Below are 55,965 nucleotides of genomic sequence, written 5' to 3'. Positions count from 1 at the left end.
CCACGGAGGCCACCTTCACGCCCGAGCCGCCGAGCGCGGCCTTCGCGGTGGCGGCCATGTCCGGGTAGACGCACACGGCGGCCACGGAGGGCGTGTCCCGGTCGGTCGGGTCGGGGGTGACGCCCTTGGCGGACAGCGCCCGGACCTTGCCCGGGGTGTCGGCGCCCTCCAGGGTCGTCAGGTCGATCATCGAGATGGCCAGGTCGATCGCGTACGCCTTGGCCGTCGTCTTGACCGAGCGGGTGCCGAGGGCGGCGGCGCGCGCTTCGAGGCCGACCCCGTCGACCCCGGGCAGGCCGTGCAGGAAGCGGCGCAGCGCGGCGTCGGACGCGGTGACGTCGGCCAGTGCGGTCGCGGGCTCAGGTGGCTTTGGGGGCATGGTCACCAGACGAGCATATCTACGCGCGTAGCGGCCTGTCACCCCCCACCGCGGCACTCGCGGGGGAACGATGCCCGACCGAGACGTCCGTCATCCGGACGGTCGGGCACAATCGGAGCCATGAGCAGCCAGCAGCCGCCCGCCTACGCCGACCGCAGCTACCGGTCCTCCGCCGCACTCGCCGGAGGCGTGCTGCTCCTGGCCGTCGCCCTGTGGATCGGCGGTGACGCCGTCCTGCGCGGCGAGGGCCGCACGCCGCTGACCGCGGGGGCGTTCCTGCTGGCGGCCGTCCCCCTCATCGTCGCCTTCACGCTGCGGCCCGCCGTCTTCGCGGGAGCGGAGCGGCTGCGGGTGCGCAACCCGTTCCGCACGGTCGCCGTGCCGTGGGGCGCGGTGGGGTCGATCCGCTCCGGCTACTCCAACGAACTCGTCACCGAGGACGGCCGGAAGGTCCAGCTGTGGGCCATCCCCGTCTCGCTGCGGGGCCGCCGCAGCGCGCAGCGGCGCAACGCCCGGCTGTCCGCCGGCGGACAGGGGCGCGGCGGCTTCAGCGGGGTGTTCGGGATGGGCGGCGTGTCCGGCGCCGACGAGGGCCCGCGTCAGGCCGAGGGCGACGAGGCCGTCGCCACGCTGCGGGACCTGGCCGAGCGGCAGTCCCGGCACACCGGCGAGGTCACGGTGCGCTGGGCGTACGAGATCCTCGTGCCCGCCGTCCTCGGCGGACTCACCCTGCTGGCCGTGCTCGTCACCGGCTGACGCGTCCGGCCGCCGCGCCCCCGCGTCCGGCCGGACGCGGGGGCGGCCCCGCATCCGGCCGCGGCGGCGGCCTCAGACGCCGGCCGCCGCCGCGACGTCGGCGCGCAGCGCCTCCAGCAGCCCGTCGGCCCGCTCCCGCGCCGCCGGGAGCGCGGCGGCGTCCGCCACCGGCACGACGACCTCCAGGTAGCACTTCAGCTTGGGCTCGGTGCCGCTCGGGCGGACGATGACGCGGGCGTCCGCCGCGCCCGTCAGCAGGTAGCGCAGCCCGTCGGTGGGCGGCAGGTCCGCCGAACCGTCGGCCAGGTCGTCCGCCCGCGCGACGGTGAGCCCGGCGAGGGCGGCCGGGGGCCGGGTGCGCAGCCGCTCCATGGCGTCGGCGATCAGGCCGAGGTCCTCGACCCGCACCGAGAGCTGCCCGGTGGCGTGCAGGCCGTGGGCGACGGCCAGGTCGTCCAGCAGCCCGGTCAGGGTGCGGCCCTCGGACTTCAGCGTGGCCGCCAGCTCCGCGACGGCCAGGGCGGCGGTGACGCCGTCCTTGTCCCGCACGCCGTCCGGGTCCACGCAGTAGCCGAGCGCCTCCTCGTACCCGTACCGCAGGCCGGGCACCCGGGCGATCCACTTGAAGCCGGTCAGCGTCTCGGCGTGCGGCAGCCCGGCGGCGGCCGCGATCCGGCCCAGCAGCGTCGAGGAGACGACCGACTCGGCGAGCGTGCCCCGCGCGCCCTTGCGCACCAGGTGGACCGCGAGCAGCGCGCCGACCTCGTCGCCGTGCAGCATGCGCCACCCGGCGTCCGTGCCCGGGGCGGGGACGGCGACGGCGCAGCGGTCGGCGTCCGGGTCGTTCGCGATGACGAGGTCCACGGAGGCGTCCCCGGCGGCGCGGCGGGCCGTGGCGAAGGCCAGGTCCATCGCGCCGGGTTCCTCCGGGTTGGGGAAGGCGACGGTGGGGAAGTCCGGGTCGGGCGCGGCCTGCTCGGGGACGGGGACGGGGACGGGGAAACCGGCCCGTTCGAAGGCCGCCGCCACCGTGGCGCCGCCCACGCCGTGCAGGGCGGTGTGCACGACGCGCACGTCGCGCGGCCCGCCCGGGGCGACGACGGACGCCGCCCGCTCCAGGTAGGCGTCCACGATCTCCTCGCCCAGCACCTCCCAGCCCGCCTCGGGGCGCGGGACGCCCGCGAGCGGGCCGACCGCCGCGATCAGCGCGGCGATCCGCGCGTCGGCGGGCGGCACGATCTGCGAGCCGTCGCCCAGGTAGACCTTGTAGCCGTTGTCCCGCGGCGGGTTGTGGCTCGCGGTGACGGTCACCCCGGCCACCGCGCCCAGGCGGCGCACGGCGAAGGCGAGCACCGGCGTGGGCAGCGGGCGCGGCAGCAGCGCGGCGCGCAGCCCGGCGCCCGTCATGACGGCGGCGGTGTCCCGCGCGAACGCCTCGCTCTTGTGCCGCGCGTCGTACCCGACGACGACGAGCCCGCCCTCGCGGCCCCGCTCGCGCAGGTAGGCGGCCAGCCCCGCGGCGGCGCGGACGACGACGGCCCGGTTCATCCGCATCGGGCCCGCGCCCAGTTCGCCGCGCAGCCCGGCGGTGCCGAACTGGAGGGTGCCCGAGAAGCGGCCGGCCAGTTCGGCGGCGGCCCCGTCCTGCCCGGCGCCGGCGGCCTCCAGCAGGGCGGCCAGCTCGGCGCGGGTGTCGGGGTCCGGGTCCTCGGCCAGCCAGGTGCGGGCCTGCGCGGTCAGCTCGTCGGGTGCGGTCACGGTCCTCTTGCCTTCGCTCGGGGGTTCTTCGGGGGCGGGCGGCGGCGCGGCCCGGATCAGATCCGGCCGAGCACCTGCGCCAGCAGGGTGCCCATCCTCGCCGCGGAATCACGTCCGGCCTGAAGGACCTCCTCGTGGTTGAGGGGCTCCCCGGTCATGCCGGCGGCCAGGTTGGTGACCAGCGAGATGCCCAGGACCTCGGCTCCGGCCTCGCGTGCCGCGATGGCCTCCAGCACGGTGGACATGCCCACGAGGTCGCCGCCGATGGCCCGCACCATGGCGATCTCGGCCGGCGTCTCGTAGTGCGGCCCGGGGAACTGCACGTAGACGCCCTCTTCGAGGGAGGTGTCGATCTCCTTGCACAGGGTGCGCAGCCGGGGCGAGTACAGGTCGGTGAGGTCGACGAAGTGGGCGCCGGCGATGGGGGAGGTGGCGGTGAGGTTGATGTGGTCGCTGATCAGCACCGGCTGCCCCGGGCGCATGCCCGCGCGCAGGCCGCCGCAGCCGTTGGTCAGCACGACCGTCCCGCAGCCCGCGGCGACGGCGGTCCGCACGCCGTGGGCGACGGCGGCGACGCCGCGCCCCTCGTAGAAGTGCGTGCGGCCCAGGAAGACCAGCACCCGCTTGCCGCCGAGCCGGTAGGAGCGGATCTTGCCGGCGTGGCCGGCGACGGCGGGCGGGGGGAAGCCGGGCAGCTCGGTGACGGGGAACTCCGTCTCCGGCGCGCCGAGCGCTTCGGCGGCGGGCACCCACCCGGAGCCCATCACCAGGGCGACGTCGTGGCGCTCCGTGCCGGTCAGCTCACGGAGCCGTGCGGCGGCGGCGTCGGCTGTGGTGCGGGGGTCGGTGGGGATGTCTGAGGCGTTCACGCGACGAGGGTAGCGGTTTTTCGCCTACGCGCGTAGATGGTCCGCGTGACGGAAGCGTCACGACGCCGCCCGGCGGCGGCCTCCGGCTCGTCCGGGACGGGTCAGCAGGGGCGTTTGCGCAGCGCCGTGACGTAGTCGTGCGGGGCGCCGGCGGACTCGGCCGCGTCCGCGATCTCACCGAGGTAGCGGGGCGAGGGCAGCCCGCCCTCGAACCCGTTCAGCACGTAGATCCACGCCGCCTCGTCCCCGTCGAGGGTGTGCACCCGGATGCGCATGCGCCGGTAGATGTCGAGGCCGACGCCCTCCCAGCGGTCCATCGCGTCCTCGTCCATCGGGGCGATGTCGTACAGCGCGACGAAGACCTCCGAGCGCGGCGCCTCCACCAGCGTGGCCAGCGCGCCCTCCCAGCCCATGTGCTCGCCGCCGAAGGTCAGCCGCCAGCCCGTGATCCAGCCGGTGCCGCGCAGCGGGGAGTGCGGTGCGCGGCGGGACATCAGCCGGGCGTCGAGGTTTCCGGCGTATGCGGCGTAGAGCGACATGCGTAAGAGAGTACGGGAGGGGCCCGCGGGGGGCGGGGGACCACGACGCGCGGTCGGAGGGACCCGGCAGGGCACGGGAAAGAACGTGCGAGACACTGGAGTACGTGACTCGGATCGTGATTATCGGCGGCGGACCTGGCGGCTACGAGGCGGCACTGGTGGCCGCGCAGCTCGGCGCGGAGGTGACGGTCGTCGACGCCGACGGCCTGGGCGGCGCCTCGGTGCTCACCGACTGCGTGCCGTCCAAGACCCTCATCGCCACCGCCGAGGTCAAGACGAACTTCGACTCCTCCTACCAGGAACTGGGCATCACCGTCGGCGGCGCGGCCGACGGGGACGGCATCGGGGTGGACCTGGGCAAGGTCAACCGCCGGGTCAAGCGCCTCGCGCTCGCCCAGTCGCACGACATCACGGCCTCCGTCACCCGCGCCGGTGCGCGGGTGATGCGCGGCTGGGGCCGGCTGGACCCGGCGCAGGGCGCGGACGGGTCCCGCACGGTCGTCGTCCGGGCCGCCGACGGCACCGAGGAGACGCTCACGGCCGACTCCGTCCTCATCGCCACCGGCGGGCACCCCCGCGAGATCCCCGACGCGCAGCCGGACGGCGAGCGCATCCTGAACTGGACGCAGGTCTACGACCTCGACGAGCTGCCCGAGGAGCTGATCGTCGTCGGCTCCGGCGTCACCGGCGCGGAGTTCGCCGGCGCCTACCAGTCGCTGGGCTCGCGGGTCACCCTCGTCTCCTCCCGCGACCGGGTGCTGCCCGGCGAGGACCCGGACGCGGCGGCCGTCCTGGAGGACGTCTTCCGGCGCCGGGGGATGAACGTCATGGCCCGCTCCCGGGCGGCCTCCGCCAAGCGGACCGGCGACCGGGTGGAGGTCACGCTCTCCGACGGGCGGGTCATCTCCGGCACGCACTGCCTCATGGCGGTCGGGGCGGTTCCCAACACCTCGGACATGGGCCTCGCGGAGGCGGGCGTCCGGCTCAGGGACTCCGGGCACGTCTGGACGGACAAGGTCTCCCGCACCACCGCGCCCAGCGTCTACGCGGCCGGTGACTGCACGGGCGTCTTCGCGCTGGCCTCCGTCGCGGCGATGCAGGGCCGGATCGCGATGTACCACATCCTCGGCGAGACGGTGGCGCCGCTGAACCTGAAGACGGTCTCGGCGAACATCTTCACCGATCCGGAGATCGCCACCGTCGGCTTCTCGCAGGCGGACGTGGACGAGGGCAAGATCGACGCCTGGGTGGTGAAGCTGCCGCTGCTGCGCAACCCGCGCGCCAAGATGCAGGGGGTGCGCGACGGTTTCGTCAAGCTGTTCTGCCGCCCCGGCACGGGGATCGTGGTCGGCGGTGTCGTCGTCTCGCCGCGCGCCAGCGAGCTGATCCACCCGATCTCGATCGCGGTGGACAACAGTCTGACGGTGGAGCAGATCGCCAACGCCTTCACCGTGTACCCGTCGCTGTCGGGGTCGATCGCGGAGGTGGCGCGGCAGCTGCACACCCGCAAGACGGCCGAGGGCTGACGCCGGGTCACCGCGGCGCGCGGTCCCGCCGGGAATGACGAGTGCATATACCACGTTCCCGCACCCGGGGTGGCCAACTCCGGTTAATAACGGCATATAGCTGAAACTTCGCGGTCGGGCGCGTTACTGTCAGTTCCGTGTTCGCTGCAGAACGTCGACAACTGATCCTCGAAATGGTGCGGGCCAACGGGGCGGTGTCCCTCCGGGAGCTGGCCCGCGTCGTCCAGACCTCCGAAGTCACCGTCCGGCGCGACGTGCGCGCCCTGGAGGCCGAAGGGCTGCTGGACCGCCGGCACGGCGGTGCCGTGCTGCCCGGCGGCTTCACCCGGGAGTCCGGGTTCCCGCACAAGTCCCACCTGGCCACCGCGGAGAAGACAGCCATCGCCGACCTCGCCGCCGGCCTCGTGGAGGAGGGCGAGGCCATCGTCGTGGGGGCCGGCACCACCACGCAGGAGCTGGCCCGGCGCCTGGCCCGGGTCCCCGGGCTCACCGTGGTCACCAACTCCCTGCTGGTGGCGCAGGCGCTCGCCCACGCCAACCGCGTCGAGGTGGTGATGACCGGGGGCACCCTGCGCGGTTCCAACTACGCGCTGGTCGGCAGCGGCGCCGAGCAGTCCCTCCAGGGGCTGCGCGTCTCCCGGGCGTTCCTGTCCGGCAGCGGCCTCACGGCCGAACGCGGCCTGTCCACGTCCAACATGCTCTCCGCCAGCGTGGACCGCGCGCTGGTGCAGGCGGCGGCGGAGGTCGTCGTGCTGGCCGACCACGGCAAGCTCGGCACCGACACGATGTTCCAGACGGTGCCGACGGACCTGGTCACGCGCCTGGTCACCGACGAACCGCCCGTCGGGGACGAGCGGGCGGCGCAGGAGCTGCAGGCGCTGGCCGACCAGGGCGTGCAGATCACGGTGGCCGGGCGCGGGAACGGCGGCGGCGCGGGGGAGGGGGCGCGGCGGGGGGACGTGCCGCTGCCCGCGCAGCGGCGCAACCGCCCGCAGGGCGCCGCGTCCCCGCTGCGCGCGGCGGCCCCCGTCGCGGACCTGGGGCACCGGCGCCGCACCTGACGCGGGCGGCGGGTGCGGACGGCGGGTGCGGGCGTCCGGCTCCGGCGGCGGGCCGCCCCGTCCGGCGGCAGGCGTCCCGCCGGACGGGGCGGAACGCGGGGTACCGCTTTTCCGTGGCACGGCCCGGGGACGGCCTCGGGGCGGAGCGGCGCTGAACGGGTGCGGCGGCGTGGGGAGTTGTGCGGGAGCACGGCGGGCGTGAGGCCGGGGCCCAGCAGCGGGCCGGGGTGACACCGGTGATTCCACCGGTGTCCGCCACCCGGCGGGCCCTCATCGTGGCACCGCCAGCACCCATGGCGGACCACCCCGGGCACCGTACCGCGTGGCTCCGCCCCGACCTGGAGGACCCCCACCGTGCCTCAGCTCCTTTCCCGTTCCGTGCGAACCGTCCTGGCCGGCCTGCTCGCCGCGGGCGGACTCACCACCGCGCTCACCACCGGCGCCCAGGCCGCCGAGAACCCCTACGAGCGCGGCCCCGCCCCCACCGAGTCGAGCATCGAGGCGCCGCTCGGCACCTACCGCGTCGCGGAGACCAGCGTCTCCAGCTGGGCCGTCACCGGCTTCGGCGGCGGCACGATCTACTACCCGACCGACACCTCGGACGGGACCTTCGGCGCCGTCGCCGTCTCGCCGGGCTACACCGCCTCCCAGTCGACCATGGCCTGGCTCGGCCCGCGCCTGGCCTCCCGCGGGTTCGTCGTCTTCACCATCGACACCAACTCCCGCTTCGACCAGCCCGGCAGCCGCGGTGACCAGCTCCTGGCCGCCCTGGACTACCTGACGGAGCGCAGCTCCGTGCGCGGCCGCATCGACAGCAGCCGGCTCGGCGTCATGGGGCACTCCATGGGCGGCGGCGGCTCGCTGGAAGCCGCGGCGGACCGTCCCTCGCTCAAGGCGTCGATCCCGCTCACGCCCTGGAACCTCGACAAGACCTGGTCGGAGCTGCGCACCCCGACGATGATCATCGGGGCGGAGAACGACAGCGTCGCGTCCGTGCGCTCGCACGCGGAGCCGTTCTACGAGAGCCTGCCGCGGACGCTGGACCGGGCCTACCTGGAGCTGAACAACGCCGACCACTTCGCGCCCAACCGGTCGAACACGACGATCGCGAAGTACAGCATCTCCTGGCTCAAGCGGTTCATCGACAACGACACCCGCTACGACCAGTTCCTGTGCCCGCTGCCCCAGCGGAGCCTGACGATCGAGGAGTACCGGGGGAACTGCCCGCTCGGCTGAACCACGTGACGGGGGACGAACCGGCCCGGGGGACTGTGCGGACGCACAGCTCCCCGGGCCGTACCGTGTGCGTCCGCCCCTTGACCTACCCGCCCGTAGGTTTCCCATGATTGCGGGATGACGATGACGTCCTTCCAGGGCCCGTACCGCCTGCACGGCCGGGCGGCGGAGACGGCAGCCGTCGACGGCCTGCTCGGCCGGACGCGCGCGGGCGGGGGCGGCGCCCTGCTGCTGACCGGGCCGCCGGGCAGTGGGCGCACCGCCCTGGTCACGCACGCCGTGCGCGCCTTCCGCCACGGCGGCGCGGCCCGCCCGGCAGGCGGCGGCCCCGGCACCGTGCTGGCCGTGCGGGCGGTGGCCGCCGAGCGGGACCTGCCCCACAGCGGGGTACACGCCCTGCTGTGCCGGGCCGCCGGACGGCTGTCCGTCCGGGCACGGGACGTCCTGCGGGCGGGGCTCGCGCCCGGGGACTTCCTGGAACTGCTGAACAAACTGGCCGCCGCCGGTCCGCTGCTGGTCTGCGTGGACGACGCGCACCACTGGGACGAGGCGTCCCGCGCGGCGCTCGGGTTCGCCGCCCGCCGCCTGGGCCCGGCGCACCCGGTCGCCGTGCTGCTCACCACCGAGACGCCCGGGGCGCCGGGGAGGCCGGGAGCGTCCGGTGCGGGGACGCCCGAGTTCGCCGGACTGCCCGCCCTGCGGCTCGGACCGCTCGGCGCGCAGGCGTCCGCCGCCCTGCTGGACGACGTCCTGCCCGGCGGCGCCCGCCCCGCCGTGCGCGAGGAACTCCTCGCCGACGCGGGCGGCAACCCGAAGCTGCTGACGGAGCTGGCGGCCGCCCGCGGGCCCGGTCCCGCCGGGGACGGCGGCCCGCCCGCCGCGCCCGGCCCGGCCGGATCGCTGCTGGCCCGGTACGCCGCCGAGGCGGGCGCGCTCCCCGCCGACACCCGGCTCCTGCTGCTGCTGGCCGCCGCCGACCACGTCCTGCGCGGGGGCGGTGGCAGCGGCGGGCGGCTGCTGGCGGCGGCGCGCTCCACCGGGCTCGACGCGGGACGGCTGGAGCCCGCCGAGCGCGCCGGACTGGTCCGCACCGACGGCGGCCGGGTCCGCTTCGACCCGCCGGTGCTGGCCCGCATCGTCCACGACGCCGCTCCGCTGGCCGCCCGCCGGGCCGCGCACGCCGTGCTGGCGGACGTGCTCGACGGCGCACCGCACCGGCTGCTGCGGCTTCGCCACCGCGCCGCCGCCGCGACCGGCCCGGACGCGGCCTGTGCGGCGGCGCTCGCGGACGCCGCGCACGCCGGGCGCGACCACCGCGAGGCCGCCGCCGCGCTGGCGGAGGCGGCGGCGATCAGCGCGGACGACGACGCCCGGGTCGCCCGGCTCGCCGCAGCCGCCGAACGGGCCTGGCAGGCGGGCCACCCGCACACCGCCCGGGACCTGCTCGCCCGCGCCCGGACGCTGCCGGCCGACGAGGCGGTGCGGGGGCGGGCGGAACTCGTGCGCGGCGAGCTGGAGCTGCGGGACGGCCCGTCCGACGACGCGCACGCCGCGCTGCTGCTCGCCGCCGGCCTGCTCGCCCCCACCGACCGGGAGCACGCCGTCGCGGCGCTGCTGGGCGCGGCCGACGCGGCCTGGGCGACGGGTGACGTGCCCGCCTACCTCGCCGCGCTGGACCGGGCCGCCCGGCTGGGCCCGCTGCCCGCGCTGCTCGGCGACTACGGCGCGGGCATGCACGCCCTCATGAGCGGCCGGTTCACCGAGGCCCGCCCGCTGCTGCACCGGGCGCTGGCCCGGGCGGCGGGCGAGGAGGACCCGGTGCGGCTGCTGCGGGCCGGGGGCGCGGCCCTGGTGCTCGGCGACGTCCCGGCGGCCCGGTCGGTGGGGGCGAGGGCGCTGGCCGCCGCGCGGGCACGCGGCCTGGACACCGTCGTCCCGCAGGCGCTGGAGTACCTGGCCTACGGGGAGCTGCGGGCCGGTCAGTACGCGCGGGCCAGGGCGCACGCCCGGGCCGGGCTGGCCGCCGCCGGGCAGGCCGGGCAGCGCAACACGGCGGCGCAGCTGCACGGGGTGCTGGCGATGGCGGCGTCCGTGCTCGGACCGGTGGAGGAGTGCGCCGCGCACGCGAAGGCGGCCGCGGCGATCGCGGGACCGCACGGTCTGGACCTTCCCGCGACCCTCGCCACCTGGGCCGTCGCCCGTGCCGACCTGGCCTGCGGGCGGCCCAGGGAGGCGGCGGCCCGGCTCGGTCCGCTGGTGCGCCCTGGGCCGCGGCGCGGGCACCTGGCGGTGCGGATGATGGCCGCGCCCTGCTTCGTCGAGGCGTCGGCGCAGACGGGGGCGGAGGCCGAGGCGGTGGCGGTGCTGGAGGAGTTCACGGGGTGGGCGGCGTGGACGACCGACCCGCAGGCCACCGCGCAGCTCGCCCGCTGCCGCGCGGTGCTCACCGACGCGGAGGCGGCCGACGAGCTGTACGAGCGGGCGCTGGTCTGCCACGACCGCGCGGCGGGCGACTTCGAGCGGGCCCGCACCCAGCTCCTGTACGGGAAGGCGCTGCGGCGCAGGCGGCGGCCGCTGGAGGCGCGTGAGCACCTGTGGGACGCGCTCGTGGGGTTCGAGCGCTGCGGTGCGGCGGCCTGGCAGGAGCAGGCCCGCGCCGAACTGCGCGCCACCGGCGACGCGGTGCGGGCCGCCGTGCCGGGCCCGCTGTCCGCGCTGACCCCGCAGCAGTCGCGGATCGCCCGGTACGTCGCCGAGGGCGCCACCAACCGGGAGATCGCCGAGCGGCTGTCGGTGAGCCCGCGGACGGTCGACTACCACCTGCGCAACGTCTTCGCCGCGCTCGGCGTCCGCTCGCGGGTGGAGCTGGCCCGGGTCGTGGACCGCGCCGGCGAGTGGCCGCAGGAGCACGTCGGCGGGGGCTGACCCCGCGCGTGCGCCGGGGCGCGCCGCGCCGGGCCCCGTTCCCGGGACGTCACGGGGTGGCATCGCACCGATAACCAACCAGTGCTAGTTTTCGCGCACCCCTGGGTGACCGACCGACTGGTATGTCATGCTGGCCCTCCGGCTTTGCCAGGCGCCCCCGCCGCCCGCAGGCCCACTCAGGTGGAGGACTGTGATGCAGCCAGACGTGTTGTCCCCGGCCCGTACCCCGCACGACCAGACCGCCACGGCGCAGCCGACGGGTCCCCGTCAGGACGCCGACGCCGAAGCCGTCGCCGTGCTCCACCGCGCCGCGCGGGGACTCATCGAGGACCTGGCCGGTCTCACCGACCGGCTCGTGGCCTTCCTCAACGAACGCGAGCCGTCCTACCGGGCCGCCATCGCCGCCGACGCCGAGGACGTCTGGCAGGAGGCCCACCGCGCCCTGCGTTACAACGTCGGCTCCCTCCTGCACCCCCGGCAGTACCGCGAGCCCGCCCGTCGCTGCGCGTGGCAGATCGGCACCCGCCGCGCCGAACACGGCATGCCGCTGGCCGCGCTCCAGCACGCCTTCCGGCGGGGCGGCGCGATCGTGTGGCAGGGCCTCATCGAGCAGACCGAACGGCGCCGCCCGGAGGACGTGCGGCTGCTGGTGCACTCCGCCGCCTACGTGTGGAACTCCGTCGACGAGCACTGCGCCCTCGTCGCCGACGCCTACCGGGAGGCCGAACGGCAGCTCACCTGGCGCCGGGAGAACGCGCTGCGGCTGATGACCGAGGCCCTGCTCGACGGCACCACCCGCATCGCGGACCTGCCCGAGGTCGCCGCCGCCCTGGACCTGCCGGAGAACGGCCGGTACGCCGTCGCCGTCCTCACCGGGGAGGGCCGCGCCGCCCACCGCGAGAACCGGCCGGCCAGCGGCCCCGGCGGGCTGCGCCTGCTGTGGCACACCGGAGCCGGCGCCGACCACGCCATCGCCCTCCTCGGCGAGAACCGCCCCGCCGACCTCGCCCGCGCGCTGCCCGGCGCGCCCGGCGGGCTCCGCGTCGGCGTCAGCTCCGCCGTGGAGGGCCTGGCGGCCCTCGGCGACGCCCGCAGGTGCGCCGGGACGGCGCTGCGCTGCTGCACCGAGGAGACGCCCGTCGTCGTCCTGGACGAGCACCTGCCCGCCGCGCTCACCGTCTCCTCGCCGGAACTCGGCGCCGCCCTGGCCGACCGCGTGCTGGGCCCCCTGCTGCGGCTGGACCCCGCCGACCGGGACGTGCTGCTCAACACCCTCACGGCCTGGCTGGAGTGCGACGGGTCCGCGCCGCGCGCCGGAGCACGGCTGTACTGCCACCGCAACACCGTCCTCAACCGGCTACGCCGCTGCGAGCAGCTGACGGGACGTTCGCTCTCCCGCCCGGCCGACCTGGTGCAGCTCTCGCTGGCGCTGACCGCCCGGCGCCTCCTGGACGGCTGACGCCCCGGCCCGGCGCCCCGCCCGGAGCCGCCGCGCACCCGCCGCGCGGCCCCGGGCGCACCGTCCGGGAGGCGCGGCCACCCCGCGTCCTGTGGCCCCGCTGTGCTCCGGCACAGCGGGGCCACAGCCGTGCTGTCCTGCGGCTTCCGCCCTCCGCTGTGCAGCCGCACAGGCCGGGTGGGCGGATTCTGTAAGCCGCACCCGACATCCCTTCCGGATCTGTACGCCCGCCCGCCCTGCTGCTGTCGTGAAGGTCCGTCCGCACCGCGCCGTCCGCTGCGCCCGGCGTGCGGCCCCAAGGAGGAGTGATGTCCGGACCACCGCCGGACCGCGGGTCGGGAGACCTGCGGATCGAGCATCTCGACGTGCGCTACGGCCGCGCCGTCACCGCACTGCACGACGTGAGCCTCACCGTGCCCGAAGGCGGCGTCGTCGCCCTGCTCGGCGCCAACGGCGCGGGCAAGACGACGCTGCTGCGCGCCGTCTCGGGCACCCTGCGGCTGTACCGGGGCAGCGTCACCGCGGGCACGGTCCGCTACGCCGGGCGCACACTGGACGGCACCGACCCCGTCGCCGCCGTCCGCGCCGGCGTCGTGCAGGTGCCCGAGGGGCGCCGCGTCTTCGGCGGGATGACCGTGGAGGAGAACCTGCGGGCCGGCGGCCTCGGCCGGGTCAGGCGCGGCGCCGCCGAGCGCCGCACCGCCGCCCGGGACCGCGTCTACGGCCTCTTCCCCCGGCTGGCCGAGCGCACCGGCCAGCGGGCCGGACTGCTCTCCGGCGGCGAGCAGCAGATGCTCGCCATCGGCCGCGCCCTCATGGCCTGGCCGCGCCTGCTCCTGCTGGACGAGCCCTCGCTCGGCCTCGCGCCGCTCATGGTCGAACGCATCGCGGAGGTGGTCCGCGAGATCCACGCCCAGGGCACGTCGGTGCTGCTCGTCGAGCAGAACGCCGCCATGGCCCTGGCGCTGGCCGACCACGCCTACGTGCTGGACGTCGGCCGGGTCGGGCTGTCCGGTCCCGCCGACGAGCTGGCCCGCACCGACGAGGTCAGCCGCCTCTACCTCGGCGAGGCACCGGCCGGCTCCGAGCCCGTCGCCGCCGCGCCGGCGCCGCCGCCCGCCCCCGGCGCCGGCCCCGGTCGGCACACCGGCACCGAGGGGCGTGGCGACGCATGACCCAGGGCCCCCCACCGCCCCTGCGCATCACGGACCTGACCGTCCGCTTCGCGGGCCTGACGGCGCTGGACGCCGTCGGGTTCACCGTCGCGCCGGGCAGCATCCACGCGCTCATCGGCCCGAACGGCGCGGGCAAGTCCACCTGCTTCAACGTGCTCTCGGGGGTGTACCGCCCGGCCGCCGGCAGCGTCACGCTCGGCGACAGCGAGCTGACCCGGCTCGCCCCGCACCGCATCGCCGCCCTCGGCGTCGCCCGCACGTTCCAGAACATCGTGACGACGGCGGGCACGGTCGCCGACAACCTGCTGCTCGGGCGGCACGCGCTGAGCCGGGCCGGGTTCGCCGCGACCGCCCTGCGCCTGCCGCACGCCGTGCGCGAGCAGCGCGCCCACCGCGCCCGCGCCCGGGAGTTCGCCGAACTGACCGGACTCGGACCGCACTTCGACAAGCCCGTCGCCCTGCTCTCCTACGGCGACCGAAAGCGCGTCGAACTGGCCCGCGCCCTGTGCCTCGAACCCAGGGTGCTGCTGCTGGACGAGCCGGTCGCCGGGATGAACGGCGCCGAGCGCGCCCGCATGGCCGCCGTCGTCCGCACCGTCCGCGAGGAGTTGAACCTGTCCGTGCTGCTGGTGGAACACGACATGGGCCTGGTGATGCGGCTCGCCGACGAGGTCACCGTCCTCGACTTCGGCCGCCGCATCGCGGGCGGCACCCCCGACGACGTCCGCAACGACCCCGAGGTGCGCCGCGCCTACCTCGGCACCCCCGGTGAGCAGGAGCGGTCCGCATGAACACAGCGTTCGACATCCTGCTGAACGGACTGGCGCTGGGCTCGGTCTACGCCCTCATCGCCCTCGGCTTCGTCATCATCTTCAAGGCGTCCGGCGTGATGAACTTCGCGCAGGGCTCGCTGCTGCTCTTCGGCGGCTACCTCACCGCCGTCCTCCACGAACACCTCGGCTTCCTGCTCGCGCTGGGCGTCGCCGTCGCGGGCACCGCGCTGGCGGCGGGGATCGTCGACCGGGTGCTGCTGCGCGGCCTGGACCCCCAGCAGCACCACATCCTGACGATCCTCACCATCGGCGTGGACATCCTGATGGTCACCGAACTGGCCCGGCGCATCGGCGGCGACCTGCTCTCCCTGGGCGACCCGTGGGGCAGCGACGTCGTCACGCTCGGAGACGTCACCGTCCCCACCAGCCGCATCGCCTCCATCGTCGTCTCGCTGCTCGTCATCGGCGTCGTGTTCGCCGCCTTCCGCTTCACCGCCTGGGGCCTGTCGCTGCGGGCCGCCGCCGAGGACCGGGAGGCCGCCGCCCTCATGGGCATCCGGCTCGACCGCATCCGCACCGTCGCCTGGTGCCTGGCCGGGGCGCTGGCCGCGCTCGCGGCGCTGTTCCTCACCGCCTTCCCGGCGCCCGGCCTGGAGCGCACGACGGCGCAGATCGCGCTCAAGGCGTTCCCCGCCGCGATCCTCGGCGGCATGGCGTCCCCACCGGGCGCCCTGCTGGGCAGCCTGCTCATCGGCGTCACCGAGGCACTGGCCGCCGGATACCAGAACGAGCTGTCCGGGCTCGGGCGGGGGCTGGGCGACGTCGCGCCGTACGTGGTGATGGTGCTCGTCCTGCTGGTGCGGCCGCAGGGCCTGCTCGGCTCGAAGGAGGCCGTCCGTGTCTGAGACCGCCGCGTCCACCGCCGCCCCCGCGTCCGCCGCCCCCGGCGGGAGCACCCCGGCGGGGACCGCCCCGCCCCCGGGGCGGTCCCGCACCGCCCGCCTCCTGCCGCCGGCCGCGTGCGTGCTGCTGCTGTGCGCCATGCCGTTCTACCTGGAGTCGTACTGGCTCCAGATCGGGCTGTTCGCCATGGCCGCCGCCATCGGCGCCATCGGCCTGAACCTGCTCAGCGGCGGCGCCGGGCAGCTCTCGCTCGGCCACGCCTTCTTCCTCGCCGTCGGCGCCTACGGGTACGCCTGGCTGGCGGGCGAGCCCGGGCCCGGCCTGCCCGCACCGCTCGCCCTCGTGCTCGCGGTGTGCCTGGCGGGCGTCGCGGGCGGCGTCTTCAGCCCCGTCTCCGGGCGGGTGCGCGGCATCTACCTGGGTGTCGCCACCCTCGCGCTCGTCTTCGTGGGCCACCACGTGATGCTCAACGCCGAACCGGTGACCGGGGGTTACAACGGCCGCTCGGTCGCCCCGTTCGAGCTGGGCGGCTTCTCCTTCACCTCCTCCGACCCCGAACTGCTGGTCCTCGGCGTGCCGTTCGGCGCCGAGGAGCGGCTGTGGTACCTGGCCCTGGTGCTGCTGGCCTTCGCCTGGTTCACCGCCCGCAACATCCTGCGCGGCCGGCCGGGACGGGCGCTGGCCGCCGTGCGGGACAGCGAGGTGGCCGCCGCCGTCATGGGCGTGCCGGTGGCCCGCTACCGCTCGGCCGCCTTCGTCGTCTCCTCGATGTACGCGGGCCTGTCCGGTGCCCTCATCGGGCTGGCCTTCCGCCGGGTGGTGCCCGACTACTTCGGGCTGGCGCTGTCCATCGACTACCTCGCCATGATCGTCATCGGCGGTCTCGGCTCGGTGGCCGGGGCCGTCGCCGGGGCGGCCTTCGTCACGATGCTGCCGCTGGTCATGGCCCGCTACGCCGACGTCCTCCCGGTCGTCGACGCACCGGGCAGCGGCGGGAGTTCCGTCGGCCCCACCGAGGCCGCCCGGTACCTCTACGGCGCCGCGATCATCCTCATCCTGCGCTACGCGCCCGGCGGGCTCGTCGGCCTCTTCCGCCGCGCGCCGCGCGCCGCGCCCGGCGGTTCCGGCACCGCCCGCCGGGCCGGCCCGCCGGACGGCAACGACCCCGCCCCCCGGCACGTCCCGAACGCCGCTGAGTCCAAGGAGTCCACCTCGTGAACCGTACCCGCAGCGCCACCGCCCTCGCGGCCATCGCCACCCTCGCCCTGCTGGGCACCGCCTGCAGCACCAAGGCCGCCGAGGAGGAGGGGAAGGCGGGCTCCGACGGCGTCAAGACCGGCCCGGGCGTCACCGACGACACCATCACCCTCGGCGCCCTCACCGACCTCACCGGCCCCTACGCCACCCTCGGCGAGAGCATCGTCAACGCGCAGCAGATGTGGGCCGACCAGATCAACGACGACGGCGGCATCTGCGGCCGCCAGATCCGCATCGAGGTCGAGGACCACGGCTACGACGTGCAGAAGTCCGTCGCCGCCTACGCGAACCTCTCACCCGACGTGCTGGCCATGCCGCAGGTCATCGGCTCCCCCGTGGTGGACGCCCTCATCGACGACATCGAGCGCGACCAGATCCTCACCTTCCCGCAGGCGTGGTCGGCCTCCCTCCTCGGCCGCGACGCCGTGCAGGTCCTCGGCACCACCTACGACCTGGACATGATGCGCGCCGTCGACTTCCTGGTCAGCGCGCGCGGCATCAAGGAGGGCGACGCCATCGGGCACGTCTACTTCGAGGGCGAGTACGGCGCCAACGCCGTGCAGGGCTCGAAGCACGCGGCCGGGCAGCACGGGCTCACCGTCGTGGAACAGAAGATCAAGGCGACCGACACCGACCTGACGGCCCAGGTGACGGCCCTGCGCAGCGAGGGCGTCAAGGCCGTGCTCATCAGCGCGGGCCCGGCGCAGACGGCGTCCCTGGTGGGCGTGGCCGCGGCCTCCGGCTTCCAGGTGCCCGTCGTCACCAGCGCCCCCGGCTTCGCCCCGCAGCTCCTGGACACCCCGGCGGCCCCCGCGCTGGAGTCGATGCTGCACATCGTCACCGCCATCCCGTCGGTCAGCGTGGACCTGCCCGCGGTCAAGAAGATGGTCGCCGACTACGAGAAGGCGTACCCCGGCGCGCTCGTGGACTCCGGCGTGCTGTCCGGCTACAACGCCTCCGTCCTGCTGGGCGAGAGCCTGAAGGCCGCCTGCGACGCGAAGGACCTGACCCGCGCGGGCCTGGTCGAGGCGCACCGCTCCCGCGACCAGGTGGACGTGGGTCTCGGCGCGCCGCAGAACTTCTCCGACGCATCGATGCCCTCGGCCACCGGCTCCTACGTCATCAAGCCGGCGAAGGGCGAGACCGGCGGCACCGAGCCGGTCGAGGACGCGGCCGAGCCGCAGGGCGCGGCGGCGTACCTGGAGGCGAAGGACGCGGGCTGACGGCTCGCGCGCCGGGGCGGCGCGGGGTCCGGGGCGCCGGGCCCCCGGACACCGCGCCGCCGTCGGCCGTCAGGAGAAGCAGAAGGTGCTGCCGGAGCCGAAGTGCCAGCACTGGACGAGCCGGGTGGCGGTGTCCGTGTTGCCCGCCCGGTCGGTCACGGTCAGCGCGGCCGTGTAGTTCCGCTGCGCCGCGGGGTAGCGGTGCGAGACGGTCGCGCCGGTGGCGCTCGCGCCGTCACCGAACGTCCACCGGTAGGAGGCGATGTCACCGTCCCGGTCGCTGGAGGCCGAGGCGTCGAAGTCGCACACCGCCTGGAGGCAGAAGACGCTGAAGCGCGCGTCCGGCGCCCCGCCCACGGGCGCTCCGGCCGTCACCCGGCGGGTGGTGGTGCCACTCTCGCCGTCGTCGTCGGTGACGGTCAGCGTCACCTCGTAGGTGCCGGGTTCGGCGTAGGTGTGGGAGGGCGTCACCCCGGTGCCGTCCGCACCGTCGCCGAAGTCCCAGGCGTAGGAGACGATGTCACCGTCCGCGTCGCTGGAGCCGGAGGCGTCGAAGGCGCAGGTGGTGCCGGTGGTCTCGCAGCGCGCGGTGAAGGCGGCGTCGGGGCGGCCGGGTCCGGGGGCGGTCCCCAGGCCGGTCACGCGCAGCAGCGCGTTGGGCGAGCCGCTGCCGGGGCTGCGCACGACGCCCTGCTCGGCGGCGCCCACGAGGGCGTCGCGCACCTGCTGCGGGGAGGCGTCCGGGTGGCCCGCCAGGTAGAGCGCGGCCGCGCCCGCGGCGTGCGGCGTGGCCATGGACGTCCCGCTCATCTGCTGGGAGCCGCCGCCGTTGCGGGTGGAGGTGATGCTGCTGCCGGGTGCGAACAGGTCGAGGCAGCGGCCGAGGTTGGAGAAGCTGGAACGGTTGTCACCGCTGTCGGTGGAGCCGAGCGTGACCGCGGCCCCCACCCGGGCCGGGCTGGTGTTGCAGGCGTTCGCCCCGTTGTCGTTGCCGGCCGCGACGGCGAAGGTGACGCCCGCGTCGATGGCGCCCTGCACGGCCCGGTCCACCGAGGAGTTGGCGCCGCCGCCGAGCGACATGTTCGCCACCGACGGCCCCTGGGCGTTTCGGGCCACCCAGTCGACACCCGCGATGATCTGGGACCACTGGCCGTTTCCCTGGCAGTCGAGGACCCGCACCGAGACGAGGTCGACGTCCTTGGCGACCCCGTAGTCCCGGCTGCCGACCGTGCCCGCCACGTGCGTGCCGTGGCCCTGGCAGTCGCTCGCGTCGCTGTCGTTGTCGATGAAGTCCCGGCCGCTGGTGGCCCGGCCCCCGAAGTCCGGGTGGTCCAGGTCGATGCCGGTGTCCAGCACGTAGGCGGTGACGCCCGAGCCCTCGTTCGGGTACGCGTACGCCCGGTCCCGCGTGCCGTCCACCCGGTCCAGCCCCCAGGACGGCGGGTCGGGCTGCGTGCCGCTGGCCCGTGCGACGCCGTCCGCCTCGACGTACCGCACGTCCGGTGCCGCCGCGAGCCGTTTGGCCTCGGCCTCGGTCGCGGTGAGCGAGAACCCGCGGAAGGCCGCCGAGTAGACCTGGTCCACCCGTCCGCCGTGCCGCTCCACCAGGGCGGCCGCCGCCGAGCGCGCCTGCGCCCTGGCACCGGCCTGGACCGAGGCCCCGCCGGTGAGGGCCACGATGTACCTGCCCTTGACGACGCCGTCGGCGCCGGCGTTCACGATGGTGCCCTCGGCCTGGGGCGGGCCCGCCGCGGCCGGGCCGGCCAGGGCCAGCACCGTCGCGGCCGCCGTGGTGGCTCCGACGCACAGCGCGCCGAACCGTGATCTTCTTGTGCGCATGCCTGAACGCTCCTCCGAGTGGGGTCGGCCGGGCCGCGTGGGGTGCGGCTGCCGGTAGCGGGCCTCACCCTCCGCGCGGGGCGGAGCGGAAACAATCCGGGGTGCGGTAGGTAGGGCTACGCAATCAGCACGCCGCGCGCCCGGACGGCCGGGTCCGTCAGGGAGCGCCACCGGACGGCGGCGGTTCGGCCACGTCGTCCCGCGAGGCCACGCGGAGCTTGCGCAGCACCCGTGCGACGTGCTGCTCGATGGTGCGCGGCGACAGGAACAGCACCGCGGCGATCTCCCGGTTGGTGTGCCCGAGCGCCACCAGGCGCGCCACCTCGCGCTCCCGGGGTGACAACGCGTCACCGTAGCCGCGGCGACCGCGCCGCGACGGCGTCACCACCCCGCTGCCGCGCAGCACGCGGCGGCACCGGGCGGCGTCCCTGGTGGCGCCCAGCGCGGCGAACTCGTCGGCCGCCGCGGCCAGTTCCCCGGGGCCCTCCGGCAGGCCGAGCGCCAGTCGGGAGCGTGCCGCGGCCTCCTTCGCCCGGGCCGCGGCGTACGGGCGCGGCAGCGCCGCGTAGCCCCGGCGGGCGGCGTCGAAGGCCGCTGCCGCGCCGCGCGGATCCTGGCCGGCGAGCGCCAGGACGCCCCGGCAGGCGTCCAGGGCCGCCGCCGCCAGCGGACTGCCGCGTCCCGCGACACCGGCGGCGAACTCCGCCGTCAGCGCCTCCGCGTCACCGGAGCGCTCCCCGCGCACGTAGGCGGTGACGGCCATGGGGACCAGCTCGGACGCCCACACCCAGATGCCCTTGCGCCGGACGCGGCGCACCGCCCGCTCGGCCTCCGCGCACGCCGCCGCCACCTCGCCCCGGGCCACGCGCAGCCGCACCAGCGCGCCGGAGGCGACCGCGAGCGCCGGCGCCGAGGCGTTGGCCGGATCGGCGGGCCCGGCGGCGTCCAGCCGGGCGGCGGCCTCGTCCCACTCACCCCGCGCCAGCGCCAGCAGTCCCAGCACCAGGGAGGCGTCGACCGCCAGGCCCGACAGTCCGCCCACCCCGTCGTGGCCGCCCATGTCCTCCAGGGCGCGCGTCGCCCGCCCGGCCAGCTCCGTCCACCGGCCCCCGTGCCACTCCAGGCGCAGCGCGGTGCCCTCGGTGAGGCTGCGCACGTACGGCGCGCCGTGCTCGCGGGCCAGCCCCTCGCCGACCCGCCGGTAGTGGTGGGCGTCGCCGTCGTGTCCCTGCCAGGCCGCCGCGTCGGCCAGGTTGGCGCACATCCGCGCCACCTGCACCCGCTCGGCGGCCGTCCCGCCGCGCGCGAGGAGCGCGTCCGCACGGGCCCGCACCCCCGGCTCGCCCAGGCTGAGCAGCAACGCCAGGTGGTTGCCGCGCACGGCGATCCGCAGCGCCCCGTCCGGCTCCCGCGCGACCAGTTCCTCCGCCCGCGCGATCCACCGCCGGTAGACGCGGCACGGATGGTCGCCCCAGGTGGGCATCGCCAGCGCCGCCATGCCCCGCGCCGCCAGCGCCGGGCGCTCCCGCAGCTCCTCGACGGCGGTCTCCGTGTCCACGCGGCCCTGTTCGTAGTCCCCCGCCTGGTTGTTGAGCAGCAGCCCGAGGTTGAGCCGGATCTCGCCGCGCAGCCCGTCCGGCACGTGCGCGTCCTCCACGACGCGGCGCAGCAGCGCGGACGCCCGGCGGTGGGTGAGCCCGTTCAGCGCCGCCTCGCTGAGCCGCACCGCGAGCCGGGCCCGCTCCAGGGCCGGCAACCGCCCCTCGGTCAGCAGGCCCTCCAGCAGTTCCACCGCGAGCGCCAGGTCGCCGCGGGCACGGGCCGCCTCCGCCGCGGCCTCCGCGTAACGGCGCCACGCGGCGAGCTCCTCCGCCTGCCGGGCGTGGTAGGCGAGCTGGACCAGCGGCGGGGCCTCCAGGGCGGCCAGCGCCCGCATCGCCCGCCGGTGCAGGTCCCGCCGCAGCGGCCCGGGCAGGCTCCCGTACACCGCCTGCTGGGCCAGCGCGTGCCGGAACCCGTACCGGCACCGCTCCACTTCGTGCAGCACCCCGGCGAGCAGCGCCTCCCGGAGGGGAGTGCCGGACTCCGCGCCCGTGACGGCGGCGACCAGCTCCTCCCCGGCGGGCACCCGCAGGACGGCGGTGGCCTGGACGCAGCGGGCCGCCTGCGGCGACAGCAGCGCCATCCGGTCGGCCATGGCCTCGTGCAGCAGCGTCGGCACCGCCAGCGCGTCCAGCGGCTCCCGGCCGGTGACGCCGGGCGGCAGCGCCCGCACGACCTCCTCCACCACGAAGGGGATGCCCGCCGTCCGCTCGTGCAGCTCCCGCGCCAGTTCGCCGGGGACCGCGGGAGTGCCGGTCAGGGCCGCCGCCATGGAACGCACGGCGGCCACGTCCAGCGGCGCGAGCGGGACGAGCGCGGACGTCGTCCCCGGCGGCCGGCGGTAGGCGCGTCCCAGCGGCAGCCCGGCGCCGGGCAGTTCCTCGCGGCGGTAGCTCAGTACGGCGGCCAGCCCGCCGGGCGGGTCGTCCACCAGGAACCGCACCAGGTCCCGGGTGCCGTCGTCGGCCCAGTGCAGGTCCTCCACGACGACGACGGCGCGCCCCAGCGCGTCCAGCAGCGCCCGGACCGCGCGGAACAGCCGGTGCTGGGCGGCGCGGTGGTCGGCCAGCGGCTCCGGGGCGGGCGGCAGGTCCCGGGCCAGCTCCGGCAGGTACGGCCGCAGCGCGCCGCAGACCGGGTCGAGCCGGCCGGGAACGCGTCCGGCGAGCCTGCGCAGCAGGTCGAACACCGGCCCGTACGGGAACGGTTCGCGCAGCGGGTGGCAGCCACCGGCCAGGACGGGGCGGCCCCGCAGCGACGCGTGGCCCAGGGCCTCCCGGATCAGCCGTGTCTTGCCGATCCCGGCCTCGCCCTCCACGAGCACGACGGCGGGCGGGCACGCGAGCGCGTCGAGCAGGGTGTGCAGCTCGCCGGTGCGGCCGATGAGGACCGGCGTCTCGGACCGCCGGACGACCGTGTCCGCCCGTACGGCGTCGGTGTCCGGCGCCGGGGGTCGCTCACCAGGCAGCACGGCCCCGTACGGTACCGGCCCGCGCGGCGTTCCGGGAGGGTCTCGCCGCCCGCCGGGCGCTGCCGCCCCGCCGGGCGGCCGGGCGGCAGCGCCCGGCGGGACGTCAGCTCAGCGTGGCCATGGCGGCGGCCGGGGGCACCCCGCTCGCGGCGGCCGTCGTCCAGCTGCCGAGGGAGATCTCGGCGGTGATGCCGGGGCCGAAGCCCGCGATCACGCCGCGGGCCGCGTGCTGCGCCCCGCCGTCGGCGAACAGCCGGTCCAGCGCGTCGAGGACGACGCAGCTCGCGATGTTGCCGCGTTCGGTGAGGGTGGCCCTGCTGTAGCGGTACATGACCGGGTCCACCCCGAGGATGTCGCACAGGTCGTCCAGGATGCGCGGGCCGCCCGCGTGCACGATGTGGAAGTCCAGCGCGGAGACGTCCCAGCGGTGCGTGGCCGCCAGCGCCCGCATCGCGGGGGCCAGCATGTGCATGGTGGTGGGCACCCGTTTGTCCAGCCGGAAGTGGAAGCCGGTGTCCTTGACGGCGTAGGAGATCCAGTCCTCCGTCTGGGGCACCAGGTGGGAGCCGTTGTGTTCGAGCCGGACGCCCACCCCGCCCCGGCCGCGCACGACGGCGGCGGCCACGCCGTCGCCGAACAGGCCGTTGGAGAGCAGGGCCCCGATGTCCAGGTCGCTGGGCTGGTAGCACAGGCTGCAGAACTCGCAGGCCACGATGAGGACGTTGGCGTCCGGGTAGGCCGTGCAGAAGTCGTGCGCCCGGTTGATCGCGGCGCCGCCCGCCGCGCAGCCGAGCTGGGCGATCGGCAGTTGCCGGGTGTCGGAGCGGAAGCCCAGGTTGTTGATGAGCCAGGCCGTCATGGACGGCATGAGGAAACCGGTGCACGAGACGTACACGATGAGGTCGATGTCCCGGACGCCGAGGCCCGCGTGCTCGAGGGCCCGGTGGATGACCGGCGGCGTCCGGCGCCTGGCCTCCGTCGCGTAGACGAGGTTGCGGGCTTCGAACCCGGGGTGGCGCAGCGTCTGCTCGATCGGCTGCACCAGGTGCCGGGTGCGGACGCCGGTGTTCTCGATCAGCCGCAGTGCCAGACCGAGCTGGGGGTGGTCCGCGTGCACGGCGCGGGCCAGCTCCAGCGTCTCCGCCATCGTGATGACGTGTTCGGGTACGGCGACGGCCGGTCGGCACAGTGTGGGCACGGACCTCTCCCTGCGTGGTGTGGTGGTGGGTGCTCACGGTCACCAGGTGACGGGAAGCTCGTGCGGGTAGCGCCAGATCGACTCGGTGTTCCAGCGGATCTCCTCGGGCGGCACGGCCAGCCGCAGCCCGGGGAACCGGCGGATCAGGGTGCCGATGGCCACCTCCAGCTCCATCAGGGCCAGCGGCGCCCCGATGCAGTGGTGGGCGCCCCACCCGAAGGTCATGTTCCGGGCGCCGTCCCGCTCCAGGTCGAGGTCGTCCGGGCCGGGGAAGACCGCCGGGTCGCGGTTGGCGGCCAGGTAGGAGACGTGGACCAGTTCGCCGGCCCGGATCGTCACGTCGCCCAGCCGGACGTCCTCGGTGGCGACGCGCGGGATGCCGACGCCCTTGCGGAACGGGATGTACCGCAGCAGCTCCTCCAGGGCCGCCGGCAGCAGCCCGGGCCGCTCCCGCAGGGCGGACAGGTGCTCCGGGTGGGTGAGCAGGGTGTAGGTCAGGTTGCCGATCTGGTAGGTGCTGGTGTCGTGCCCGGTCATGAGCAGGACCATCGCCATGACGGTCAGCTCCTGGTCGTCCAGCGTCTCGTCGTCGACGCGGGCGGTGGCCAGCACGCTGATCAGGTCGTCGCCCGGGTTCTTGCGGCGGCGCGCGGTCAGGTCCGCGAAGTAGGCCCGCAGCTCCGCCTTCGCGGCCGTGGCCGCCTCGCGGGAGGCCGCGTCCGTGGACATCATCGCCATGGCCCGCTGCCGCAGCTCGGGGCGGTCGGGCTCGGGGACGTCCAGCACCTCGCAGATCGTGCGCAGCGGGAGCTGCGCCGACAGGTGGCGCACGACGTCGGCGGGCGGTCCCTGCCCGGCCATCGTGTCCAGCAGGCCGTCCACGATGCGCTGGGTGGCCGGACGCATCGCCTCGACGCGGCGCTTGGTGAACGCCTGCCCGGCCAGGTTGCGCAGCCGGGTGCTCTGCGGGGGGTCCATGAGGTTGATGGACTCGGACTGGACGATGGGTTCCGGCGTCATGCGCGGGAAGTCCCTGCCGCGGACCGCGGAGCGGCTGAACCGGCGGTCGCTGGTCACGGTCCGCACGTCCTCGTAGCGGGTGACCAGCCACGCCTCGCCCTCCCCGTAGGAGAGCCGGACCCGGGCGACGGGGGCCTCGGTGCGCAGGCGCGTCAGCAGCGGATCGGGATCCAGCTTCTCGGCGAAGTCGAAGGGGCAGTTCCAGACGGTTTCGGAGCTGTTCAACGTGGGCCCATCGGTGTGGCGGAGCCCGGCTGGTCCGGCCGGGCATCCGAAGCCTGTCCGATCGGAGGCGAAACGATGTGGCAGGAACGGCGAATTCGTCCGAATAGGCGTTTCAGGAGCCCGGACCGCTCGCCGCCGGGGCGCAGCGGGTAAGGCGAGAGCCCCGGCGCGGACGCCGGGGCTCTCGGTGGGCCGCGGGACGGGCCGGGAGGGGCCGTCAGTCCTTGATCTCGCAGATCACCGTGCCGGACGAGATCGAGCCGCCGACCTGCGCCGTCAGCCCCTTGACGGTGCCCGCCCGGTGGGCGTTCAGCGGCTGCTCCATCTTCATCGCCTCCAGGACGACGATCAGTTCGCCCTCGGCGACCTCCTGGCCCTCCTCGACGGCGACCTTCACGATCGTGCCCTGCATCGGGGAGGCCAGCGTGTCCCCGGACGCGGCGGAGGCGGACTTCTTCGCCGCCCGGCGCCGGGCGGGCTTGGCGCCGCCGGCGACCGCCGCACGGGCCAGCGGCATGCCCAGCGACGCGGGCAGGGAGACCTCCAGGCGCTTGCCGCCGACCTCGACGACGACCGTCTCGCGGGTGTCGCCCTCCTCGTCCTCCTCGGCCCCCGCACCGGCGAACGGCTTGATCTCGTTGACGAACTCCGTCTCGATCCACCGGGTGTGGACGGCGAAGGGCTCGCCCTCGCGGCCGTTCACCTCGGGCGCGAACGCCGGGTCGGCGGTGACCACGCGGTGGAAGGGGATCGCGGTGGCCATGCCCTCGACGGTGAACTCCGCGAGCGCCCGCGCCGCGCGCTGGAGCGCCTGCTGCCGGGTGGCGCCGGTGACGATCAGCTTGGCCAGCAGGGAGTCCCAGGCGGGACCGATGACCGAGCCCGTCTCCACGCCGGCGTCCAGCCGCACGCCGGGACCGGCCGGCGGGTCGAACCGCGTGACCGTGCCGGGGGCGGGCAGGAAGTTGCGGCCCGGGTCCTCGCCGTTGATGCGGAACTCGAAGGAGTGGCCGCGCAGCGGCGGGTCGTCGTAGCCCAGCTCCTCGCCGTCGGCGATGCGGAACATCTCCCGCACGAGGTCGATGCCGGTGACCTCCTCGGTGACCGGGTGCTCCACCTGGAGGCGGGTGTTGACCTCCAGGAAGGAGATCGTCCCGTCCTGTCCGACGAGGAACTCGCAGGTGCCCGCGCCGACGTAGCCGGCCTCCTTGAGGATGGCCTTGGACGCCCGGTACAGCTCGGCGTTCTGCGCGTCGCTGAGGAACGGCGCCGGGGCCTCCTCGACCAGCTTCTGGTGGCGGCGCTGGAGCGAGCAGTCCCGGGTGGAGACGACGACCACGTTGCCGTGGGTGTCGGCCAGGCACTGCGTCTCCACGTGGCGCGGCCGGTCGAGGTAGCGCTCGACGAAGCACTCGCCGCGGCCGAAGGCCGCGACGGCCTCGCGCACGGCCGAGTCGTACAGCTCCGGCACCTCTTCGAGGGTGCGGGCCACCTTCAGGCCGCGGCCGCCGCCGCCGAACGCCGCCTTGATGGCGATCGGCAGGCCGTGCTCCTCGGCGAAGGCGACGACCTCCTCGGCGCCGCTGACCGGGTCCTTGGTGCCCGCCACCAGCGGGGCGCCCGCGCGCTGTGCGATGTGCCGCGCGGCGACCTTGTCGCCCAGGTCGCGGATGGCCTGCGGGGGCGGGCCGATCCAGGTGAGCCCGGCGTCGAGCACGGCCTGCGCGAAGTCGGCGTTCTCGGAGAGGAATCCGTAGCCGGGGTGGATCGCGTCCGCGCCGGAGTCGGCGGCCGCCCTCAGGACCTTGGAGACGTCCAGGTAGCTGGTGGCCGGGGTGTCACCACCCAGCGCGAAGGCCTCGTCCGCTGCGCGGACGTGCAGGGCGTCCCGGTCCGGATCGGCGTAGACGGCCACGCTCGCGATCTGGGCGTCCCGGCAGGCCCGGGCGACGCGGACAGCGATTTCGCCGCGGTTGGCGATGAGCACCTTGCGCACGATGGCTCCCTCCTTGGAACAAGCTGAGTTTAGGTACTGGCGACACCACACGCCGAGTCAACCAGTGGGGTGAGCTTGCCCACACGGTCAGTAGCAGGGCCTGCTCGCATCCTCCCCGTCGCCTTGCGGTCCCACGGTACGCCGGGGGCACGAGTCTGACTGGAGGCCCGGATTGTGTCCAAGGTCTCGCCGTGCACCGGTGCGGTGTCCTGACGAACATTTGTGGGACCCCTACTAAGGGCCGGGGGAATCTTTGCCGCTCACCGGCCGCTCCCGGCGCGGTGTGGAGCGAGGTCTCCGCGCATCCATTACCCGCCAGTAGCGTGCGTGCGGTGAGACGGCGGGGACGGCAGGCGGTGCGCGCGGCGGGAGCGGGGGCCGCGACGCCGGGAGGCGCCCGCCCGCCACCCGCGCCGCGGGCCACCGGCCGGGCGCTGTGGCCGTCCGGCCCGTCGGCCGGCCCGCGTGCGCGCTGCCGGCGACGGTGCCCGCGCACCCCGTCCGTGCGCTGTTCCCCCGGGCGCCGCCGTCACGGCGGAACCCTCCCGTACCCGGGCGCGGCCTCACCGGCGGTCAGCCCCGGCCCGTCCACAGGCTGGTGATCGGGACACCCAGCTCCGCCAGCAGGCGGCGCAGCAGGGGCAGGGACAGCCCGATGACGTTGCCCGGATCGCCGTCGATGCCCTCGACGAACGGCGCCGACCGCCCGTCCAGGGTGAACGCGCCGGCCACGTGCAGCGGTTCGCCCGAGGCGACGTAGGCGGCGATCTCCGCGTCGCTCGGCTCGGCGAAGCGGACGGTCGTCGCGGCCGTCGCGCTCCGGCGCCGCCCGTCGGCGGTGTCCACGACGCAGTGGCCGGTCATCAGCACCCCGGAACGGCCGCGCATCGTCTTCCAGCGCGCGATGGCGTCCTCCGCGTCGGCGGGCTTGCCCAGCGGGCGCCCGTCCAGCTCCAGCACCGAATCGCACCCCACGACCAGCGCGTTCGCCGCCTGGGGGCGCATGGCCACGGCGTCCGCCTTCGCCTCGGCCAGGACGAGCGCCAGCTCGGCGGGCGAGGGGGCGTCCAGCGCGTCCTCGTCCACGCCGCTGACGATCACCTCGGGCGCCAGCCCGGCCTGGCGCAGCAGCCCGAGCCTGGCGGGCGACTGGGAGGCGAGCACGAGACGGCGGGCGGGGGAGCCGGGCGAGGGCGGGTCGTTCGTCATGGGCTCATCGTAGAAGCCGGAACGGCCCCGGCGGGCCGGTCCTGACCGACCCGTGGACCGGCGCTTAGCGCGCGCCGAGCACGAAGGTCACCACCAGGATCACGGCAGCCAGGCACCAGCCCGCGCGGCGCAGTTGCGCCTGGGCCGCGCGCAGCCGCTCCGAGGGCTGGTCGGGGGGATCGGACCACAGCATCCTTCCAGCGTGCGCCGCCCCGCGCCGCCGTGCCTGAGTACCCGTACTCATCTCCGGCGCCGCCCGCGCGGGCGGCGCCGGCGGACCGCCCCCGGCCTCCTTACGCGGGCCAGAACGTGGTGCGCCAGGCCCCCGGGCCGGGATGGGGCAGGCGGCGCGGGACGAGCCGGGCCGGGTCGGACCACCCGGAGACGTTCCGCGCGCCGGACTCCGCCGACGCGGCGGCCGCCGCCCGCGCCTGGACGACCGCCAGCGCGGCGGCCAGCTCCTCGGGCGTGGGATTGCCGCGGACGACCTTGATCATGGCGTTCACCCTCCGGGAGGTCAGAGCGGGATGTTGCCGTGCTTCTTCGGCGGGAGCTGCTCGCGCTTGCTGCGCAGGGAGCGCAGGCCGCGCACGACGTGCCGCCGCGTCTCGGACGGCAGCACCACCGCGTCCACGTACCCGCGCTCGGCGGCGGCGTACGGGTTGAGCAGCGCGTCCTCGTACTCCTCGGTCAGCTTCCCGCGCAGCGTCTCACGCTCCGCCCCCTCCTCGACAGCCGCGAGCGTGCGCCGGTGCAGGATGTTCACCGCGCCCTGCGCGCCCATCACGGCGATCTGCGCCGTCGGCCAGGCGAAGTTGAGGTCGGCGCCCAGGTGCTTGGAGCCCATCACGTCGTACGCGCCGCCGAACGCCTTGCGCGTGATGACCGTGATCAGCGGCACCGTCGCCTCCGCGTAGGCGTAGATCAGCTTCGCGCCGCGCCGGATGATGCCGTTGAACTCCTGCTCGGTGCCCGGCAGGAACCCGGGGACGTCCACGAACGTCAGGACCGGCACGTTGAAGGCGTCGCAGGTGCGCACGAAGCGGGCGGCCTTCTCGCTGGCGTCGATGTCCAGGCACCCGGCGAACTGGAGCGGCTGGTTGGCGACGACGCCGACGGGATGGCCCTCCACCCGGCCGAAACCGGTGATCATGTTGGGCGCGAACAGCGCCTGCGTCTCCAGGAACTCGCCGTCGTCCAGCACGTGTTCGATGACGCCGTGCATGTCGTAGGGCTGGTTCGCCGAGTCGGGGATGAGCGTGTCCAGCTCCCGGTCCCGCTCGGACGTCTCCAGGTCCACGTCCTCGGGGAAGACCGGCGGCTCCGTCAGGTTGTTGGACGGCAGGTAGGACAGCAGCGCCTTCACGTACTCGACGGCGTCCTTCTCGTCCCCCGCCATGTGGTGCGCGACGCCCGAGGTGGAGTTGTGGGTGCGCGCGCCGCCCAGCTCCTCGAAGCCGACGTCCTCACCCGTCACCGTCTTGATCACGTCCGGGCCGGTGATGAACATGTGCGACGTCTTGTCCACCATCACCGTGAAGTCGGTGATGGCCGGGGAGTACACCGCGCCGCCCGCGCACGGGCCCATGATGAGCGAGATCTGCGGGATCACGCCGGAGGCGTGCACGTTGCGGCGGAAGATCTCCGCGAACAGCCCGAGCGCGACCACACCCTCCTGGATGCGCGCGCCGCCGCCGTCGTTGATGCCGATGACCGGGCAGCCGGTCTTCAGCGCGAAGTCCATGACCTTGACGATCTTCTCGCCGTACACCTCGCCGAGCGAGCCGCCGAAGATCGTGAAGTCCTGCGAGTAGACCGCGACCGGGCGCCCGTCCACCGTGCCGTAGCCCGTGACCACCCCGTCGCCGTAGGGGCGGTTGCGCTCCAGGCCGAAGTTGGTCGAGCGGTGCCGCGCGAACTCGTCCAGCTCCGTGAACGAGCCCTCGTCGAGCAGCAGCTCCACCCGCTCGCGCGCCGTCAGTTTGCCCTTGGCGTGCTGCTTCTCGACGGCGCGGGCCGACCCGGCGTGCGTGGCCTCGGTGGTGCGCCGCCGGAAATCGGCGATCTTGCCCGCCGTGGTGTGGATGTCGGGGGTGCTTTCCTGCTCGGACACGGGGAGCGGCTCCTAGTCGTCCTCGGGGCTACCGACTCGTAGGGTATCGGCGCGGGCCCCTTCCGGCGGTGCGGCGTTGGCCACACCCGGCGCCCGGGCGCGCCGGGCGGCTCGTGCCGGGGCCGCGGCGCCCGGCACACCCTAGGCTTCGTCGCCATGACACCGCAGACGCCCTCCTCCCCGCACCCCGGCGCCGCCGGGGGGCCGTCCCGCTGGAGCGACCTGGAGCGGCCGCCACTGGACGCCGCCGCCCTGCGCCGGGCGCTAGTGCGTCCCGGCGGCCTGTGGACGGCGCTCGACGTCGTTCCGGAGACCGGCTCCACCAACACCGACCTCGTCGAGCGGCTGCGCGGCGGCGAACCGGTCGCCGAGGGCACCGTCCTCGTCGCCGAGGAGCAGACGGCCGGCCGCGGCCGGCTGGACCGGTACTGGGACGCGCCGCCGCGCAGCGGCCTCTTCCTCTCCTTCGTGCTGCACCCGGGACCCGCCGTGCCGCGGGCCGCCTGGAGCTGGCTGCCGCTGCTGTGCGGCGTCGGCGCCGCGACCGCGCTCGCCCGCACCGCCGGGGTGGACACCGCGCTCAAGTGGCCCAACGACCTGCTCGCGGACGTCGACGGCGAGGAGCGCAAGGTCGGCGGCATCCTCGCCGAGCACGCCGGGGGCGCGGCGGGCGGCGAACCCGGCGCCGTCGTCGTCGGCGTCGGCCTCAACGTCTCGCTGCGCGCCGGTGAGCTGCCCGTCCCCGGGGCCGGGTCGCTGCTGCTCGCGGGCGCCGCGCGCACCGACCGCGACCCGCTGCTGCGCGCGCTGCTGCGCGGCGTCGAGCAGTGGTACGGCCTGTGGCGCGGGGCGGGCGGGGACGCGGCGGCCTGCCGCCTCCAGGAGGCGTACGCGGCCGGGTGCGCCACCCTGGGCCGCCGGGTCCGCGCGGAGCTGCCGGGCGGCGGCGCCCTGTCGGGCGAGGCCGTGGCGGTGGACGGCGGCGGACGGCTCGTCGTGGCCACGGCCGACGGCACCCGGCAGGCGGTGGACGCGGGCGACGTCGTCCACCTCCGCCCGGCGCGGTGAGCGGCGGCGGGGCGCTCCGCCCGGCGGCGCCGCTCCCTGACGTGAGCTGGCACCGCTCCCTGACGTGAGCTAGGGCACACCTGCCGTATCGTGGTGGCCGGGTGCGGCGCGGTGGGCGCGCGGCGCAGGGATACGGAAGGGCAGTGCGCAGGCACGTCATGCGCAGGAACCTGGCAAGGGGCGGGCAGTGACCGCGGACGAAGCGGCCGAGCCGCCCTCCGAGGACACCGGCGGGGACGCCGGGCCGGGCGAGGCGGACGCGCCCCGCCCCTTTGGCGGCGCCCGGGAGGAGCGCAGGCAGCGCGACGCCCGCGAGGACGCCGGACAGGACGATCCGCTCGCCCTCAAGGTGGAGGAGCTGATCCTCGGCTCAGCCCGCACCTACACCCCGTTCCAGGCGGCCCGCGCCGCCGACGTGCCGATGGACCTGGCCTCCCGGTTCTGGCGGGCCATGGGCTTCGCGGACATCGGCCAGGCCCGCGCGCTGACCGAGGCGGACGTGCTGGCCCTGCGGCGCCTGGCGGGCCTGGTCGAGGCCGGGCTGCTGAACGAGGCCATGGCGATCCAGGTGGCCCGCTCCACCGGGCAGACGACCGCCCGGCTCGCCGAGTGGCAGGTCGACTCGTTCCTGGCCGGGCTCACCGTCTCGCCGGAACCGGGCATGAGCCGCATGGAGATCACCTACCCGCTGGTGGAGCTGCTGCTGCCGGAGCTGCAGGAGTTCCTCGTCTACGTCTGGCGGCGGCAGCTCGCCGCGGCCACCGGGCGCGTGGTGCAGGCGCAGGACGACGAGGAGATGGTGGACCGCCGCCTGGCCGTGGGCTTCGCCGACCTCGTCGGCTTCACCCGGCTCACCCGCCGGCTGGAGGAGGAGGAACTGGGCGAGCTGGTCGAGGCGTTCGAGACGACGGCCGCCGACCTGGTCGCCGCGCACGGCGGCCGGCTCATCAAGACCCTCGGGGACGAGGTCCTGTACGTGGCCGACGACCCCGGGGTGGCCGCCGAGATCGGGCTGCGGCTCATCGAGACCCTGTCCGGCGACGACACGATGCCCGAACTGCGCGTGGGCATGGCCTTCGGGACGGTCACCACGCGCATGGGCGACGTCTTCGGCAACACGGTCAACCTCGCCAGCCGCCTCACGTCGATAGCGCCGAAGGACACGGTGCTGGTGGACGGCGTCCTGCGCGAGGAGCTGACGGCCTCCGGCGACGCCCCGCGCTCGGAGAAGGAACCGGCCGCCGACGCCGGGTACCGGTTCGCCCTGCGGCCGCTGTACCAGCGCCCGGTGCGCGGGCTCGGCGTCGTGGAGCCCTGGCTGCTGAGCCGCCGCGGCTGACGGACGGCCCCCGGCGGCTGCTGACGGGCGCGGCCCCCGCGGCTAGGGTGTGAGCGACCGTTAACCTGCTGGGAGGGTGGCGCGATGACGCGGTACGGCACATGGGTCGAGGTCCGCAAGGACGCCGGGACGCACGTGGCCGAGCTGGTGCTCGACCGGCCGAAGGCCATGAACGCGGTCTCCACCGAGATGGCCGCCTCCATCGCCGCCGCCTGCGCGGCGCTGGGCACCGACGCCGAGGTGCGGGCGGTGGCGCTCACCTCCCGCTGCGAGCGGGCGTTCTGCGTCGGCGCCGACCTCAAGGAGCGCAATCGCTTCACCGACGCGGAGCTGGGCCGCCAGCGCCCGTACGCGCGGGCCGCCTACACCGGTGTCCTCCAGCTCCCCGTGCCGGTGGTGGCCGCCGTGCACGGGTTCGCGCTGGGCGGCGGCTTCGAACTGGCCCTGTCCTGTGACGTGATCGTGGCGGACACCACCGCCGTCGTCGGTCTGCCCGAGGTGTCCGTCGGCGTCATCCCGGGCGGCGGCGGCACGCAGCTCCTGCCCCGCCGGGTGGGCGCGGCCCGCGCCGCCGAGCTGGTCTTCACCGGGCGCCGGGTGGCCGCCGAGGAGGCGAAGTCGCTGGGGCTGGTGGACGAGCTGGTGCCGGAGGGCACCGACCGCGACGAGGCGCTGGCGCTGGCCGGACGCATCGCCGCGAACTCCCCGGTGGGCCTGCGCGCCGCCAAGCGCGCGCTGCGCACCGGCTGGGGCATGCCGCTCGCCGCCGGTCTTGAGGTGGAGGACGCGGCGTGGCGCACCGTCGCGTTCTCCGGCGACCGGGCCGAGGGGGTGGCGGCGTTCAACGAGAAGCGTCCGCCGCGCTGGCCCGGGGAGTGAGTGGGGGAGCGCGGGGCGGAACGGCCGGCCCCGGGCGCGGTCCGGCCCGGAGGGCCAAGTCGGACGAAGCCTCCTAACCTGGAGCGTATGGGTGAGGACGCGAGGCTGTGCGCCGTGCTGCGGCTGGCCCAGGCCATGGCCGCGGCGACGGCCTCGCGGGAGGCCGTCCGGGCGGCGGCCACGGGGGCGCGCGCGGCGCTGGACGGTTCCTTCGCGGCGTTGTCGGTCTGGGAGCGGTCCCGGGGGCGGCTGCGGGTGCTGGTGAACGAAGGGGAGCTGGCGGCGGACGAAGAAACGTTTCCTCCCGACGAGTCCTATCCCGTCCGGCACGATCCCGGCAGCACCGGGTTCCGCCACGACCGCCGGGTGGCCGCGCTGCGCCGCCGGGGCCGGGGGAGCAGCGTCGCCGCGCCGATCGTGCTGGACGGCCGGGCCTGGGGCGAGCTGTACGTCGCCCGCCCGTCCGGCGCGGCCCCCTTCACCGGCGCCGACACCCGCTTCGCCACCGTGCTCGCGGCCGTCGTCGCGGCGGGCATCGCGCAGCACGAGCGCCTGGAGGAGGTACGGCACCTGGCCTTCACCGACCCGCTCACCGGCCTCGGCAACCGGCGGGCCGTCGACCTGCGGCTGGACGAGGCGCTCCGGCGGCACCGCGCCGACGGCAGCGTGGTCAGCCTCGTCGTGCTCGACCTCAACGGGCTCAAGGAGGTCAACGACACCGGCGGCCACGCGGCGGGTGACCGGCTCCTGGAGCGCTTCGGCTCGCTGCTGTCCCGGTGCGGGGCGATGCTGCCCGGCGCGCTCGCGGCCCGGCTGGGCGGCGACGAGTTCTGCCTCCTCGCGGTGGGCCCGCCCGCCGACGAGGTGGTGCGGGTGGCCGAGGAGGTGTGCGCCCACGCCGCCGGGCTGGAGGACGGCCAGGGCGTCGCCTGCGGCGTGGCCTCCACCGGCGACCCGATCGGCCCGGTGCGCTCCCCCCGCCGGCTGCTGCGGCTCGCGGACGCCGCGCAGTACCGGGCGAAGGCCGTCCGGGCCGACAAGCCGGTCGTCGCGGGCCGGGAGATCGTCCACCTCGCGGACGAGACCCCGCCCCCGCCCGGCGACCGCCGCCGCTTCCGCAGCCGCTGACCCCGCGCCCGCCGCGCGGACCTCCGGGGCCGCCCGGCACGGGCGTGCGGCGCCCGGCACGGGCGTCAGAAGCCGCCCGCGGCGGCGAGGGCGGCGCCGACTCCCACGAACAGCCAGCCGGTCGTGCGTTCCCACAGCCTCCTGGCCCGGGGCCGGGCCAGGAGGGCGCTCAGCGCGGCGGCGACGGCGACCACCCCGGCCCAGTACGCGACCCCGAACGCGATGTCGACGGCGCCGAGCAGGAGGACCTGCGCCGCCGTGGCCGCGCCCGGGTCCAGGAACTGGGGCAGGATGCTGAGGAAGAACAGGGCGGCCTTGGGGTTCAGCAGGTTGGTCAGGAGCCCCTCGCGGAAGCCGCCGTACCCGTCCCGCCCGCCGGGCCGCCCCGCCGCCGCGCCACCGTCGGCGCTCTCCCGCCCGGCCGCCCCGGCTCCGGCGTCCTCCTGCCCGCCCGTCCCCCGCCCGGCCGTCCCCGCCGCGGCGGCCTCCCGCCGGGTGGCGCGCAGGGTGCTGACGCCGAGGTAGACCAGGTAGGCGGCCCCGGCGAGCCGGACGGTGGTGAAGGCCGTGGCGGACTGGGCCAGGAGCACGGACAGCCCGAGGGCGGCGGCCACCATGTGGACGCACAGTCCGGTCTGCGCGCCCAGGGCCGCCCGCCATCCGGCCCGCCGGCTGCGCGTCGCCGCCCTGGCGATGACCAGGAAGTCGGGTCCGGGCACCAGGTAGGCCAGCGCCACGACGCCGAGGAACCCGGGCCAGTTGACGGACATGGGCCGCTCCTCCCGCTCACTCGCGCGTGCCGGAGGGGAACGCCTTCCCCTTCAGGTGCGGGGACGCCAGGACGGACTGCGGGAACGTGCGCCGCGCGCGGCGTCCCCCGCGGCGGCCGGCGGGACGTTTCGCCGGGGTCAGGACGGCCCCCAGCGAGGCGACGGTCACGCAGGCGATGGCCAGCCACTGCCAGCCGTTGAGCAGCTCGCTCAGCACCAGGATCGCGGCGAGACCGGCGACCGCGGGTTCGAGGCTCTCCAGGACGGCGACGGTCCGCGCGGGCAGGCGGCGCAGGGCGGCGAGGTCCAGCGAGTAGGGGATGGCCGCGGAGAGCACCGCCACGCCGAGACCGGCCAGCAGCACCCCGGGCTCCAGGAGCGCGGTGCCGCCCTCGCCGATCCCGGTGGGCAGGGAGAGCAGGGCGGCGAAGGCGACGGCGTAGGCGAGGTAGGAGCCGTCGAGGCTCCGCGTCCCGGCCCGTTTGTTGAGCACGACGTAGGCGGCCATGGCCGCGGCGGAGACGAGGCCGTAGACCAGGCCGATCAGCGGCAGCCCGTGACCGCCCCCGAAGGGGTCGGCGAACAGGGCGACGCCGAGCCACGCGAGCGCGCCCCACACCAGGTCGAGCAGGCGCCGGGAGCCGGCGAGGGCGAGCACCAGGGGGCCCAGGAACTGGAGGGTCACCGCGACGCCGACGTCCAGGTGGCGCAGCGCGAGGTAGACGACGTTCATCCCGGCGATGGCCGTCCCGAGCGCCATGACCAGACCGCGTTCGCGCCAGCCGCTCGGCAGCCGGGGCCGCCACAGCGCCAGCAGGATGACGGCGGCGAACACCAGCCGCAGCGTCACGACGCCGAAGGGCCCGACCGCGCCGAACATCTGCTTGCCGAACGCCTGTCCCACCTGGATGCCGATCACGCTCCCCACGACGAGCAGGGGGGCGGGGACGCGCTCCGAGAGCCGCCTCGGCCGGTGCTCCGGGCTCGCCGGGGGCGCGGGGGAGGTCGTCGTCTGCTGAGCAGCCATGGGTCCAGTCTCGGAGGCTCGCGCGTCAATGTCCATCTAAACTTAACTACATACTGGATGTAGACCGGTCTAAACTGTGGTCATGATCGATCTCCGCCGGCTCCAGGTCCTGCGCACCGTGCGGCAGCACCGGACCGTCACGGGCGCCGCGGCGGCGCTGCACCTGACGCCGTCCGCCGTGTCCCAGCAAGTGCAGTCGCTGGCCCGGGACCTGGGCGTCGCCCTGGTCGAGCGGCAGGGACGCGGCGTCGTCCTGACCGCGGCCGCCGAAACGCTGCTGCGGCACGCGGACGTCCTCTACGCGCAGTGGGAGGTGGCGCAGGGCGAACTCGCCGCCCACCGGGACGGCAGCCGTGCGGGCCCGCTGTCGATGGGCGCCTTCCCCACCGCCCTGGCCGCGCTGGTGGCACCGGCGGCGGTACGGATGGAGCACAGCGGCTCGCCCGCGCCGGTCCGGCTGACCGAGGCGGAGTCGTCGCAGTGCTTCGACCTGTTGCAGTCGGGGGTGCTGGACGTCGCCGTCGTCGTGCCCCTGCCGGACAGCCCGGCCCCCGCGGACACCCGCTTCGAGCAGGAGTTCCTCCTCGACGACCCCCAGGACCTCATCGTCCCGCACGGCCACGCGCTCGACGCCGGACGGCCCGTCGCCCTGGCCGACGCGCGGGAGGAGCGGTTCGTCGCCGCGCCGCGGAACATCGACCAGCACCAGCTGATCCTCGCCGCCTGCCAGGCGGCCGGCTTCACACCCCGGATCGAGCACGAGGCCCAGGAGTGGAACGCCATCGTCTCCCTGGTGGCGCACGGGTTCGGCGTGAGCCTGCTGCCCCGGCTCGCCCCCATCCCCTCCGGCCTGCCCGTCCGGCGGGTGCCGCTGCACGGGCAGCCCTCGCCGTCCCGGCGCCTGCTCACCTGCGTACGCCGGGGCAGCGCCCGGCAGCGCGCCATCGCCGGCGGCCTGGCGGCCCTGCGGGCCGTCGCCGCGGAACACACCACCGGCGCCGCGCCCCCGCGGGGGTGACGGCGCCGGTGATGTGCTCCGCGGGACGGCGGCCCGCCCTACCCGCCCGGCGGGCACGGGTGCTGGGCGTGGCCGTGGTAGACGACCGGCACCCGTTCCCGGTGGTGGGTGCTGTGCAGCACCTGGCCGACCACCAGCGTGTGGTCCCACATCTCCTGGCAGCTCTCGACCCGGCAGACGAACCCCGCCGCGGCGTCGCTCAGCACCGGCTGCCCCTCCTGGTAGGTGTGCGGCACCCCGGCGAACCGCTCGTCGGGACGGCCCCGCGCGAAGCGCTGCGTGAGGTCGCGCTGCTCCCAGCTCAGCAGGCTGACGGAGAACCCCCCGCCGTGCCGGATGCGGTGCACCGTCCGGCTGGAGGAGGCCAGGGAGACCACCAGGCTCGGTGGCTCCAGGGAAAGGGAGAGGACCGCGTTGGCCGTGCAGCCGGTGGGGCCCTCCCCCGTCTGCGTGGAGACCACGGTCACGAACGTCGGCATGTGCGCCATCGCCGCCCGGAAGGCCGTCACGTCACGGGTCTGCTCTGCGGTGTCGGTCGGTGCGGTCATACCTGCTCCTCTCGCGTGCTGACGGCCGCCGGTCAGGCCGTGTGCTGCAGTGAGCGCGCCACGGCCCGGCGGTCGATCTTGCCGTTGCCGTTCAGCGGCAGGGCGCTGAGGCGTTCGACGGTGAGCGGCACCAGATAGGGGGGCAGCTTCTCCCGCAGGACCTCGCGCACGCTGCCGCTCTCCGCCGCGCCGGTGTAGGCCGCCCTCAGTTCGAGCTGGTCGCGCGGGTCGGGCAGGGCCACGACGATGGCGTCGCGGACGTCGGGGTGGGCGCGCAGCGCGGCTTCGATCTCGCCGAGTTCCACCCGGTACCCGTGCACCTTCACCTGGTCGTCCACGCGGCCCAGGTGGACGAGCGCGCCCTCCTCCCGGCGCACCCGGTCACCGGTGCGGTAGTACCAGTCCTCGGGCACCTCGCCCGCCCCGCCGTCCGTCCCGCCGCCGGACCGGTGCGCCGGCCCGCCCTGCGGGTCCGCCGCGACGAAGCGGTCCGCGTTGTCGGCGGCGCGCAGGTACCCGGGGAAGCGCTGCGGGCCGCGCACCGCCAGTTCCCCCTCGTCCGCGTGCCGCATCCGCGCGTCGAGGACGACGGCGTCGTGACCGGCGTGGACCTCGCCGATGGGCACGGTGCCGTTGCTCGTCCGCGGCCAGTGCTCCGGCCGGGCCGGTAGCCGGTAGCCGGTGATGGTGACGGTCAGCTCGGTGGGCCCGTACAGGTTGTCGATCGTGCTGCGGGGCGCTGCCGCGTGCCACGCCCGCGCCTGGTCGAGCGTCAGCGGCTCCCCGGCGAACAGGCTCTGGCGCAGGTCCGGCATCGCGTCCGGCCGCAGCCGGCGCAGCCGTCCGGCCAGCGAGACGAGCGAGGGCACCGAGAACCAGTGGGTGATCCGCTGCTCCGTCACGAAACCGACGGGGTCCAGGAGCGCGTCGCGGCCGGGCACGACGACGGTGGCCCCCGAGGACCAGCCGACGAACAGGTCGAAGACCGACGGGTCGAAGGTGAGGTCGAAGGTCTGCGACACCCGGCTGCCGGGGCCGGGCCGGTAGCGGGCGGCGACGTCCGCCAGGTAGGCGTCGGCGTTGCGGTGCCGCACGGGGACGCCCTTGGGCGCACCGGTCGAGCCGGAGGTGAACAGCAGGTAGGCGAAGGCGTCGGGGTCCGCCGTGTGGGGCGGGAGGTCCTCCGGCGCGGCGGCGCGGGCCAGCCCGCCGCTGCCGAACCGCAGGACGGGGACGTCGCCGGGGAGCTCGGCGGACGCCTCCTCGTCCGCGACGGCGACGTCGAGCCCGGCCGCCCGGGCGACGAGTTCCCGGCGCTGCCGCGGCCAGGCCGCGTTCAGCGGGACGGCGGTGCCGCCCAGGCGCTGGACGGCCAGGTAGGCCGCGTAGCTGGTGACGGTGCGGTCGGCGATCACGCCGACCCGGCGGGCGGGGGAGGGGGCGGTGTGCAGCGCCCGGGCGACGTGTCCGGCGGCCGCCCGCACCTGCTCGTAGGTCAGCCGGTGCCCTCCGGTCTCCAGGGCGGTGCGGTCGCCGTGGGCGGCGGCGGAAGTGGCGAAGCGGGTCCACAGGGTTCGGGTGGGGGCCATCGTGATCCTCGGTTCGGGGCGCGTCAGGCTCGGGTCGGGTTCCGCGTCGCCGGTCACAGGGACAGCGGCGTGCGCACGCCGTAGCCGTACTCGGCCAGCACGGACCGTGCGGCGGCGGTGGCCTCGGCCAGGGTGTGCAGCGCGTTGTCCACCAGCGCGGTGCGGGGACGGCCGCGGCGCGCCGAACCCGCCGCGAAGCGCAGCGTCTTCGGCAGGTCCGCCCAGCACGCGTCGGCGTGCCGCACGGCCCTCAGCGGCGCGGCCGGGCTGTCCAGGTTCCGTTCGCCGACGAGCGCGCGGTACTGGAAGCGGTGGTGCCGCGCGGCGGCCCACAGGTCCTCCAGCACGGCCGGTTCACCGGTCCCGGCGAAGGCGTCGTGCAGCATCGCGGCGATGTCCGCGAACACCTGCTCGGGGGCGTCGATGACGTCGTGGTCGTCGGGCCGGGGCCCCTCCGCCTCCTCCCGCACCAGCCACTGGTGGGTGCCGCGCGGCGGCAGCGGCAGCGGGCTGCCGAAGGCGAGGGCCGTGCGCCGGCGCTGGGTGAGGGAGAACCGGTCGTCGGTGGTCAGGGCGGCCGACAGGGCGTGCTCGCTGATCCAGCCGGTGAACGGCTGCTGCTCGTGGCCGTTGGGGAAGAGTCCGGCGAAGGGGTCGCTGACGTGCCAGCCGCCGTCCCGGTGCCCGGTGACCAGCAGGAAGTGGGGCGCGTCCCGCTGCCCCGGAGCGGCCCACGGCAGGTGGGCCGCGTTGCCGGCCACCAGGACGCGGCCGCGGGCGCGCAGTTCGCGGTCGATGCCCGCCAGCGCGTCGTCCCGGCTGGGGGTGCCCCGGTAGCGCAGGGCGCCGCCGCCGGGCAGGCGGTCCAGGCCCGGGGCGTGGTGGGAGAAGGCCAGCGCCCCGTGCGCCGGCCGGAGCGCCAGGCGTACCGACTGGGCGACGCGGCGGGGGGCGTGGACGTCCTCGGGGGTGAGGTAGCCGAGGACGGCGCTGGTGTAGCAGCTCAGCGAACCGGTGAGGGGCGCGTGCGTCATGAGGGCTCCTGTTCTCGGTGCTGGGGGGAGGCGTACGCCACGGCCAGGGCGTGGCGCGGTCCGGCGGTCAGCCGTTCCCACGTGATCCCCCGCCAGGACCCGGTGGGGGCGTACGGGTCGACGGGAATGCGCCAGGGGGCGGCGGCGAGCCCGCGGCCGAAGACCTTCACGCTGGCCTCCTGCGCCGTCCACACCCGGGCGAGCAGCGCGGCGCGGCGTGCGGGGGCCGTGGCACGCAGCGCCGTCGCCGTGGCAGGGGGGCAGCACCGGCGCAGCAGGGCCTCGCTGGCCGTGGTCACCGTCTGGATGTCGACGCCGACCGGGCGGGGGCCCAGCGCGGCGGCCACCCGGCCCCCGCTGTGCGAGATGCTGACGAAGGTGCCGGGCAGGCCGGGCAGCCACGGCTGGCCACTGGGGCGGACCGCCACCGCCGCGTCGAGGGCGGCCGCGGCGGTGCGCAGCAGGTGGCGCAGGAGGGACCGGCCCGCCAGGTACTCGCGGGCCCGCCAGCCGGGCATCCCCGCCGTCGCCGGGACGTCCCTGCGGTCGAGGTGCCGCAGGGCGCCGTCGAAGTCGGCCGTGGCGACGTGCAGGCGGGGCCGGGGTTCGAGGACGCGCGTCATGGCCGGGGGCCGAGGAGCGCGTCGGCGTGGTCGGCGATGAGGTCGTACAGCAGGTGGGTCGTGCCCCCGGCGGTGCCGAACATGGCCACCTCCGCACGTGCTTCCTGCAACCCGTCCCGGAGGAACGCCTCGGCTCCCGAGAAGCGCGCGCAGGTGTCCAGGACCTGTTCCAGGGTGCGGGCGCCGGTGGCCTTCAGCACGGCGGTGAGCGCGCTGACGGGAGGCGTCGCGGGCCCGGCGGGGGCGCAGCACCGCTCGCACAGGGCCTGGAGCTGCTGCTGCCCGGTGAGGGCCTCGGCCAGCTGGTGCCGGACGACGGGGTGCTGCTCCTGCGGGGCGCCCCCGACGGTACGGCTGCGCAGGAGCCGCCTGGTCTCGGTGAGGGTGCGGCGGGCCAGGGCGTTGGCCCACAGGCCGCTGGCGAGGCGTTCGGTGCTGATGCGGCGGGAGAAGGCGGCGAGTCCGCGGCCCGTGCCGCCCAGACGGTGCGTGGTGGGCAGCCGGACCCGGTCGAAGTACAGGCTGCCCAGGCCGGAGCCGTCGAACATCCGGGTACCGGTGGCCTCGCGCCGTACACCGGGGAGGTCGAGCGGGACCAGCAGGAGGGTGAAGCTGGTGAAGTGGCCGCCGTCCCGGTGCCTGGCCAGGACGAGGGCGTGGTCGGCGTGCAGGGCGTTCACGATCCAGCGTTTCCCGCCCTGCAGGAGCAGGCCCCCGGCGTCCTCGTCGACGCGTGTCTCCAGGTTGGCCAGGTCCGAACCGGCCGTCTCGGAGTCGGTCGCGGCGACGGCGAGGACGGCACGGCCCTTTCTGGCGCGGGCACCGAGCGCGGCGGCGGTCTCGTTCCCGCGGACGTCGTGCAGCAGCGGCAGGGCCCCCGCCGCCTGGACGCAGACGCTCAGCGTGACGCCCGTGCCGTGCACGGCGTCGGCCTTGCTGAGCAGCGCCTCCAGGGCGTGCGGGTCCAGGCCGTAGCGGGGATCGCGCCGGGACGGCTCGTAGAGGTCCTCCAGGTCCCCGGCGGCCCCGAGGGCCGCCCAGACCGCGCGGGCGCCGGGCGGGCCCTGGGCGGTGCCGACGGGCGGAGCGGCGGTGGCGGTGCTGCTAGGCAAGGGTCACCTCCCGGTCCAGCAGGGCGAGCGTTCCGTTGGCGGTACGCAGCCGGTCGTTGCCGTAGTTCAGGGACGCCGACCGCAGGTCGCGCCAGGCCCGCTCCAGCTCCAGCGGCGCGTCCCGCAGGTAGCCCTGCCCGAGGCCGGCCAGTTCGACGAGTTCGTCGACGGCCGCCAGGCACTCCTCGGACGCGGTGAGCTTGAGCGTGTTGAGCAGGCTCTGCACGGGGGCCGCCGAGCGGTCGCGGGAGGGATCGCTGTGGACGTCCGCGGCGTGCTGGAGGAGCGCGTGGACGGTCTCCAGCCGCTGCCGGGCGCGTCCGAGCCGGGTGAGGAGCAGCTCTCCGCTCAGGTCGCGGCGCCGCCGCTGGGCCGGGCTGCGCAGCCATTCCACGGTGCGGGCCAGGGCGCCCGCCGCGGTGCCCAGCCAGCAGGCGGACCAGCCCAGGTGGGCCAGGGGCGCGAACGTCTCCACGGTGATCGTCCGGAAGGCGCCGTGCTCCCCGACCACGTGGTGGGCGGGCACGTCGCCGCGCAGGCGCATGGGCACGCTGTGGGTGGCGCGCATCCCCACCGGGTTCCAGCCCCCGGTGACCTCCGCCTCCAGCCGCGCGCGCTCGGCGTACACCAGGGACACCTGGTGGGGTGAGGTGGCGCCGGGCGCCTGGGTGGTGACGAGGAAGGCGTCGGCGTGGGCGCCGCCGGTGACCACGGGCGCGGTGCGGTCCAGCCGCAGGGTGTCCGCGTGCGCGTCCAGGGCCGATTCGGAGGTGAGCAGGTGGCCGCCCTTGCCGCTCTCGGTGGTGACGGAGGCGAGGTACACCTCCCCCCGGGCGATGCCCGGCAGGACCTCGTCGCGCAGCGCCTCGGAGCCGTGGTCCACGAGGGCCGCCACCTGCTGGCAGTGCATGGCGAAGATCATTCCCACCGACATGCACGTGCGGGACAGCGTCGCGGAGACCTCGAGCATGTCCTTCAGGCTGCCGCCCGCACCGCCGTACCCGGTGGGGACGAGGAGACCGAGCAGGCCGCTGGTGCGCAGTTCCGCGAGCGCCTGGGCGGGGAACTCGGCGTGCTCGTCGGTGTGGCGCGCGTGTTCGCGCACGGTCTCGGTCAGGCGGGCCAGGCGGTCCGGGCCGAAGGGCGGACCGGCGGCCGGCGTGCGGCGCGCCGGGGAAGCGGTGGTGGTCATGGGGGCCGCCCTCATACCTTCAGGCCGCGGGACTGTGCCTGGTCGATGGCCTGCCGCAGGCTTTGGGGGGACGCGAACGTGGCGTCGGTGAGCTGGTCGTCGTCCAGGCTGACGCCGTAGACGTCCTCGATGTCGAAGAGCAGGTCGATGGCCTGCATGGACGTCAGCCCCAGGTCGTGCAGGGGGGCGTCGTCCTCCAGGGGCCGGTCGGCGGGCAGGTAGCGCAGGTGGGGGCGGAGCAGTGCGTCGAGCTGGGAGTCCATGAGGACCTCCTTCGGGTCGGTACCGGGTGTGCGGCGTGGTGACGGGCCGTCAGGCTGCTGCGGGCAGGGTGCGGCGCCGGGTCTCCAGCCGGGTCGTCGAGACGTGCGCGTCCCCGTCGCGGACGACCTCCAGCGGCAGCGGGTGTCCGAGGAAGAGGACGAGGCTGGCCTGGAGTCCGTAGGCGCCCACGTTGGGGACGGCGAGCAGGTCCCCGGGCCCGGCGGGCAGGGCGGGGGCGGAGCGGGCCCAGGTGTCCAGGGGCGTGCACAGCGGACCGCAGACCATGACCGGAGCGGCGTCCCCGGCGTCCGGGGCGTTCCCGGCGTCCGGGGCGTCCGGGGAGGGGTCCGGTGCGGGGTGCACCTGCTGGGTCTGCGGCCGGATGGGCGGGACGCGCCGCAGCCCGGACATGCCGCCCAGGTGGTGGATGCCGCTGTCGAGCACCAGGACGCGCTGTCCGTGTGAGGACTTGGCGTCCAGGACGCGGGTGTAGAGGGTGCCGCAGGTGGCCGCCAGGTAGCGGCCCGATTCGAAGGCGAGGAGGGGGTCCCCTTCACGCCACTGGGGAAACGTTTCGTCCAGGCGTGCGGCCAGCCGGCCGGCGAGGGCGGGGAAGTGCGGCAGCTCACCGGCGCGCGCGTAGGGGGCGCCGAAACCGCCGCCCAGGTCCAGCACGCGCAGCGGCACCCCCATGGCGTCCTGGAGCCGCCGGGCGGTGGCGAGGGCCACGTCGAACTGTTCCAGGAGCGCGTCCTCGTCCGAGAGGTTGGTCGCCAGGTACAGGTGCAGCCCGTCGAAGTCGAGGTGGTCGTGGCCGGTGAACGCTTCCGGGGCGGCCTCGACGCCCGCGCGGTCCGCGCCGAACGGCGAGCTGACCCCGGTCATGGCCAGCCCCGCCCCCGGCGCGGGCAGGTCGGTGTTGACCCGCAGCAGGAAGCGGGCCGTCGTGCCGTGGCGCGCGGCGGCGTCGTCGAGCTGCCGCGCGGCCCGCGCGGAGTCCAGGGAGAAGTGGCGGACACCGGCCGTGAACGCCGTGTCCAGGTCGCGGTCGCTCTTGCCCGGCCCCGAGTAGAGGACGTCCCCCGGCGGGACACCGGCGTCCAGCGCAGCCTGGACCTCGCCGACGGAGCTGACCTCCGCCCGGCACCCGCCGGCGTGGAGCGCGCCGACGATCCGCGGGTGCGGATTGGCCTTGAGCGAGTAGTAGATGCGGCTCGGCTGCGGGAGGGCGGACCGCAGCCGGTCCAGGGACGCGCGGACTTCGGCGAGGTCGTAGACGTAGGCCGGGGTGGGGCCGGCGTAGGGGGAGGGGGAGGGGGCGGCGGCGTCAGGCACGGAGGTCCTCCTCCAGCATCGCGGCGAGCTTCTTCTTGTCCGTCTTGCCGTTGGCGTTGGTGGGCAGCCGGTCCAGCGCGTGGCAGCGGGGCGGGACCTTGTACCGCTCGACCCGCTGCCCGAGCTGGGCGGCCGTCTCCTGCGGCGCCGCGGTGCCGGTGGTCACGAGCACGGCCGGACGCCCCGGCGCGGGCACGAGGACGGCGGCCTCGTCGACGCCGGGCAGGGCCCGTGCGGCTGCCTCCACCTCCACGGAGCTGACCCGGAAGCCGTCCTGCTTGTACACGTCGTCCCGCCGCCCCTGGAAGTACACGTAGCCGTCGGTGCCGACCACTCCGTAGTCACCGGTGCGCAGTTCGGGGAAGAGCCCGTCGCGTGCGACGAAGCGCCGCGCCGTCAGCTCCGGACGGCGCCAGTAGCCGCTCATCACGTGCGGTCCCCGCACGGTGAGCTCTCCGTGGCTCCCCGGGGGCAGCCGCCGGCCGTCCTCGTCCACGGTGAAGACCTCCGTGCCGTCCAGCGGCCGTCCGACGGCGTCCGGCCGGAGACGGTCCTCGTCCGGTTCCATGATCGAGACTCGTTTGCACTCGGTGAGGCCGAACATGAGCTGCACGGCAAGGCCCGGCAGCAGCCGGCGCAGGCCCGAGAGCGTCTCCCTTGGCGTGGCGGCCCCGGTGTTGGTCATCAGCCGCAGCCTGACCCGTTCCGCTTCCTGCGGCCGGCGGCTCAGCAGGCTCAGCAGGCCCGCGGACAGCGGCGGGACGGCGGGGAAGACCGTGGCCCGGTGGCGTACGAGGTTGGCCAGCAGCCGCGGCCCTGCCTCGGCGGGCGAGGCGAGGACGACGTGGGCCTTCGCCGCCGCGGCGAGGAAGAGCTGGTAGAGGCCGTAGTCGAAGGACAGGGGCAGGGCGCTGAAGACGGTGTCCCGCTCGTCGTAGCGCAGGCGGCGGCCGATCGCCCGGGTGGCGAACAGGGCCTGGGCGTGGGTGGAGACGACGGCCTTGGGCAGGGCCGTCGTGCCGGAGGTGTAGATCAGGCACAGCGGGTCGACCGGGAGCACCGAGCCGGACGGCGGGCCGTCGGCACCGGCCCCGCCGGGCCCGGGATCGTCCGGGTCCGGGGCGGGCACGTCCTCGGCACGTGCCACGGCGCGGGCGTCGGGGTCGGTGGTCAGGAACAGGCGCGGTTCGCAGTCGGTGAGCACGTGCCGCAGCACCTCGCCGCGCACCTCGTCGTGGATGACGGAGAAGACGGCGCCGATGCGGGACGCGGCGTAGAGGCAGGCGGGCCGGGCGGCCGCGACGCTGCTGGTGAGCAGGACGCGGTCGCCGCGGCCGAGTCCCCGGGCGGCCAGCCGTGCGGCCCAGGCACCGGCCTCGGCCCGCAGTTCGGCGTAGGTGAGCGTGGTGCCGCCGGTGGTGACCGCCGGGCGGTCGTCGGCCGGTGAGGGGGCGATGAGGTCGTGGAGGCGGTCCGTCACGGCGTCCGCACCTTTCCCGCCCGCTGGGCACGTGTGAGTGCGGCGATCAGCCGGTCGGCGTTGCGGAGGTTGTCGGCGGTCAGGTCGTCCGGCGGGACGGTGACGTCGAAACGCTCCTCCAGCGTCTCGACGATGTCGACCATGCGGAACGAGCTGAAGCCGGGGTACTGGTCCAGTCGGGGCTGCCTGACGATGTCCTCCGACCGCTCGCCCAGGATGCGGGCGATGTGGTCGACGGCAACCGTGCGCAGGGGTTCGGACAAGGCGAGACCTTCCGAGGGGGGTGACACGAGGGGGGTGACACGAGGGGGCACGAGGGGGCACCTGCGCCGCCGGGACGGGGCAGGGCGGTGAACGGGGGCGTTGGAGGGCGGGGGCGGCCGGGTCAGCGGGCCGCGGCGAGGGACCGGGCGTGGTCCGCGTCCCCGGACAGCAGGGCCGCCAGCCGCTCGTAGAGGTCGCTGGGGGCGTCACGGCCCCGGCGGACGCGGCGCGCGGCGAGGTAGCAGTGTCCGGCGAACGCCGCCCAGTCATCGGCGTGCGCGGAGAAACGGGACGCGCTGTCCGGATGCGTGACGGCGAGCCAGTGCCCGTGCAGCCGGCGGGAGCGGGCCAGCAGCCACGTCTCCAGGACGAGCGCCTCGACGGCCTCACGCTGGTTGTCGTGGTCCCGGTAGGCGGCGACGTAGCGCGGCACGGCGTCGTCCCGCGCGGCTGCCAGGTGCCGGGCGTTGTCGGCCAGCGCACTCTCCACGGCCTCGGCGCGCACCGGGACGGTTCGGGACTGTCCGAAACGCAGCGCGGTGCCGCGGAGTTCGCGCTGGAACCGGTCGCGGTCGAACTCCCAGGCGCCGGGGCGGGCGTTCCCGTACGGGGTGTCGTTGTGGTAGGCGTCCACCACGTGGACCCGGTCCGGGGCGGTCACGGTCATCAGGAAGCTGTGTTCGAGGTGCTCGTGGCCGTGGTAGGGCGTCCACGGAAGCGTGAAAGCGTCGGCCAGCACGTAGTGGGTTCCGCCGGATTCCCCGGCCAGCTCCCACGCCTGGGTCACCGGGGTGGCGCGGTCCGTCCCGCGCACGTCGACGCCGGCCATCGTCCGCGCCACGGCCAGGTGTTCGCCGTGCGGCGGCTCCACGGTGGGCAGCGCGTCCCCCGGGAAGCGGGGCGCGAAGCGCAGCGGGGCGCCCAGGTTCAGCGCGACCGGCTCGCCGTGGTGGTGCTCGGAGAGCACGGCCAGGTTCACCTGCACGCAGTCCATGGCGGCTGCTTTGAGGTGCGGCGGTGCCCCGGGGACGTCCGTCCGTGTCATGGTGCCTCCTCGCCGGGACATCAGGCGGCGGAGGCGTGGTCGGCGGGCGGCGGGTAGGCCCCGTTCTCGTCGTGCACCTCGGTTCCGGTGACGGCGGGAGTGAACACGCAGATGAAACGCATCTCGGTGTGCGCGCTGAGCGTGTGGCGGTCGTGCTGGTCCAGCACGTACACGGTGCCGTCCCGCAGGGGGTGCGTCCGCCCGGTGGCGTGGTCTTCGATCTCCCCCTCACCGGAGACGCAGTACACCGATTCGACGTGGTGCAGGTACTCCAGCGTGTACCGCGCCCCGGCCTTGGCGATGGTGTCGTGCAGGGAGTAGCCCAGCTTGTCCGCCGCCAGCAGCAGGCGCCTGCTGTGCCACTGCTCGCTGTCGATGTCCTGGTGCGTACCGGCGATGTCCTGCAGGGACCTGACGATCACGCGGGTGCCTCCTGTTCGTGGGTCCGGCTGGTCGTGCTGCCGGCGCGGGTCATGGCCTGCCGCAGGTCGCCGACGCGGTGGAGGTGCGCGAGCGCGTCGTCGGGGATGGTGATCTGGAAGACCTCCTCCACGCGTTCCAGCAGTTCGACGAGCCGGGCCGAGTCCATGGCCAGGTCCTCCTCGAAGGAGATTTCGTCCGCGAGGGCGGAATCCGCGGTACTCCGTCCTGCGTGTTCGAGAATGAGGGCGTTCAGGCCGGTGTCACGGTGTGTCATGCGACCTCCTCGTGCGCATGGCTGAAAGGGCCGACGCGGTACAGAATTTCGTCCGGGTGATCGCTCCCGAAGTCCGCCGAGTCGAAAAGGACGTTCCGGAGGACCGGGGCGCTGAGCGACGTGGCCCATTTGTTGATCATCATGATGACCGCCCGGTTTCCGGGATTCACCGTCGTTTCGAGGTGCGTCACTCCCGCCGCGCTGGTGCGCCGTGCCAGGTACGAGAACATGGCGGTCGGCAGTCCGGGGACGCGGTCTTCCGGGTCCGTGGCCGTCTGCCAGGCGAACAGGACGTTCTCCTCTGCGGGGCGCCGGTACGCGCTCACGAAACCGATGACGCTGCCGTTCTCCCGCTGGGCCACCACCGAGGTGTCGGAGAAGTCCCGGCACCACATGAGGTAGCTGTACACGCTGTTCGTGTCGAGCACCGGGGATTCGGCGACGAGAGTGTGCATGGCCCGCGCGTCCTCCACCGTGGGCCGGCGCAGTGTTATTCCGTCTTTCCATTCGGACACGTGAATACCTCACCGGATGGCTGTTCGGCTGGTCCATTACATGGTCACCAGCGCATCAGTGCGCGTCAAATGGCCTATCACGTTCGGATAAACACCCCACGGCTGAGTACCCATGCGGAATGGGCCCATGTCACATGCGCTCGTCAACGACCGGAAACGCGGGAGCCGATAAGTGGTCTTCCTGCGCGAAAAGCAGAAATACCAACAAGGCGTATCTGTCAGGTAAAAAGGTGCATCAGGTGCATTCGGCCAGCGCCTGGGGCAGAGCGTGTGATCTGCATCACAGGGGGAGGGGGTCCGTTTTCGGCCCCCGCCACCCTCCGTGGCGGCGGCACCAGGGGCTCCGGCTGGCCGGAAGTGGGGGGTGGTGCGCTCGGCGCACGGTGGCGGGGCGGGCGGTCGTGACAGGTGGAGATTCAGTCTTTAGGGTGCGTGAATATGGATATGCAGAGCACCGTCGTGGTCGGCCCCTCGCACGTCACCGCGCAGGACGTCCTCGCCGTCGCCCGGGACGGCGCCCGGGTGGAGCTGTCGGCCGAGGCGCTGACGCGGGCGGGGGAGGCCCGCCGCTTCATCGACGACCTGGCCGCGCGACCCGAACCGGTCTACGGCGTCTCCACCGGCTTCGGGGCCCTCGCCGTCCGTCACATCAGCCCGGAGCTGCGCGCCCGGCTCCAGCGCAACATCGTCCGCTCGCACGCCGCCGGCAGCGGTCCGCGCGTGGAGCGGGAGGTCGTGCGGGCGCTGATGTTCCTGCGGCTGAAGACCGTCGCCTCCGGGCACACCGGCGTGCGTCCCGAGGTGCTGCGGACGATGGCCGACGTGCTCAACGCGGGCATCACCCCCGTCGTCCACGAGTACGGCTCCCTGGGCTGCTCCGGAGACCTCGCCCCGCTCTCGCACTGCGCGCTCACCCTGCTCGGCGAGGGGGACGCCGAGGGCCCCGACGGGCGGGTGCGGCCCGCCGGGGAACTGCTGGCGGAACACGGCATCGCCCCCGTCGAGCTGCGCGAGAAGGAGGGACTCGCGCTGCTCAACGGCACCGACGGCATGCTCGGCATGCTGGTGATGGCCTCGGCCGATCTCGCCCGGCTGTTCACCAGCGCCGACATCACCGCGGCCCTCACCCTGGAGGCGCTGCTCGGCACCGACCGCGTCCTGGCCCCCGACCTGCACGCCGTCCGGCCGCACCCGGGGCAGGCCGCCAGCGCGGCCAACATGCTCAAGGTGCTGGACGGCTCGGGGCTGACCGGCCACCACCTGGACGACGCCCCCCGGGTGCAGGACGCCTACTCGGTGCGCTGCGCACCGCAGGTGGCCGGGGCCGGACGGGACACCCTCGCGCACGCCCGCCTCGTCGCGGACCGGGAGCTCGCGGCGGCCGTGGACAACCCGGTGGTGCTGGCGGACGGCCGGGTGGAGTCCAACGGCAACTTCCACGGCGCCCCGGTCGCGTACGTGCTGGACTTCCTGGCGATCGCCGCCGCCGACCTGGCCTCCATCGCCGAGCGCCGCACCGACCGGCTGCTCGACCGCAACCGCTCGCACGGCCTGCCGCCCTTCCTGGCCGAGGACGCCGGGGTCGACTCCGGGCTGATGATCGCCCAGTACACGCAGGCGGCCCTCGTCAGCGAGCTGAAGCGGCTGGCCGTCCCGGCGTCGGCCGACTCGATCCCGTCCTCCGCGATGCAGGAGGACCACGTCTCGATGGGCTGGTCGGCCGCGCGCAAACTGCGCACGGCGGTGGACAACCTGACGCGGGTCGTCGCCATCGAGCTGTACGCCGCCACCCGGGCGCTGGAGCTGCGCGCGGCCGACGGGCCCGCCCCGGCGCCCGCGAGCCGCGCCGTGGTGGCCGCCGCCCGCGCGGCCGGGGTCGGCGGCCCGGGGCCCGACCGGTTCCTGGCGCCGGACATCGCGGCGGCCGAGGAGTTCGTCCGGGGCGGCGGCCTCGTCACGGCGGCCGAGGCCGTCACCGGTCCGCTGGCCTGAGCCGCGGCCCCGCCCGCGCCGACCGCGGGCGGGGCCGACGGCGCGGGCTTCGGGCGGCGCGGGCCCCGGACGGCCGTCGGGCCGGGGCCGGGGCCGTCGGGCCGGGCCGTTCCGGCGGGGTCAGGCGGTGGGGCGGGAGCGCCGCACCGAGCGGGCCACCAGGCCCGTGCCCGCCACGAGGAAGGCCACGCCCCCGGTGAGGTAGGGCACGGTGTCGAAGCCGCCGGTGTCCGCCAGGAGCGGGCCGGAGCCGTCCGCCCGCGCGGTCACCGCCGCCGGGTCCGCCGGGGAGTGCGCGGAGTGCCCGGGGCCCGCTGCCGCCACGGGGGCGGGGGCGGGCGGCGAAGGGGCGCGCTCCGCCTCGTCGGTGGCGTTGGCGGAGGGGACGAACCACAGCGCGCAGAGCAGTCCGCCCGCGACGGCGGAGGTGACCAGCGGTCGGCGGTGCGCGGCCACGCGCGGCCCCTTTCTCGTCCCTGCCGCACCGGCGGAACGCCCGTGCGGTAGGAGATGGTAGCCACGGCGGCGGGTCGCGGGGAACCCCGGACCCACCCGGCGCTTACGCTCCGTCGCATGAGCGCACACGCCACTCCGCACTACGTCCGTCTCCAGGTGGAACTGGTCCTGGAGGTCGCCGACCCCGACGGCCTCGGGCGGGCGGCGGCCGAGCACGTCGCGGCGGACGAGTTCATGCCCGACGAGGAGCGCCGCGACGCCACGGCCGCCGTGCGCGCCGACACCGCCGAGGCCATCGCCTACCTGGTGGACCCCATCGACATGGTGAGCGCGCTGCCGGGGGTGGAGCTGGCGCAGGCGTCCTGGAGCAGCGAGCGGGCGGACTACGACCCCGAGTCGGACCTGTGGCAGCTCGACGCGTTCACCGCCGACGCCGCGGGCGACGGCGACGACAGCGGTGGCGACAGCGGTGGCGACAGCGGCGACGGTGAAAGCGGCGGCGCGGCCGTCACCCCCGTGCGCTGACCCGGCCCGTACCCCGCGCGGTCCCCTTACGGCAACGCGCGTTTCGTATCAGGCTCGTACCGAAGCCCGGGGCCACTGGACCGCACGGCGTGTCGTGCCCCACAGTTTCCTTCAGGGTGGAACGCGCCTCAGCTCCCTTGCGTTCTCGTACGTGCGGAGGTGACGTCATTGCCCGGATTTGCGGGCGTGCCCGTCACCCGGCGTCACCTGGGGAGTCGAGGGCTCGGAGCGATGGAGATGCGTGTGAAAACGGCCAGCAAGCACCGCAGGGGATTCGCGGTGGCGGCTGCGGTTCTCAGTGGTTCCCTCGTGCTCGGTGCGTGCAGCGGCGAGGACGACGGTGGCGGCGAAGGACCGGGAAAGAGCGAACCCAGTGCCTCGTCCTCCGCAGCCCCGGGGGCCGAGAAGGCCGCGGCCTCCGCCGCGAAGATATCCATCACGCCGGAGAACGGCGCGGAGAACACGGGCATCAACAGCGACACCGCCGTCAGCGTCCAGGGCGGCAAGCTGACCGAGGTCACCATGACGGCCACCGCGAGCGGCACGGCCGTCGAGGGCGAGATATCCGCCGACAGGACCTCCTGGAAGCCCAGCGGCCAGTTGGAGCGGGCCACCGAGTACCGCGTCGTGGCCGCCGCCGAGGACGGCGCGGGGCTCAAGACCACCGAGAACTCCACGTTCACCACCGTCTCCCCCGAGAGCAGCTTCATCGGGTACTTCACGCCCGAGGACGGCACGACGGTCGGCGTGGGCATGCCCGTCTCGCTGAACTTCGACAAGCCGGTGGAGAACAAGCGCGAGGTGCAGGCCGCGATCGAGGTCAACACCACCAGCGGCCAGGAGGTCGTCGGGCACTGGTTCGGCGACAAGCGGCTCGACTTCCGCCCGCGGGACTACTGGAAGTCCGGAGCCCGCGTGGACGTCAAGCTCGGCCTCGACGGCGTCGAGGCGTCCAACGGCGTCACCGGTGTGCAGGACAAGAGCTTCAGCTTCACCATCGGCCGCTCCCAGATCAGCACGGTCGACGCCGAGGCGCACGAGATGAAGGTCGTCCGCGACGGTGAGACGGTCAAGACCTTCCCGATCTCCGCCGGTGCCGAGGAGACCCCGACCTACAACGGTCAGATGGTGATCTCCGAGAAGCACAAGGAGACCCGGATGAACGGCGCCACGGTCGGCTTCACCGACGACGACGGCGAGGGCGAGTACGACATCCCCGACGTGCCGCACGCCATGCGCCTGTCCACCTCCGGCACCTTCATCCACGGCAACTACTGGGGCGCCCCCTTCGGCTCCGGCAACACCAGCCACGGCTGCGTGGGCCTCAGGGACGTGCAGGGCGCCGACGACAAGAGCACCGACGGCTACTGGTTCTACGACAACTCGCTGATCGGCGACGTCGTGATCGTGAAGAACTCCCCGGACCGGGAGATCGCCCCGGACAACGGCCTCAACGGCTGGAACATGCCCTGGGACGAGTGGAAGGCCGGATCGGCCCTCTGACGTCCGCACGCCGCACCCACGGCGAGGCCCCCGGTGACCGGCTGTCCGGTCCCGGGGGCCTCGCCGTGGGGGAGCGCGGCCCTCAGGCCGCGACCTTCTGGAACTCCCGCAGGAACGCCTCGCAGAACGCCTCCAGGTCGTCCGGCTTGCGGCTGCTGATGAGCACGTTCGGGCCGCCCTCGCAGCGGACCACCTGCTCGTCCACCCACTCCGCACCCGCGTTGCGCAGGTCGGTGCGCAGACTCGGCCACGACGTGATCCGGCGGCCCCGCACCACGTCGGCCTCGATCAGCGACCACGGCCCGTGGCAGATCACCGCCACCGGCTTCCCGCCCTCGACGAAGCGGTTGATGAACGACACCGCCTGCTCGTCCATCCGCAGCGCGTCCGGGTTGGCCACACCGCCCGGCAGCACCAGGCCGTCGTAGTCCTCGACGGTCGCCCGGCCGACCTCCTGGTCGACCGGGAAGGTGTCGGCCGCCTCCAGGTGGTTGTACGCCTGCACCTCGCCGCCCTCGGGCGCCAGGAGCTGCGGGGTGCCGCCCGCGTCGGCGACGGCCTTCCACGGCTCGGTCAGCTCGACCTGCTCGATCCCTTCCTGTGCGACAAGAAACGCCACACGCACGTCCTTCACGTCCTTCCGATCTTCGCTGGCAGGGGAACAGTGCACGGGTGCCCGTCCGGCCTGGGGCTATGCCCCGGTTTCAGGGGAATGCCGGGCGGCCGTCCGGACCCGGTGGGCGGCCGGTTCACCGACCGGTACCGCCCGTGCGCGGGATGTGCTTGGGTGGACGGTCCGGATCGCTTGGGGAGGCGCCGGGCACCTGGGGAGGGGCGGATGCGGAAGCACCGGATGAGGGCATGGCTGTGCGTACTGCTGGTGGGGGCGACGGTGGCCGTCGGGTACGGCTGGATACCGGACGGGACGCTCCCGCTGCCCGGCGCCACGGCGGACGCGAGAACGGACGGCGCCGGGACGGACGGCGCGGAGGCGGGTGACGCCGGGACGGACGGCGCCGGGGCGGGTGAAGCGGAAACGGACGGCGCCCGGGCGGACGGCCCGGCCGTGGCGCGCGGCGAGCGCCCCCGGCCCGAGCCGGAGCCGCCCCGGCAGGAGCCCCTCGCGGAGCAGGTCAAGGAGGCCGACGGCTCCCCGGCCCCCAAGGACGCCCGTCCGGTGCGGGACGCCGGCAGCGCGGAACCCGCCGCCCGCGACCGGCGCCCCGCCCGCGTCCTGTACCTGGGCGATTCGCTCGCCGTGGAGACGCGGGACGAGGTGGGCCGCCGCGTCCGGCACCTGGACGGCACGGCGTACCGGGGCGAGCCCTACCCGGGCACCCTCCCGTGCGACTACCTGGAGGACCGCGGCGCGCGGTCGCCCGTCCCCGAGCGGCACAAGGCGGCGGCCCTGGTGCGCTCCTTCCGCCCGACCGTCGTCGTGCTCCAGTTCTGGGGCCGCCCCGCGGGCCGCACGCCCTGCGCGGACGGCGTCGAGGCCGGAACGCCCGCCTACTACGCCCGCTACACCGCCGACACCGAGGCGCTGACCGGCCAGATCGCCTCCGCCGCGCGCCGCGCCGGACTCGCGGCCCCGGCGGTCATGTGGGTGCTCCAGGGGCCCGACGCCACAGCGCCGGACCGGGTCCGCCGCGTCAACGGCATCTACCAGACCCTCGCCCCGCGCACCGGCGACCTGCTCGCCGACGCGGGCCGTGCCGTCAGCCGTCCCGGCGCCCGCTACACGTGGACCCGGCACCTGCCCTGCAACCAGGAGGAACGCGCCGACGGCCACTGTGAGGACGGCCGTGCCACGCTGCACCGCGCGGACGACCCCCTGCACTTCTGCCTCGCGCCGGCCGCGGACACCCCGCGGCCCTGCCCCCGCCCCTCACCCGGCGTCAGCCGCTACGCCGCCGCCATCACCGCTGCCGTCTCCACCGCCCTCGCCGCACACGCGGCCTCCTGACACCCGCCGCGGCACGGCCCCGGACGGGGGCGCGGACGAGGCGCGGACGGAGGCGCGCGAGCGGGCCGGGGGGCGGGGCCGGAC

Annotated in this window: 51 protein-coding genes (1 of these 51 cut by a window edge); 20 read left to right on the top strand and 31 right to left on the bottom strand. The window is 75.3% G+C overall.

Annotation, left to right across the window (positions count from 1 at the left end):
• Positions 1 to 379: the 5' end (the start) of a deoxyribose-phosphate aldolase gene (gene deoC, locus V1J52_RS06745; protein WP_330138854.1), read on the bottom strand. It extends 581 nt beyond the left edge of the window; 379 of the gene's 960 nt are visible here — the first part of the coding sequence; its start codon is at positions 377 to 379; its stop codon lies beyond the left edge, outside the window.
• Positions 380 to 499: 120 nt separating this feature from the next.
• On the opposite strand from deoC, the gene V1J52_RS06740 reads away from it, so the two are divergent.
• Complete coding sequence (locus V1J52_RS06740) at positions 500 to 1,135, top strand: PH domain-containing protein (RefSeq protein WP_330138671.1); 636 nt, start codon at positions 500 to 502, stop codon at positions 1,133 to 1,135.
• A 72-nt stretch (positions 1,136 to 1,207) separates the two neighbouring features.
• On the opposite strand, the gene V1J52_RS06735 is transcribed toward V1J52_RS06740, so the two are convergent.
• The 3 genes from V1J52_RS06735 to V1J52_RS06725 form a co-directional block, all read right to left on the bottom strand.
• On the bottom strand, positions 1,208 to 2,893 hold the full coding sequence (locus V1J52_RS06735; protein ID WP_330138670.1) for a phospho-sugar mutase: 1,686 nt from the start codon (positions 2,891 to 2,893) through the stop codon (positions 1,208 to 1,210).
• Between the two features lie 56 nt (positions 2,894 to 2,949).
• Positions 2,950 to 3,762, bottom strand: a complete 813-nt coding sequence (locus V1J52_RS06730; protein ID WP_330138669.1) for a purine-nucleoside phosphorylase — start codon at positions 3,760 to 3,762, stop codon at positions 2,950 to 2,952.
• 101 nt (positions 3,763 to 3,863) lie between these two features.
• Positions 3,864 to 4,301 carry a gamma-glutamylcyclotransferase family protein gene (locus V1J52_RS06725; RefSeq protein ID WP_330138668.1) on the bottom strand — a complete coding sequence of 146 codons (438 nt, stop codon included), beginning with the start codon at positions 4,299 to 4,301 and terminating at the stop codon, positions 3,864 to 3,866.
• Between the two features lie 95 nt (positions 4,302 to 4,396).
• On the opposite strand from V1J52_RS06725, the gene V1J52_RS06720 reads away from it, so the two are divergent.
• From V1J52_RS06720 to V1J52_RS06675, 10 genes are all read left to right on the top strand, one after another.
• The gene (locus V1J52_RS06720; RefSeq protein ID WP_330138853.1) at positions 4,397 to 5,827 is read left to right on the top strand and encodes an NAD(P)H-quinone dehydrogenase; all 1,431 of its coding nucleotides are present in this window, start codon (positions 4,397 to 4,399) and stop codon (positions 5,825 to 5,827) included.
• A 173-nt stretch (positions 5,828 to 6,000) separates the two neighbouring features.
• Positions 6,001 to 6,888, top strand: a complete 888-nt coding sequence (locus V1J52_RS06715) for a DeoR/GlpR family DNA-binding transcription regulator (protein ID WP_443075741.1) — start codon at positions 6,001 to 6,003, stop codon at positions 6,886 to 6,888.
• 354 nt (positions 6,889 to 7,242) lie between these two features.
• Positions 7,243 to 8,124, top strand: coding sequence for a bis(hydroxyethyl) terephthalate hydrolase (gene bdeA, locus V1J52_RS06710; protein WP_330138666.1), 882 nt, complete (start codon positions 7,243 to 7,245; stop codon positions 8,122 to 8,124).
• A gap of 117 nt (positions 8,125 to 8,241) precedes the next feature.
• Positions 8,242 to 11,049, top strand: coding sequence for a helix-turn-helix transcriptional regulator (locus tag V1J52_RS06705; protein WP_330138665.1), 2,808 nt, complete (start codon positions 8,242 to 8,244; stop codon positions 11,047 to 11,049).
• Positions 11,050 to 11,242: 193 nt separating this feature from the next.
• Positions 11,243 to 12,508, top strand: coding sequence for a PucR family transcriptional regulator (locus V1J52_RS06700; protein ID WP_330138664.1), 1,266 nt, complete (start codon positions 11,243 to 11,245; stop codon positions 12,506 to 12,508).
• A gap of 308 nt (positions 12,509 to 12,816) precedes the next feature.
• Positions 12,817 to 13,683 carry an ABC transporter ATP-binding protein gene (locus V1J52_RS06695; RefSeq protein ID WP_330138663.1) on the top strand — a complete coding sequence of 289 codons (867 nt, stop codon included), beginning with the start codon at positions 12,817 to 12,819 and terminating at the stop codon, positions 13,681 to 13,683.
• Complete coding sequence (locus V1J52_RS06690; protein WP_330138662.1) at positions 13,680 to 14,474, top strand: ABC transporter ATP-binding protein; 795 nt, start codon at positions 13,680 to 13,682, stop codon at positions 14,472 to 14,474. Before V1J52_RS06695 ends, V1J52_RS06690 begins: the two co-directional genes overlap by 4 nt.
• Positions 14,471 to 15,361, top strand: coding sequence for a branched-chain amino acid ABC transporter permease (locus tag V1J52_RS06685; protein ID WP_330138661.1), 891 nt, complete (start codon positions 14,471 to 14,473; stop codon positions 15,359 to 15,361). The genes V1J52_RS06690 and V1J52_RS06685 overlap by 4 nt, the downstream gene beginning before the upstream one ends.
• Positions 15,362 to 15,497: 136 nt before the next feature.
• Positions 15,498 to 16,577 (top strand): branched-chain amino acid ABC transporter permease, encoded by a 1,080-nt coding sequence (locus V1J52_RS06680; protein WP_330138852.1) that lies wholly within the window; start codon positions 15,498 to 15,500, stop codon positions 16,575 to 16,577.
• Positions 16,574 to 17,839 (top strand): ABC transporter substrate-binding protein, encoded by a 1,266-nt coding sequence (locus tag V1J52_RS06675; protein WP_330138660.1) that lies wholly within the window; start codon positions 16,574 to 16,576, stop codon positions 17,837 to 17,839. Before V1J52_RS06680 ends, V1J52_RS06675 begins: the two co-directional genes overlap by 4 nt.
• 69 nt (positions 17,840 to 17,908) lie before the next feature.
• Here V1J52_RS06675 and V1J52_RS06670 read toward each other — a convergent pair whose 3' ends face one another.
• The 9 genes from V1J52_RS06670 to V1J52_RS06630 all read right to left on the bottom strand — a co-directional run bounded on the left by V1J52_RS06670 (position 17,909) and on the right by V1J52_RS06630 (position 30,512).
• The gene (locus tag V1J52_RS06670; RefSeq protein ID WP_330138659.1) at positions 17,909 to 19,678 is read right to left on the bottom strand and encodes a S8 family serine peptidase; all 1,770 of its coding nucleotides are present in this window, start codon (positions 19,676 to 19,678) and stop codon (positions 17,909 to 17,911) included.
• A gap of 157 nt (positions 19,679 to 19,835) precedes the next feature.
• Complete coding sequence (locus V1J52_RS06665) at positions 19,836 to 22,751, bottom strand: helix-turn-helix transcriptional regulator (RefSeq protein ID WP_330138658.1); 2,916 nt, start codon at positions 22,749 to 22,751, stop codon at positions 19,836 to 19,838.
• Between the two features lie 103 nt (positions 22,752 to 22,854).
• Positions 22,855 to 23,949 carry a type III polyketide synthase gene (locus V1J52_RS06660; protein WP_330138657.1) on the bottom strand — a complete coding sequence of 365 codons (1,095 nt, stop codon included), beginning with the start codon at positions 23,947 to 23,949 and terminating at the stop codon, positions 22,855 to 22,857.
• 39 nt (positions 23,950 to 23,988) lie between these two features.
• Entirely contained in the window at positions 23,989 to 25,194 is a 1,206-nt protein-coding gene (locus tag V1J52_RS06655; protein WP_330138656.1) for a cytochrome P450, read from the bottom strand.
• Between the two features lie 217 nt (positions 25,195 to 25,411).
• The gene (locus tag V1J52_RS06650) at positions 25,412 to 27,190 is read right to left on the bottom strand and encodes an acetyl/propionyl/methylcrotonyl-CoA carboxylase subunit alpha (RefSeq protein WP_330138655.1); all 1,779 of its coding nucleotides are present in this window, start codon (positions 27,188 to 27,190) and stop codon (positions 25,412 to 25,414) included.
• 573 nt (positions 27,191 to 27,763) lie between these two features.
• Entirely contained in the window at positions 27,764 to 28,399 is a 636-nt protein-coding gene (locus V1J52_RS06645; protein WP_330138654.1) for a Maf family protein, read from the bottom strand.
• Between the two features lie 64 nt (positions 28,400 to 28,463).
• On the bottom strand, positions 28,464 to 28,592 hold the full coding sequence (mmpB, locus tag V1J52_RS06640; RefSeq protein WP_330138653.1) for a morphogenic membrane protein MmpB: 129 nt from the start codon (positions 28,590 to 28,592) through the stop codon (positions 28,464 to 28,466).
• Positions 28,593 to 28,692: 100 nt separating this feature from the next.
• Positions 28,693 to 28,896 (bottom strand): acyl-CoA carboxylase subunit epsilon, encoded by a 204-nt coding sequence (locus V1J52_RS06635; protein ID WP_330138652.1) that lies wholly within the window; start codon positions 28,894 to 28,896, stop codon positions 28,693 to 28,695.
• 20 nt (positions 28,897 to 28,916) lie between these two features.
• Positions 28,917 to 30,512, bottom strand: a complete 1,596-nt coding sequence (locus tag V1J52_RS06630; protein WP_330138651.1) for an acyl-CoA carboxylase subunit beta — start codon at positions 30,510 to 30,512, stop codon at positions 28,917 to 28,919.
• Between the two features lie 156 nt (positions 30,513 to 30,668).
• Here V1J52_RS06630 and V1J52_RS06625 point away from each other — a divergent pair, with 156 nt between their 5' ends.
• The 4 genes from V1J52_RS06625 (at position 30,669) to V1J52_RS06610 (ending at position 34,926) form a co-directional block, all read left to right on the top strand.
• Positions 30,669 to 31,580: a biotin--[acetyl-CoA-carboxylase] ligase gene (locus V1J52_RS06625; protein ID WP_330138650.1), complete on the top strand. Its 912-nt coding sequence runs from the start codon at positions 30,669 to 30,671 to the stop codon at positions 31,578 to 31,580.
• A gap of 187 nt (positions 31,581 to 31,767) precedes the next feature.
• Positions 31,768 to 32,919, top strand: a complete 1,152-nt coding sequence (locus V1J52_RS06620; RefSeq protein ID WP_330138649.1) for an adenylate/guanylate cyclase domain-containing protein — start codon at positions 31,768 to 31,770, stop codon at positions 32,917 to 32,919.
• Between the two features lie 84 nt (positions 32,920 to 33,003).
• Complete coding sequence (locus V1J52_RS06615) at positions 33,004 to 33,798, top strand: enoyl-CoA hydratase/isomerase family protein (RefSeq protein ID WP_330138648.1); 795 nt, start codon at positions 33,004 to 33,006, stop codon at positions 33,796 to 33,798.
• 87 nt (positions 33,799 to 33,885) lie between these two features.
• On the top strand, positions 33,886 to 34,926 hold the full coding sequence (locus V1J52_RS06610; RefSeq protein ID WP_330138647.1) for a GGDEF domain-containing protein: 1,041 nt from the start codon (positions 33,886 to 33,888) through the stop codon (positions 34,924 to 34,926).
• 65 nt (positions 34,927 to 34,991) lie between these two features.
• On the opposite strand, the gene V1J52_RS06605 is transcribed toward V1J52_RS06610, so the two are convergent.
• Both V1J52_RS06605 and V1J52_RS06600 read right to left on the bottom strand, forming a co-directional pair.
• Positions 34,992 to 35,696, bottom strand: a complete 705-nt coding sequence (locus V1J52_RS06605; RefSeq protein WP_330138646.1) for a LysE family translocator — start codon at positions 35,694 to 35,696, stop codon at positions 34,992 to 34,994.
• Between the two features lie 16 nt (positions 35,697 to 35,712).
• On the bottom strand, positions 35,713 to 36,723 hold the full coding sequence (locus V1J52_RS06600; protein ID WP_330138645.1) for an EamA family transporter: 1,011 nt from the start codon (positions 36,721 to 36,723) through the stop codon (positions 35,713 to 35,715).
• Positions 36,724 to 36,805: 82 nt separating this feature from the next.
• On the opposite strand from V1J52_RS06600, the gene V1J52_RS06595 reads away from it, so the two are divergent.
• The gene (locus V1J52_RS06595) at positions 36,806 to 37,741 is read left to right on the top strand and encodes a LysR family transcriptional regulator (RefSeq protein ID WP_330138644.1); all 936 of its coding nucleotides are present in this window, start codon (positions 36,806 to 36,808) and stop codon (positions 37,739 to 37,741) included.
• Positions 37,742 to 37,779: 38 nt separating this feature from the next.
• Here the strand turns inward: V1J52_RS06595 and V1J52_RS06590 are convergent, their stop codons facing one another.
• The 14 genes from V1J52_RS06590 to ectA all read right to left on the bottom strand — a co-directional run bounded on the left by V1J52_RS06590 (position 37,780) and on the right by ectA (position 49,439).
• Entirely contained in the window at positions 37,780 to 38,289 is a 510-nt protein-coding gene (locus V1J52_RS06590; RefSeq protein WP_330138643.1) for a flavin reductase family protein, read from the bottom strand.
• A gap of 32 nt (positions 38,290 to 38,321) precedes the next feature.
• Entirely contained in the window at positions 38,322 to 39,878 is a 1,557-nt protein-coding gene (locus V1J52_RS06585) for an amino acid adenylation domain-containing protein (RefSeq protein WP_330138642.1), read from the bottom strand.
• A 53-nt stretch (positions 39,879 to 39,931) separates the two neighbouring features.
• Positions 39,932 to 40,912, bottom strand: a complete 981-nt coding sequence (locus V1J52_RS06580; protein ID WP_330138641.1) for a hypothetical protein — start codon at positions 40,910 to 40,912, stop codon at positions 39,932 to 39,934.
• Positions 40,909 to 41,535, bottom strand: a complete 627-nt coding sequence (locus V1J52_RS06575; RefSeq protein WP_330138640.1) for a 4'-phosphopantetheinyl transferase family protein — start codon at positions 41,533 to 41,535, stop codon at positions 40,909 to 40,911. The genes V1J52_RS06580 and V1J52_RS06575 overlap by 4 nt, the downstream gene beginning before the upstream one ends.
• Complete coding sequence (locus tag V1J52_RS06570; protein ID WP_330138639.1) at positions 41,532 to 42,647, bottom strand: acyl-CoA dehydrogenase family protein; 1,116 nt, start codon at positions 42,645 to 42,647, stop codon at positions 41,532 to 41,534. Before V1J52_RS06570 ends, V1J52_RS06575 begins: the two co-directional genes overlap by 4 nt.
• Positions 42,640 to 43,839, bottom strand: a complete 1,200-nt coding sequence (locus V1J52_RS06565) for an acyl-CoA dehydrogenase family protein (RefSeq protein WP_330138638.1) — start codon at positions 43,837 to 43,839, stop codon at positions 42,640 to 42,642. The genes V1J52_RS06570 and V1J52_RS06565 overlap by 8 nt, the downstream gene beginning before the upstream one ends.
• 11 nt (positions 43,840 to 43,850) lie before the next feature.
• Positions 43,851 to 44,102, bottom strand: coding sequence for a phosphopantetheine-binding protein (locus tag V1J52_RS06560; protein ID WP_330138637.1), 252 nt, complete (start codon positions 44,100 to 44,102; stop codon positions 43,851 to 43,853).
• A gap of 49 nt (positions 44,103 to 44,151) precedes the next feature.
• Positions 44,152 to 45,438, bottom strand: a complete 1,287-nt coding sequence (locus tag V1J52_RS06555; protein ID WP_330138636.1) for an alanine racemase — start codon at positions 45,436 to 45,438, stop codon at positions 44,152 to 44,154.
• Positions 45,431 to 46,918: a class I adenylate-forming enzyme family protein gene (locus V1J52_RS06550; protein ID WP_330138635.1), complete on the bottom strand. Its 1,488-nt coding sequence runs from the start codon at positions 46,916 to 46,918 to the stop codon at positions 45,431 to 45,433. The genes V1J52_RS06555 and V1J52_RS06550 overlap by 8 nt, the downstream gene beginning before the upstream one ends.
• Positions 46,915 to 47,181, bottom strand: coding sequence for an acyl carrier protein (locus tag V1J52_RS06545; protein ID WP_330138634.1), 267 nt, complete (start codon positions 47,179 to 47,181; stop codon positions 46,915 to 46,917). Before V1J52_RS06545 ends, V1J52_RS06550 begins: the two co-directional genes overlap by 4 nt.
• 122 nt (positions 47,182 to 47,303) lie before the next feature.
• On the bottom strand, positions 47,304 to 48,227 hold the full coding sequence (locus V1J52_RS06540; protein ID WP_330138633.1) for a hypothetical protein: 924 nt from the start codon (positions 48,225 to 48,227) through the stop codon (positions 47,304 to 47,306).
• 20 nt (positions 48,228 to 48,247) lie between these two features.
• Positions 48,248 to 48,649, bottom strand: coding sequence for an ectoine synthase (locus tag V1J52_RS06535; RefSeq protein ID WP_330138632.1), 402 nt, complete (start codon positions 48,647 to 48,649; stop codon positions 48,248 to 48,250).
• Positions 48,646 to 48,924 (bottom strand): phosphopantetheine-binding protein, encoded by a 279-nt coding sequence (locus V1J52_RS06530; protein WP_330138631.1) that lies wholly within the window; start codon positions 48,922 to 48,924, stop codon positions 48,646 to 48,648. The genes V1J52_RS06535 and V1J52_RS06530 overlap by 4 nt, the downstream gene beginning before the upstream one ends.
• A complete protein-coding gene (gene ectA, locus V1J52_RS06525) occupies positions 48,921 to 49,439 on the bottom strand; it encodes a diaminobutyrate acetyltransferase (RefSeq protein WP_330138630.1) in 519 nt (172 codons plus the stop codon). The genes V1J52_RS06530 and ectA overlap by 4 nt, the downstream gene beginning before the upstream one ends.
• Positions 49,440 to 49,877: 438 nt before the next feature.
• On the opposite strand from ectA, the gene hutH reads away from it, so the two are divergent.
• Positions 49,878 to 51,431, top strand: a complete 1,554-nt coding sequence (gene hutH / locus V1J52_RS06520) for a histidine ammonia-lyase (RefSeq protein ID WP_330138629.1) — start codon at positions 49,878 to 49,880, stop codon at positions 51,429 to 51,431.
• Between the two features lie 120 nt (positions 51,432 to 51,551).
• Here hutH and V1J52_RS06515 read toward each other — a convergent pair whose 3' ends face one another.
• A complete protein-coding gene (locus V1J52_RS06515; protein ID WP_330138628.1) occupies positions 51,552 to 51,887 on the bottom strand; it encodes a hypothetical protein in 336 nt (111 codons plus the stop codon).
• A 117-nt stretch (positions 51,888 to 52,004) separates the two neighbouring features.
• Between V1J52_RS06515 and V1J52_RS06510 the strand changes: the two genes are divergently transcribed.
• Both V1J52_RS06510 and V1J52_RS06505 read left to right on the top strand, forming a co-directional pair.
• Positions 52,005 to 52,412, top strand: coding sequence for a hypothetical protein (locus V1J52_RS06510; RefSeq protein WP_330138627.1), 408 nt, complete (start codon positions 52,005 to 52,007; stop codon positions 52,410 to 52,412).
• A gap of 231 nt (positions 52,413 to 52,643) precedes the next feature.
• Entirely contained in the window at positions 52,644 to 53,915 is a 1,272-nt protein-coding gene (locus V1J52_RS06505) for a L,D-transpeptidase (RefSeq protein ID WP_330138626.1), read from the top strand.
• Positions 53,916 to 53,997: 82 nt separating this feature from the next.
• On the opposite strand, the gene V1J52_RS06500 is transcribed toward V1J52_RS06505, so the two are convergent.
• A complete protein-coding gene (locus V1J52_RS06500; protein ID WP_330138625.1) occupies positions 53,998 to 54,540 on the bottom strand; it encodes a type 1 glutamine amidotransferase domain-containing protein in 543 nt (180 codons plus the stop codon).
• A gap of 228 nt (positions 54,541 to 54,768) precedes the next feature.
• Between V1J52_RS06500 and V1J52_RS06495 the strand changes: the two genes are divergently transcribed.
• Positions 54,769 to 55,881, top strand: a complete 1,113-nt coding sequence (locus V1J52_RS06495; protein ID WP_330138624.1) for an SGNH/GDSL hydrolase family protein — start codon at positions 54,769 to 54,771, stop codon at positions 55,879 to 55,881.
• Positions 55,882 to 55,965 lie beyond the last annotated feature (84 nt).

Origin of the sequence: Streptomyces solitudinis (assembly GCF_036323765.1) — a bacterium.
Lineage (GTDB): Bacteria > Actinomycetota > Actinomycetes > Streptomycetales > Streptomycetaceae > Streptomyces.
The sequence above is the reverse complement of the archived record's forward strand: the minus strand, read 5'-3'. Positions and strand labels throughout refer to the sequence as shown.

What these genes read in the sequence shown, in the direction of transcription:
- V1J52_RS06740 (WP_330138671.1), top strand. Translation starts at nt 500, where the DNA reads ATGAGCAGCCAGCAGCCGCCCGCCTACGCCGACCGCAGCTACCGGTCC.
- V1J52_RS06725 (WP_330138668.1), bottom strand. Translation starts at nt 4,301, where the DNA reads ATGTCGCTCTACGCCGCATACGCCGGAAACCTCGACGCCCGGCTGATG.
- V1J52_RS06715 (WP_443075741.1), top strand. Translation starts at nt 6,001, where the DNA reads ATGGTGCGGGCCAACGGGGCGGTGTCCCTCCGGGAGCTGGCCCGCGTC.
- V1J52_RS06705 (WP_330138665.1), top strand. Translation starts at nt 8,242, where the DNA reads ATGACGATGACGTCCTTCCAGGGCCCGTACCGCCTGCACGGCCGGGCG.
- V1J52_RS06700 (WP_330138664.1), top strand. Translation starts at nt 11,243, where the DNA reads ATGCAGCCAGACGTGTTGTCCCCGGCCCGTACCCCGCACGACCAGACC.
- V1J52_RS06695 (WP_330138663.1), top strand. Translation starts at nt 12,817, where the DNA reads ATGTCCGGACCACCGCCGGACCGCGGGTCGGGAGACCTGCGGATCGAG.
- V1J52_RS06690 (WP_330138662.1), top strand. Translation starts at nt 13,680, where the DNA reads ATGACCCAGGGCCCCCCACCGCCCCTGCGCATCACGGACCTGACCGTC.
- V1J52_RS06685 (WP_330138661.1), top strand. Translation starts at nt 14,471, where the DNA reads ATGAACACAGCGTTCGACATCCTGCTGAACGGACTGGCGCTGGGCTCG.
- V1J52_RS06680 (WP_330138852.1), top strand. Translation starts at nt 15,498, where the DNA reads ATGCCGTTCTACCTGGAGTCGTACTGGCTCCAGATCGGGCTGTTCGCC.
- V1J52_RS06670 (WP_330138659.1), bottom strand. Translation starts at nt 19,678, where the DNA reads ATGCGCACAAGAAGATCACGGTTCGGCGCGCTGTGCGTCGGAGCCACC.
- V1J52_RS06645 (WP_330138654.1), bottom strand. Translation starts at nt 28,399, where the DNA reads ATGACGAACGACCCGCCCTCGCCCGGCTCCCCCGCCCGCCGTCTCGTG.
- mmpB (WP_330138653.1), bottom strand. Translation starts at nt 28,592, where the DNA reads ATGCTGTGGTCCGATCCCCCCGACCAGCCCTCGGAGCGGCTGCGCGCG.
- V1J52_RS06635 (WP_330138652.1), bottom strand. Translation starts at nt 28,896, where the DNA reads ATGATCAAGGTCGTCCGCGGCAATCCCACGCCCGAGGAGCTGGCCGCC.
- V1J52_RS06625 (WP_330138650.1), top strand. Translation starts at nt 30,669, where the DNA reads ATGACACCGCAGACGCCCTCCTCCCCGCACCCCGGCGCCGCCGGGGGG.
- V1J52_RS06615 (WP_330138648.1), top strand. Translation starts at nt 33,004, where the DNA reads ATGACGCGGTACGGCACATGGGTCGAGGTCCGCAAGGACGCCGGGACG.
- V1J52_RS06610 (WP_330138647.1), top strand. Translation starts at nt 33,886, where the DNA reads ATGGGTGAGGACGCGAGGCTGTGCGCCGTGCTGCGGCTGGCCCAGGCC.
- V1J52_RS06605 (WP_330138646.1), bottom strand. Translation starts at nt 35,696, where the DNA reads ATGTCCGTCAACTGGCCCGGGTTCCTCGGCGTCGTGGCGCTGGCCTAC.
- V1J52_RS06600 (WP_330138645.1), bottom strand. Translation starts at nt 36,723, where the DNA reads ATGGCTGCTCAGCAGACGACGACCTCCCCCGCGCCCCCGGCGAGCCCG.
- V1J52_RS06595 (WP_330138644.1), top strand. Translation starts at nt 36,806, where the DNA reads ATGATCGATCTCCGCCGGCTCCAGGTCCTGCGCACCGTGCGGCAGCAC.
- V1J52_RS06590 (WP_330138643.1), bottom strand. Translation starts at nt 38,289, where the DNA reads ATGACCGCACCGACCGACACCGCAGAGCAGACCCGTGACGTGACGGCC.
- V1J52_RS06585 (WP_330138642.1), bottom strand. Translation starts at nt 39,878, where the DNA reads ATGGCCCCCACCCGAACCCTGTGGACCCGCTTCGCCACTTCCGCCGCC.
- V1J52_RS06580 (WP_330138641.1), bottom strand. Translation starts at nt 40,912, where the DNA reads ATGACGCACGCGCCCCTCACCGGTTCGCTGAGCTGCTACACCAGCGCC.
- V1J52_RS06575 (WP_330138640.1), bottom strand. Translation starts at nt 41,535, where the DNA reads ATGACGCGCGTCCTCGAACCCCGGCCCCGCCTGCACGTCGCCACGGCC.
- V1J52_RS06565 (WP_330138638.1), bottom strand. Translation starts at nt 43,839, where the DNA reads ATGACCACCACCGCTTCCCCGGCGCGCCGCACGCCGGCCGCCGGTCCG.
- V1J52_RS06560 (WP_330138637.1), bottom strand. Translation starts at nt 44,102, where the DNA reads ATGGACTCCCAGCTCGACGCACTGCTCCGCCCCCACCTGCGCTACCTG.
- V1J52_RS06540 (WP_330138633.1), bottom strand. Translation starts at nt 48,227, where the DNA reads ATGACACGGACGGACGTCCCCGGGGCACCGCCGCACCTCAAAGCAGCC.
- V1J52_RS06530 (WP_330138631.1), bottom strand. Translation starts at nt 48,924, where the DNA reads ATGACACACCGTGACACCGGCCTGAACGCCCTCATTCTCGAACACGCA.
- hutH (WP_330138629.1), top strand. Translation starts at nt 49,878, where the DNA reads ATGGATATGCAGAGCACCGTCGTGGTCGGCCCCTCGCACGTCACCGCG.
- V1J52_RS06510 (WP_330138627.1), top strand. Translation starts at nt 52,005, where the DNA reads ATGAGCGCACACGCCACTCCGCACTACGTCCGTCTCCAGGTGGAACTG.
- V1J52_RS06505 (WP_330138626.1), top strand. Translation starts at nt 52,644, where the DNA reads ATGGAGATGCGTGTGAAAACGGCCAGCAAGCACCGCAGGGGATTCGCG.
- V1J52_RS06495 (WP_330138624.1), top strand. Translation starts at nt 54,769, where the DNA reads ATGAGGGCATGGCTGTGCGTACTGCTGGTGGGGGCGACGGTGGCCGTC.